Genomic DNA, 55,713 nt, shown 5'->3' on the forward strand with positions numbered 1-55,713 from the left:
GAACAACGCTACGGGGACGGCCAGCTCATCGCCCGCCGCACCGAGCAGGCTCCGGAAAGCGACGTCACACAAAAGATCGTCGGCTACAAGTGGAACCAGAACAACACGGCCATCGAGCTCGTCTACTTCGCCGCCGTGAATACCACGCAGAGCTTTCGCACGCTTAGCGTGCATTATAAGGCATTTTAACGACGAGTCGACTGTAGCGCGCCCGCGCATCCAACGGAGGAACGCGCTCCTGCGCGATCCCTGATTTTTCCGACCAACCGAGACCCGTTGGAAGGTGGACACCCAGGAGCGTGTCCCGTTGAGCGTGCGGACGCGCGCTGCATCAATTCGCCGCGATCTGCCGCGGAGCGCTCGCCATCGGCAGTTTCGGCTGCCCGTCCACGCCATTCATGACTCGCGCCATCTTCACGCTGTAATTGATCCCGCTGAACTGCTGCGCCATCTGCACCGGCGAGGCATTGTGAATCCAGCGCGGCGTCCATGACTGATTGTCCATCATGTAAGTGCGTCCGCGGTCTTCATAGACCACCGCGGCATGCGAGGCACGCGCCGCCGCCCCGCCCACCGGCTGGGCCGAAATCTCTCCATCCGTCCCCACCGTAGGAACGCCGCCCGTTTCGTAGCCGTAAACGACCACTTGCGCCGGAACCCCCGCCGCCTGCAGCTTCTTCTGCAAAGCGATCGCGAAGGGCAGACACTCGCCCTGCTTCCCCTTGCCAGGGATGCTGGCATCCTTGGCGATGCGCGCCGCCGGCGTATCTCCGATTCGGATGCCACCGGCGAAGCAGGAAATACCACCGAAGAGCATTGCGGCACAAATTATGGAAACTACAGTTTTCATACCTCTTTTAGAAGCACTACGCATTCGCCAGGCCGCTGGACGTCTGTGTATTCAGCCCCGGGAAAAACCCCTTACGCGGATTTACGGGGACTATTTAGAACCGGGGGCGAACAGACCCGAAAATCGACCTCGCTATACCGAAAATAAGGGTAATCCAAACGATCCCTTTCCACCTCACACTTGCGCGCGCGCCCCTGCTGCCGTGATATACCAGCCTTGATCTCGTCCCGCTCCCTGCTCGCCACGCTGAAGCAAACCTTCGGCTACGATTCCTTCCGCCCATTGCAGGAGGAAATCATCACGGATGCGCTGGCCGGGCGCGATGTCTTTGCCCTCCTGCCCACCGGCGGCGGCAAGTCCCTCTGCTTCCAGCTCCCCGCCCTGCTTCGGGATGGCCTCACGGTGGTCGTCTCGCCCCTCATCGCCCTCATGAAGGACCAGGTCGACGCCCTCACTGCCACCGGCGTCCCGGCAACCTTCCTCAACTCCACCCTCGATGGCGACGAGGCCCGCGCCCGTTTCCGCGGCCTGCATCGGGGCGAATTCCGCCTTCTCTACGCCGCTCCCGAGCGCCTCATGCTCCCCGGCTTCGTCGATAACTTGCGCGCCTGGAACGTCACCCAGATCGCCATCGACGAAGCCCACTGCATCAGCGAATGGGGCCACGATTTCCGTCCGGAATACCGCCAGCTCGCCGACCTGCGCGAGACCCTGCCCGACGTGCCCATGATGGCCCTCACCGCCACGGCTACCGAGCGGGTGCGCGCGGACATCATCGAGCGCCTGCGTCTGCGCGACCCGCGCTGCTACACCGCCAGCTTCAATCGCCCGAACCTCACCTACCGCGTCGTCCCACGCGCGCAGCCCTACGATCAAGTGCTCGCCTTCCTGCGCAGCCGTCCGGGCGAAAGCGGCATCATCTATTGCTCCAGTCGCAAGGCCACGGAAAGCGTCGCCGAACGTCTCGCCGATGATCGCATCTCGGCCAAGCCGTATCACGCCGGCCTCACCGCCGAGGAACGCGGCCGGCACCAGGAGCTCTTCCTGCGCGATGAAGTGCGCGTCATCTGCGCCACCATCGCCTTCGGCATGGGCATCAATAAGCCCAACGTCCGCTTCGTTCTGCACTACGATCTGCCGAAGAACATCGAGGGCTACTATCAGGAAACCGGACGCGCCGGACGCGACGGTCTGCCCGGCGAATGCGTGCTCCTCTTCTCTGCCGCGGATGTGGTCAAGCAAACTTCTTTCATCGAGGAAAAGACCGATCCCGAGGAGCGCCGCATCGCCCGCGCGCAACTTCAGCAGATGGTCCATTTCGCCGAGAGCTCCGCCTGCCGGCGCGTGGAACTGCTCGGCTATTTCGGCGAAGAGTGGCCCGACGAAAATTGCGGCGGCTGCGACAATTGCCTCACCCCACGCGAGACCTTCGACGGCACGCTCGCCGCGCAAAAGCTTCTCTCCTGCGTCTACCGCGTCCGCCAGCGCAGCGGCTTCAACTTCGGCCTCAATCACGTCATCGAAGTCCTCACCGGCGGCGAAACCGAAGCCGTGCGCAAATGGGGCCACGAGCAGGTTTCAGCTTACGGCGTCGGCCGGGAAATGAAGCGCGGCGCGTGGCAATCTATCGGCCGCGAGCTCATCCGCCTCGGCCTGCTCGAGCAGAGCCCCGAGAAATTCGCCACCGTGGGTCTCACCGCCGAAGGACTCGCCGCGCTCAAGAGCCGCCAAAAGATCACGCTCACCAAACCCGTCGCCATTGCCGAAAAGAAAGCCCGCAGCCGCCGCGGCGAAATCGCCTGCGACGAACGTCTCTTCGAGCAATTGCGCCGCCTGCGCAAGGAAATCGCCGACAGTCGCAACGTCCCCGCGTATGTCATCTTCGGCGACGTCACCCTCCGCGAGATGGCCCGCGAATATCCCACCACGGAAGACGCCTTCAGCAATCTGACCGGTGTTGGCTCAAGGAAGCTCGACGAATTCGGGGCGCCCTTCATGGACGCGATCATCAAATACCTGCGCGAGAACCCGCGGCAGACCTTCGAGTAGATAGTCGGTGCAGCGGAGAGGCCGCTCAGAGGGACGCGCTCCTGCGCGTTCCCCATCTCGCTGCATCTGCTAACAAAGCCCCCAGGGTCTCCGTCATGTAAGCACACCGCGAATCCTCGCGCGGTAACATTGATACCTCACTCCTTTGAAACATCGATGAAACCAGCTCCCCTCCTCTTCGCGCTTTGGCTTCTCTCATCCACCATCGCCATCCTGCACGGGGCCCCCTTCCCCAAGGATGCTGCCGTCAGTCTGCACTTCCTGGAACACCCGGCCATCGGGGACCAGGTCGTCGGAAAATTCGTCGTCCAAAACAACGGGGTCGACTTCTCTGGAGGTCGCGTTTTGGGATGAACTAAACGTCGAGGTCAAAGATGCGGAAGGGCACTTCTTTGCCTCACGTTCCGGAAGTGGGAAAAGCGGTCAGCTTTTTTCCCGTGCCGACCGTAATCGGACCCGGAAAATCGGACTCCCGAAACGTGGTCCTCTCCGACTTTGTGGACATCCTGACGCCCGGCACCTACGTCGTCTCCGCCGGGAGCAAGCTGGGCTGGCAAAACGGCGACCCTTACCCGGTGGCCACCGCCAAAATCGACTTTCATCCGCCCACCGCGGAAGACGCCGCCGCCCGCGCTCATCAGCTCAGCGCCAAGCCGGACACTTGGGAAAAAGCTTCCCAGAACGGCCGTGTTCTCGAGCGTCTGCGAGACCCGCAATATCTCGCTCCGCTGCGCAAGGAAGTGGAAGCGGGGCATCCGGATGCTTGTTTCGGCATCGCCAGCATTCCGGGAGTCGAAGCCACCGAAATCCTGCTCCAACTGGCCGATTCTCCCGATGCTCAGACCGAGCGAGCCGCAATGGCGGCCCTTCTGCGTCGTCTGCCCGTGACGAAGGATGGTCGGTCGCTGCATCTCGCCATGCTCGCTCTCGGCCAACCGGAAATCGTGCGCCAGAGCTGGCCGGAGAAACTGGACGCGCCGCTGCTCGCCCTGGCGGAGAAGATCCTGCGCAACGCCCCGCAAGCCCACGGCTCCCTCAAAGTGCAAGATCCTCCTCCCACGGATTACTTTCATCTTTCGTTCACCAGCGCGGTCTCCGCTGCCGCCGCCATCGTCGCCAACCGCGGCGGCGTGGCCCAAATGCCCGCTCTGATGGCAGCGACAAATCGCGCCCTGGCCGCCCCCTTCGAACCACGGACCGACGTGCATGGCCCCGTCAATAATCTGCCTGATCCATTGCCCGCGCTGCTGGATGCCATCGATGGCTTGCGCCAACGCGGCTGGATCATCAAGCCACGCGAACTCACCAGCAACCTACCGCTGGAGGGAAAAGCCGGTGCTCTCGTCTTCTTGCGTCAACTAGCCGACCCGCAAGTCCCCAAGCCGGAAGGTGAAGATTGGAAGCAGATCGTCGCCCGGTATCTTCGGGACGATTCCCCGGTGATGAAAGTGAACGCTCTGCAAGCGATTCCGCACCCATTCCCCGCCGATTGGGAGGGTTCCGTCACCGCCGCTTTGAAAGACCCTGACTTGGGCGTCGTCGTCGCCGCCTGCCAGGCGGCCGGCGCATCCGGTCACCAGAGTTTTGTTCGTTCGCTCGCCAATGTCGTGGCATCCGTTCATGAGCCCGCGATTATCCCCGGCGTGCGCGACCCGGCGACGAAAGCGGCGGTCCAACTGGGAGGTGGCACCGTGCTTTGGGAGGCTTGGGCCGACCGCCTCGCCGACGAAGACAGCCTGTTCGACGCGCTCTACCAGCTTTGCCAGGGGACCATCGATCTTCCTCCCGAAACCAGTGGCGGCACGGGCAACGGCAGCGCCGATCGCGCACAACGGTTTCAAATGCGCGATGCCTGGCGTGAGTTCATCCAGAAACACCGCGATCTGCTCGATCACGGCCAGCGTGTCCCGCGCAACGATTCTTCCATCACGCCCATTCTGACCGGCCTGAGCTTTGGCGATTCGCCGATCATTACCATGCACCTCCATGACGGCACCGACTGGCCCAAGCCGGATATCTCGAAAACGGCGCCAGGCGTTCCTGGCTTGCCCAATGCGCCAAGCCGCTGAGATTCTCGGGTGATGCCATCCCACCAGCCTGCGATCGTCCGCCGGGCGGAAATCAATGATGCGGCCGCGATCGCCGGGATTTACAACGAAGCGATTCTCACCACGACCGCGACCTTTGATACGGAGACCAAGAGCGTCGAAGACCGTGCGCAGTGGTTGCAGGCGCATGATGAGCGGCATCCCGTTCTGGTCGCCGTGGTCGATGGCCATGTCGTGGGCTGGGCATCACTGACCAGTTGGTCCGAGCGCCGGGCTTACGATGCGACCGCCGAGACTTCGTTTTATGTGCATTCCACTCATCGCGGGCGCGGGATCGGCCGCCGGCTCAAAGAAGCGATCATCGCCGAGGCGCGCCAACTCGGATATCATACGCTGATCGCCCGCATCGCCGAAGGCAGCCACGAAAGCGTTCACCTCAACGAGAGCGCGGGCTTCGTACACGTGGGCACGCTCAAGGAAGTGGGCCTCAAGTTCGGCCGCCGACTGGACGTGCATATCATGCAGTTGATGCTGCAATAGACCCTTCATCCCGCCCGAAAACTGCTTCGTAAGAAAGTCACTCCGTCCCCAGGTGAAAATTTCTTCACGACTCATCGCTATCGTCGTCTCCGCAATTGTCATCGTGGCTTCGCTGACCTTGATCACCTCCGCCGTGATCGATTCGAAAAGGCAGGGCTGGAACATGGACAAAGCCGAGCGGCATATCGCGCTGATTGAGCCCGCGATTCGCGCCGATGCGCGATTCGAGCAGGTGCGATTGATGCCCTATACTCGCTTCAATGGATGCCTGCGCATCGAGGGCCACGTCAGTTCGGAGCAAGTCAATGCCGATCTGCTAAAAATCATCAAGGAAAGTCATCCCCCTGTCCCCCTGGACTTATGAAGTCTTCGCCATTCCGGAATTTCCGCAATGAATCATCCGGATCATTCTCGCGATCGTGACTTACGCCTTTTTAACTAATTAACACGACGTAATTACACGGGAATATCCGCTGACTTATTTAATTAAGTTAGCTGAACATTGACGGCGCGCAGGCGGGGCTGAGCATACTCGGCGGCTCATCCCCCAAGCCCCCTCCAGCCATGAGAACTCTTGTCCGTGCTCTTGTCTCGTCGCGCATTGACGCAATCACTGCCCTCGCCTTCGCCGCGTTGCTTGCCAGCACCGCCCCCAGCCCGGGTCAGCAACTGACCGCCGCCGATCTTCCCGGCCCGGACGGCATTATTTATCCCGATTGGCGTTATGCCGGCATTCCCGGTGGGATCCCGACGAATCTCGTCGTCCGCGCCACGATTACCAATGCGCCCAACACGGACATCGCCGCCGCGCTCGAGTCGGCGGCAGCGACCGCCTCGGCTGCCGGTGGCGGCGTGGTGAGCATCCCCGCGGGTACTTACTATCTCTCGCGCCCGATCTGCATCCGGCAAAGCAACGTCGTCATCCGTGGGGCCGGTCAGACCAGCACCACGCTGCTCTTCCAATTCCAGGCGCCGGTCAACAACGTCGTCTTTTATCAAAACCCGGCGGGAGTTACGACGCTCTATAATAACACTTTCATCCAGGCGCAGGCGGATCCCAACGGGCTCAACCGCATCGCCATCTCGGCCAGGGATTCGAGCGGCACGCTCCATCTCGTCACCCAATTGGCGAAGGCCACAGGGACCTGGGGTGACGCCTTTTCCATCGGCACGACCGGCTCGGCCATCCGTGCTCTCGTCGGCACGGGCGCCCATGATGTGGTGGCCGAAGCCGATTACGACAGTGGCGCGACGCTGACGAAAACCGCGACCTACACGCTCAACAACAGCACCGACCCCAACGCCATCCCGCAGCCCAGCCTCCTCGGCGCGATCAATTTCTGCGGCTCCGGATTCAACACCTCGAACATCCTGCTCACCGCCAGCGCCACCCGCGGGCAAACGACCGTGCAGGTGCCCTCGGGACATGGCATCAATCCCGGTGATCTTGTGCAGATCCAGGCGCCGAGCACGCCGACGTGGAATGCCGAAACGGGAAATGCCTGCGTGACCGCCGATCTTTTCCGGGTATGCCAGTACATCGTGGCATCGGTCACCGCGACCTCGGTCACTTTCACGCAGCCTTTGCGCATCGACTATCCGATCGCCGATGGCTCGGACGTTACGAACGCCTACATCAAGCGCATCCTGCCGATCTCGGGTTGCGGCGTCGAAAGCCTCACCCTGCAGCAACCCTACAACGTGTGGACGAGCGGACTGGTCTTTTCGTGGGCCTATCAATGCTGGGCGAAGAACGTCCAGATCAAGAAACCGGGCCGCATGCCGATCTATTTCTCACCGGCGAAAAACTGTGAGATGCGCGACTCGATTTGCAACGACGCCTGGTACAAAGGCGAAGCCGGCACCGCCTATTGCAGTTGGGACCGGGCCTACGATTCCCTGGCGGATAACATGACGACTTATGAGCTGCGGCACGCCCCGCTCGTGCAGTGGTCCGCATCGGGAAATGTGTTTCGCAACAGCACCTTCAGCGATAGCGATGCTCAATGGCACGCCGGCTGGGCGAATGAAAACCTCTTCGAAAATTGCACGATCCTCTCCGACCGGGGCAATGGCGGCTACGGCTACGGCATGTATTCCTCCGCGCCCGGCGATACGTTGCACGGGCCAAATGGACCGCGCGACGTCGTTTACAACTGCGACGGTGACGAGCCCGCTGGATGGCGCGTGGCTCGGTGGTTCGAACCAGCAATGGCTCTTCCTTCACAATCGCATCGTTTCCGATACCGGCGCCGGCGTGCTGGCGATGACAAATAGCAGCGACCACATCATCGAGGATAATGCGTTCCTCCTGCGTAATCCCACCGGCGGCATCAATCTCAGCACGGCGGATATCACGGGCACGGAAATCGTGAACAATCACTTCAGCGGATCGTTGCCCCTCGCGGCGCTGGCCGTGGGCAGTTCGGCGCCCTCGGTGACCAGCGGTAACACCGTGACCGACACACTTGCCGCTTCGTCGTTCAGCAATCCCGGCTTCGAATCCGGCCTCACGGGCTGGAGCACGGCCAATGACAACGGGATGACGGTCGTGACCACCGCCGCGGCACACAGCGGGACGAATGGAGTCCGCGTGACCGACGCCAGCACTTCGCTCGGCTCGAATCTGTTGTCGCCGTCGTTTAGCGTCGTGGCCGATCATGTGTATGCCGCGCGCGCTTTCTGCCGTGTCATCTCCGGCGGCAACGGCACCGGCCTCTACATCAATTTCTACGATAGCACCGGGCATCTCATTCGCAGCAGCGCGCCGACGACCATCGGGACCAACGCCGGCTGGCAGCTCGTGCAAAACATCGACATGGCCCCGACGGGTGCGGTGACGGCACAGATCCTCGTCCACACCTACAGCACGGCGGTCCAAACGGTGGATTTCGATGACTTTTCCTTCGGCGAAATGACCAGGGAAATTCCCAACGCAGGTTTTGAATACGGACTCGAAGCCTGGGACCTCACCGGCGATAACGGGATGAGCGCGGTCACGACCGCGGCCGCGGAATCCGGGACCTATGGCGCGCGCATCACCGACACCAGCACCAGCGCCGGTTCCGCGTGCAGCACCAAGAAATTTCCCGCTACGCCGGGCACCACCTACCAGGCGCGTTTCTGGTCGCGCATCGTCTCCGGTAGCGGCGTTGGCGTGTATCTCCAGTTCTTCGATTCGACCGGCGCGATCATTCAACCGCCGACCCTGGTCGACCTTGCGGCCAACAGTGCCTGGACGGAAAATCTCGTGCGGGCCACCGCGCCGAGCAACGCCGTGACGGTCCGCGTGCAGATCCATTCGTATAGCGCGGCGGTCGTCACCGCCGATTTCGATAACTTCACCTTCCTGGAGCTACCGTCGCGTCCGGCGCCGGTGACGCCCTCCATCTTCGACTGGCAGCGCAATCCGGTTTACCCGTTTGCGTCCAGCGGTTTTGAGTCCGGTTTGAGCGGCTGGGATAGCACGGGCGACGGCGCCATGACCGTGGCCACCAGTCTCGCCGCCCATTCGGGATCGCTGGGCATTCGCGTGACCGACACCACGACCACTGCGGGCTCGAGTTTGAAATCGCCCCTTTTCCCTGTCGCGGAAGGCTATAACTACGAGGTCGATTTCTTCTCCCGGATCATCTCCGGCAGCAGCGGCGCGGGGGTCTATCTCGTTTTCAAGGACGCCAATGGCAACGACCTCTCCGACCGTTACGTCATCACCATCCCCAACTCCGCCACTTCATGGACGCCTTTCAGCTTTCAGAAGGTCGCGCCGGCGGGAGCGGTTTCCGCTTATATTTGGATCCACAGTTACAGCGCCTCCGTCGTCACCGCGGACTTCGACGACTTTTCCTTCAAGGCCGTGTGGTGAGGGCGGATAAGTTGAGAGTTGAGAGGAAATGCGAATCAGAACAGAGGTGGCAGCGGCACCCACTGGGAGGGGCGACTTTCTAGAAAAGACCCTGCGTCGCGGAGCGACGCCCCAAAAAGTGGCGCTCCGCGCGTTGGTTTCGGTCAGCGACTGGGAAGTCGCCGCTCCCAGGTCTCTCCTTCGTCGCGGCCAACCGATTTGTGGGTAGACAGCAGCGCCGCACTCCAAAACGCTGCCGCGGAAGCGTCGTCCTGCGCGATTTGTAACTTTCCCCTCAGCCAACCTCACTCCCCGCCGAAAAACTTTCGAAACGAGCGGAAGATGCTTTGCGGGACGGAACGCTTTTGATTGGTCTCCTCGCCGGGGTTGGCCCCTTGGGCGAGGATGCTGCCGCGATGGACGGTGCAACCGTCGCGCGGGATGCGCGTTTCTGGGAGATCGATGGCATAGGCCGTACCGGCGTGCTCGCAGCCGCTGGTGGCCAGCTCATTCGAGACCGAGCAAACGGTGACGCGACGCAATGGGACGGGTGGCAGGAAGTTAGTCGCCGGGTAGCGCTGCGACGAAGCGGCTTTCATGACATCCACCCAAATGGGCAGCGCCAGCGCGGAGCCGTAACCTTTCTGGATAATGGTCTCGGGCTTATCGAGACCAACCCACACACCGCAGGTCAGCGAAGTGGTATAGCCGACAAACCATGCGTCCTTGAAATCATTGGTCGTGCCGGTCTTGCCCGCCGCGGGCTTGGTGAAGCCGAGCGATTTGGTTGCAGAAGCGGTGCCACGTTCGACCACCTTGCCCAGCGTGCTGGTGATCATCCAACTCACGCCCGGGTCGAGCGCGCGGCTCTGGATGTGCGCGGCGCGATAGATCGGTTCCCCTGCGGCGTCGTCGATCCGCTCGATGAGATAACTCTGCCGGCGCACTCCGTTGTTCGGAAAGACAGTGTAGGCCGCGGTGAGATCGGCGACGGTGGCTTCGAAGGCGCCGAGATAAACGGAAGGCAGATGCGGCATGTTTTCGATGCCGACCGCCGCAGCCACTTTCGCAATCTCGTTCATCCCCGCGCGCTCCCCCACCCGCACGCTCATCGTATTGCGCGACTGGATGAGCCCTTCCTCGGCATGCATGATACCCTTGTAAGTGCCGTCGGAATTTTCCGGCGCCCAATTCGCCGCCTGCCGCACTTCGCCGTGGGCGATCGGGCCATCATCGATCGCGCTGCCAGGCAGCATTCCTTTGTCGAAGGCCGCGGCGTAGACGAAGGGCTTGAACGTCGAACCAATCTGCCGCGTGGCCTTGTCGCCGATGGCGCGATTGAACTCGCTCTCCGAATAGTCACGCCCGCCGACGATCGCGCGGATACCGCCGGTGCGGTTGTCGATAACCACCAGTGCGCCTTGCAAATACGGCGTCTTCTGTTTCTCGGCCTTGGCCTCGGCGGGGAATTCCGACTTCTTCGGATGTTTGTAAGTCGAGCGCGCTTCGACCTTGGTCAGTTCGACATCCACCGCCGACGCGGCGGTCTTTTGCAACGCGGGATCGATCGTGGTGTAAATCTTCAGCCCCCCATCCTGCCGCTGTTCGTCGGAGAGCAAATCGTCGAGTTCCCGCCGAACCATGTCCATGGCATAGTTATCCGTCGCCGAGGTCGGGCGCTTTTTCGCCAGCATCACGGGGGCCGCTTTCGCTTTGTCCGCCTCCGCTTCGTCGATCTTGCCAAGTTTCACCATCCGATCGAGCACGGTATTCCGTTCGCGGATGGCGCCCTTCAGATTTTTCAATGGCGAGAAATACGACGGCGCGCGGATCAGGCCGGCAATCATGGCCGCCTCGCTGAGGGTCAGGTCGGAAGCGTGTTTGCCGAAATACGTCTGGCTCGCCGTCTCGATGCCGTAAACGGTCGAGCCGAAGTAGATGCGGTTGACGTAAAATTCGAGAATCTGCTCCTTCGAATAGTTTTGCTCGATGCGCGCCGCGACGAAGGCTTCGAGCAGCTTGCGGTGAATGCTTTTGCGAGAGCCCAAACCCTCGGGATAGCTGTTGCGGGCGAGTTGTTGCGTAAGCGTGCTCGCGCCTTCCTTCGCGGAGCCGTGGGTGAGATTGCGAAAGATGGCGCGCGCGATGCCGAAAGGATCGACGCCATGGTGATCGTAAAAGCGCGAGTCCTCGCGGGCGATCAGCGCCTTGATGAACCACGGCGAGACCTGCGAGAGCTTCACCGTCACCCGGTTTTCGCCCTGCAGGCGGGAATACATCCGCCCATCCATGTCGTAAACCGTCGAGCGCTCGGCCATCTCCTGCACCTGCTTCAAATCGAACGACGACGCCCAAAAGCCATAGACCAGGCACACCAACAGGACCGCCACCAACGCACTCAACGCCAGCCACACTTTCCAGCGCGAGCGCGTCCGCACGGTCTTCGCGCCGAGCTTTTTCTTTTTCTTTGGGGTCTTCGCCACGCGCGAACTTTTCAGCTTTGCCGCGTGACGACAAGTCCGCGGTCCGCCCCGCGATGAAGACAGCAAGGGTCCCGCCGAGACGATCAGTCGGCGTCGCGAGATGATTTCTTGCGGCGCGCGGGAGACATCCGCGAGGCTTTTGCTGGCGCGAAGCGAGTCAACACGCGCTCAAAATCGCGCACATACATGCGCTTCCCTTTTTGGAAAATCACATGCCCCTCGGCTTCGAGCCTGGCCGTCAGCGCGGGCAATCCACCCGGATATTTTGGATTGATCTCGCCCTTGGTCTTGAGGGTCCGCCAATAGGGCGTGATTTCCGTCTCACCGGCCGCGGACGCTTCATCGGCAGCATGCGCGGCGATCCAGGCGAAAATGCCCGTCGTGATCGGACACGCCACACTCGCCCGGTGCTTCGTCGCCAGGGACGTGCGCAGTGCGTCAATGGTCGTGAGCTTGCCTCGGGGCACTCGACGCATCAGCGCGTCCACCTCGATCCGCGCTGGGATGACCATCGTTTCCCCGATCTTCACGCCCGCCATGTTCCGGCACACCGGCCCCACCTTGGGCAGACCCTTGGCATCATGCAGTTTTTCCCGCCACGTCTTTTTTCCGCGGAGCGGTTTGGCGGGCGACGGAGAATCGGTCCTCATCTTTGCTTTCATGGTGCTTTGATGGGCGGTTGAATTTCACTGACATAACATATCCGTTTGCCTTTGGAGATGACAAAAAATCGCCAACCGGCCTGAGGGGAATAACGAATGCCGAACCAGTCGCAGAGCGACCGAGGAATCCTTCGGCATTCGACATTCGTCATTTACTTTTCAGCACGACAAGGTCGCCAGTCCTCCCAAACTGCATTAATAGCTTTCCTCACTCCGTTCATGCGCATCGACATTCTGACTCTCTTTCCCACCATCGCCGGCATTCCCTTGGGCGAAAGCATGATCGGCAAGGCACAGCAGCGCGGTCTGGTGACGATCCAGGTGCACAACATCCGCGAGTGGGCGCGCGACAAACATCGCACCACCGACGACGCGCCCTACGGCGGCAGCCAGGGCATGGTGATGAAGTGCGAGCCGATCTTTGCCGCGGTGGAAGAGCTGAAACAGAAATGGAATGGCGAATGGTCCCGCAAAGCGGGAACGAACGACGAACCCGCCGCCGATGCCGCAGCAGAATCCTTCGACGTTCGTCATCCGTCATTCGTCATTTACCTCACCCCGGGAGGAAAACCCTTCGACCAAAAAGCAGCCACCCGCCTCGCCCAACCCGGCTCGCATCTCATCCTGCTCTGCGGACATTACGAGGGGATCGACCAACGCGTGATCGACCATCTCGTGGATGAGGAGATTTCCATCGGCGACTATGTGCTGACGAATGGCGCCATCGCCGCCGCCGTCATCACCGATGCCGTGGTGCGCTTGCTCCCCGGCGTGCTCGGCGATGAAAACAGCGCGCCGGATGATAGCTTCGCCAGCGGGCTCATCGAGGGCCCGCAATACACGCGCCCGGTAGAGTTTCGCGGCTGGCGCGTGCCGGACATTTTGCTGAGCGGCAATCACGGCGCCATCGCCAAATGGCGCCGCGAACAAGCACTCGATAAAACGCGACGCGTCCGGCCGGATTTGTTGGAGGAAAAATCAGAGCCCTCCTCTTCTCGACCTGTGTAAGCGGCGAGCCAACCCCGATGCAATCTGGAGCTTGCACACCTATTGAAGTTTCGTCCGTTGTCACCCTACATCCCGACTACGATTTGGCGGTGCGGTGCTTGGAATATATCCGCCTCAATTTCGACTTTATCATTCCAGAGTACGCTGGGCTGCCGGTCCAACTCCTTGCGCTCTGCCATCACCATCCAAACAACCTTTACCCGACTCTCGCCACCACCGCCACGGTGGCAGAGTATCCCGACCTCACAGTCGAGGAAATCGAAAACTTCACGCAAAGGATCGATGCTTGGGTGAAAGCGCAAACCCTGTCCTCCATCGTTTCTCAAGCCCAACAGATTGCCGCGCCATCTTGGTCGCAGCTTCGGGACACCTCTTCTCCGTAGCGCACACTCGTCTAGCAATGGGTCAGGACTACTTTCACCAGTTCACGATCTTCCGGAAAAGCGGCGCGGAAGATTTTGATCAAGGTGGGAGCGATAGCCGGATCTTTCGCCGGGAAGACCGGAATTGCCTTGTGCCAGAATTTCATTTGAGGCGACGGTGTTGGCCCACGTTTGATGGCCATGCTTACCCCTGAACTCGCATTCCAGCTCGCCCTCGGGCATCGCCAGGCTGGCCGATTGCCGGACGCGGAGGCGCTGCTTCGCCAGATCGTCGCGGTGCAACCGAATCACACTTCCGCGTGGCACCAGCTTGGGCTCGTTGTGTTGCAGTTGGGACGCCCGGCTGAAGCGGTGGATTTGATTCGACAGGCTGTCGCGTTGCAACCCGGCAATGCCGCGTTGCATTCGGATTTGGGAGTGGCCTATCGCATGCGTGGAGATCTCGAGGAAGCCATCACCAGCTTTCGGAATGCCCTGCGTCTGCATCCCGGTGCCGGGCATACCCACCGCAACCTCGGCGACGCCTTGCTGGCCGCTGGCCAGAGCGAGGAGGCGATCGCCAGCTATCGGTCGGCGATTGCCGCGCAGCCGACCGATGCCGGGGCGCACAACAACCTGGGCAACGTCTATCTTCACCTCGGCCAGCTCGAAGATGCCGCGGCATGTTATCAGCGTGCCGTGGATCTGGAGCCGCGGCTGATCCAGGCGCAGAGCAATCTCGGCGACATGCTGACCAAGCTCGACCGCCCGGAGGAAGGCCTGGTCTGTGCGCAACGCGTGCTCGCGCTCGATCCGAATTTCGCCGAGGGGCATCTCAATATGGGCGTCGCGTATTGGCGGATGGGGCATTTTGCCGAGGCAGAGACATGCTATCGGCGGGCCATCGCCCTGAACCCCAATTTCGTCGATGCACACCTGAACCTTGGGCTGCTGCTCCTCCTGCACGGCCGTTACGAGGAAGGCTGGCGGGAGTACGAATGGCACTGGCGCTCGGGCACGCATGCGAGCCGGCGCCGCGACCTCGCGGCCCCGACCTGGGACGGCACGCCGGCGGAAGGCAAAACGATCCTCACCTATTGCGACCAGGGATTTGGCGACACGCTGCAATTCGTGCGCTACCTGCCGCTGGTGCTGGAGCAATCGCGTGCGGCGCGGTTAATCGTAGAATGCCAGGCGGCATTGATTCCCCTGCTCCGCCAACTCGGTGGTCCGCAAATCGAATTCATCCCGCGCGAAGACTCGAAGGAGACATCGCCTCCGCACGACCTGCACGTCTCGTTTTTCGACTTCCCGCTAGTGTTGCGCCGTTTCGAGCCGTTGACGACGGCCGAGCCTTACTTGAAGGCGGACGAGGAGAAGCGCGCTGCGTGGCGCTCGCGACTTGGTCCGTCGGGCAAGAAGCGCGTGGGCATCGCCTGGGCCGGCAATCCCGCGCAGAGGGATGACCGTCGCCGCTCGATGAAGCCCGAGATGCTGCGCCCGATCCTCACGATCCCGGACATCACGTTCGTGAACCTGCAATTTCAGCCGCCCGGTCCGCTACCCGCTCCGATCGCCGAAGCCGGAGTCCTCGACGTGCGCGAGCACATTGCCGATTTCGCCGACAGCGCTGCCCTGCTCGCCGAGTTGGATCTCATCATCACCGTGGATACCTCGGTGGCGCATCTAGCCGGCGCGCTGGGCCGACCGGCTTGGGTGATGGTATCCTTCGTGCCCGATTTCCGCTGGGGCATCGCTCATACGGACACGCCCTGGTATCCGAGCATGCGGCTCTTTCGGCAACCCCGCCCGGGGGATTGGGAAACTGTTGTGCAAGATGTCCAGGCAGCTTTGCGAAGGTGACAATGTGTTATTCCGATGATTTCTAAACTGCCTTCCTGGGTTTGGGCAGGCGCTTGGGCACTCGCATTCATTGCGGGTTTTATCAACGTCGTTGGGCTATTGGGTTTCGGACATCAGGCGATCACCCATCTCACCGGCACCACTTCCATGCTCGCGGCTGCCGTGGCCGCACTCGACGGCGCGGCGATCCTTCATTTTGGCGGCATTCTCGGGTCCTTTTTCGCGGGCGCGGTGCTGAGCGGTTTCCTCATTCAAGACAGCGCACTTCAGCTTGGGCGTCGTTACGGTATTGCTCTCCTTCTGGGGTCTCTCCTGCTTTGTTTGGCCGTCCCGCTGCTCAACCACAGCAGCGCCTTTGGCCTCTATTGCGCCTCGTGTGCCTGTGGCCTGCAAAACGCCATGGTGAGCACCTACAGTGGGACGGTGGTTCGCACCACCCACCTTTCAGGAATGTTTACCGATCTGGGCATCTTTGTCGGCCACTCCTTACGGGGCCTGCCCGTGGATGTGAAAAGGATGCGACTTTGCTTCCTGGTTATCTCCGGATTTTTTTCGGGTGGTATCGCCAGCGCGGCCGTGTTTCCTCACCTCGGCTACTCAGCCCTTTTTATCCCGGCAGCGTGCACGGCGCTCACTTCTATCACGTATGCCATTTACCGCCTGCGGCATCGCCAGAAGGTTGCGGCCTAAAACTCCCCTTTCCCATTGCGCTGCTTCACCTGGTTCAGCACCTCCTTGGTGCGGTCGATCGGGCGCTTGAGCACATTCGTGCCGGGCGATGCGGCGGCCGGCGGGTTGTTGGGGCCGGAAGTCAGGGGGGCGGCGTCTTGTTGGGTGATCTCCTTGACCACCGGGGCTACGGGGGCTTTGTGGACCAGAAAAAAGTAGACGCCCACCACGATAATCAGGAGGACAACGTATTTCATTCTTGTAGCAGAGCATCCCTTGCGCCAGACGGTGGGGGAGTGAAGATCGCGCTAATCCATTACACCTACCTGCCGGTCTTGGGTGGCGTGGAAATTGTGATGGCGGAACATGCCCGGCTCTTCACCGAGCATGGCCACAAGGTGACCGTGATTTGCGACCAGGGCGCGAGCAATGACCCGCGCATTCCGGTGGAATTATTGCCCGATGCGGCCGATGCCGGCGAACTCGCCCGCGCACTCGAACCGCTTCTCGCGAATATGGACGTAGTAATGATCCATAATGTCGCCACGATGCCTTTTCACATCACGCTCACCGAAGCGCTGTGGAATATCGCCAAGCGCCTGACGAGCGTGCGCTTCGTGGCTTGGGTGCATGACCTCGTGGCGTGCAATCCGGACTACGAACTGCCGACGATCGAAGAGTGGCCGTGGAATTCTCTGACCCGCGCGCACGACCGCTACCGCTACATCGCGGTGTCGGAGCTGCGGAGGCGGCAGTTTACCGAGCTCACTGGCGGACGGTGTACGGTGATTCCCAATGGCGTCGATCCGACGCGGCTACTGGGCCTCACAGAATCGATCACCGAACTTGCCCTCGCCTACAATCTGCCGGGACGCGAGATCGTGTTGCTCCACCCCACGCGGTTGCTCAAGCGCAAGAACGTGGAACTCGGCCTGCGCGTGACGGCGGCGCTGAAGTCGGCGGGACGTTCGTGCGCCTATCTCATCACCGGGGCGCCAGATGCGCAGAATGCTGCCTCGCAGACTTACGCGGAGCATCTCATCGAACTGCGCGACGAGCTCGGCTTGCAGGATGACGCGCTGTTTCTGCAGGCCGATGTCCCGATTCCCGAGCCGGACCTGGCCAGCCTCTTCGTGCTCGCCGATGCCCTCTTTTTCCCCAGCCGCCAGGAAGGCTTCGGTCTGCCGGTGCTGGAGGCGGCGTTGCACCGGTTGCCCGTCTTTTGCTCGGCCATCGAGCCGCTCACCAGCCTGCTCACGCAAGGGGTGACCTTTTTCCCGCTGGATGCGGAGCCGACGCAAATCGCCCTGACCATCGCCGCCAGGCTCGGCACCACTGAAGCCTGGCAGGCGCGGCACCAGATTCGCCGTCACTACGCCTGGCCGGCGGTCTACACCAACTATCTCGCCCCGCTTCTCTCCGAATTCGAAACTTTCGTCTCTGCATGAAAATCACGGCTCAGCTCCCCACATTGGATGAAGGCACAGTCGCCGCAATCGTCGGCGCTTATCACGGCGATCCCTTTTCGGTGCTCGGTGAGCATCAGGTCGGCGATCAGCTCGTTGTCCGCGTTTTCCGGCCCGATGCCCGGGCGGTCACGGTGCGCAATGAATCGACCGGCGCGACCTATCCCGCGCTGCAGATCCACTCGGACGGGTTTTTCGAGGCGACGCTGGAGGGCGTCTCCGAGCGCATTTTCTACCAGCTCGATTTCACCGGTCACGAGGGGCAGACGTGGTCCGAATACGATCCTTATTCCTTCGGCGTGATGCTCGGGCCGCTGGACTTGCATCTCTTCGCCGAGGGCACCCACTGGCAGCTTTACGAAAAGCTGGGCGCGCATCTCACGGAATTCGGCGGTGTGCGAGGGACCAGCTTCCATGTGTGGGCGCCCAACGCCCAGCGCGTGAGCGTGGTCGGCGAATTCAACGGGTGGGATGGCCGCCGCAACCTGATGCGCAAGCTGCTCGGCTGCGGCGTGTGGGAAATCTTCCTCCCGGGAGTCGCGGAAGGCGCGCACTACAAATTTGAGGTGAAGCAATCGCACGGCGCCATCGTGCTGAAGAGCGATCCCTTTGCTTTCTACGGTCAGCACAGCACTTCGACGGCATCGCTGGTCTTCGATCTCAAGCGTTACAAATGGGACGACGCGGAATGGATGGAGAACCGGAAGAGCAAGGTGTGGCATCGCAGCGCGATGAGCATTTATGAAGTGCATCTCGGCTCGTGGCAGCGCGTGGTGGAGGATGGCAACCGTTACCTGAGCTATCGCGAGCTCACCGAGACCCTCCTGCCTTACGTGGCCGACATGGGCTACACGCACATCGAACTGCTGCCCATCGCGGAGCACCCCTTCGATGGCTCGTGGGGCTATCAGGTCACGGGGTATTACGCGCCGACTTCGCGCTTCGGCAATCCGGACGAGTTCCGCTTTTTCGTCGACCGCTGCCACCAGCTCGGCATCGGGGTGATCCTCGACTGGGTGCCCGGCCATTTCCCGAAGGATCAGCACGGTCTTGCGCAATTCGACGGCACGCATCTCTACGAGCATGCGGATCCGCGTCTTGGCGAGCACATGGATTGGGGCACGCTCATCTTCAACTACGGCCGCAATGAGGTGCGCAACTTCCTCATCGCCAACGCGCTCTTCTGGCTCGACGAGTATCACATCGACGGCCTGCGCGTGGATGCCGTGGCCTCGATGCTTTACCTCGACTACTCGCGCAAAGCCGGCGAGTGGGTGCCGAACTGCTTCGGCGGCCGCGAAAATCTCGAGGCAATCTATTTCCTCAAGCGCTTTAACGAAGTGTGCTACGAGCGGTTCCCCGGTATCGTAACCATCGCCGAGGAAAGCACCGCGTGGCCCGGCGTGTCGCGTCCCACGTATCTCGGCGGGCTCGGCTTCGGGCTGAAGTGGAACATGGGCTGGATGCACGACTTCCTCGTCTACATGGCGAAGGAGCCGGTCTACCGCCGCTATCACCAAGGCGATATCACCTTCTCCCTGCTCTATGCCTTCCACGAACACTTCGTCCTCGTGCTCAGCCACGACGAGGTGGTGCATGGCAAGGGTTCGATGCTGGAAAAGATGCCCGGAGACCGGTGGCAGAAGTTCGCCAATCTGCGCATGTTTTATGCGTGGATGTACGCACATCCCGGGAAGAAACTGCTTTTCATGGGCGGCGAGTTCGGCCAGAGCCGTGAGTGGAATCACGACCAGTCGCTCGACTGGCATCTCACGCAGCATCCGGAACACGACGGCCTGCGGCGCCTCGTGCAGCACCTCAACTGGGTCTACTCCAACGAGCCGGCGCTTTACGATCAGGACGACAGCTTCGACGGCTTCGAGTGGATCGATTTCCACGATAGCGACAACTCGGTCGTCGCCTTTCTCCGGAAGTCCAGGAATGGCGGAAGCATCGCCTTTATTATCAACGCCACGCCGGTCGTCCGCGAGGCTTACCGGGTGGGGGTGAATGGTGACGGCTGGTGGGAGGAGCTGATCAACACGGATGCGCAAACCTACGGAGGCAGCAACGTCGGAAATTTCGGAGGACAAAACGCCGAACCCACCCCGTGGCAGGGTAAATCGCACTCGCTCCTGCTCCGGCTCCCGCCACTGGCTGTGGTCGGGCTCAAACGACATCTTCCCTCTGTGGAAAAGGCGATTGAAGCTGTGGCGGAACAACAGCTTGAAACAAATCCGTAACTTTTTATTTGCCCTTTAGAGAGGGCTTTGTATCTTCTAGAAAAGTATTTATCTACTTACCACCACCTCCTCATGAAAACCTCCAAGACAAACGCATTCACGCTCATTGAGCTGCTTGTCGTGATTTCGATTATCGCCATTCTGGCGGGCATCGCCCTGCCAGTATTCGGCGAAGTCCAGGTCCGCGGCGCGCAGACCAAGGCACTCTCCAACGCCAAGCAGGTCGGCACGGCTTGCAAGCTGTTCGCCATGGACTACTCCGGCAATTATCCTCGCTGGACGGACATGTCGGTCAACCCGCCCACCCCGTCGACCACGGACGGAATCAACGACTCCAACAGCGTGCTCAAGACGCTGCTTCCCGACTACATCACGGACGAAACCATCTTCTGGAACCCGAAGGCAGCCGGCTACTGCGCCAAGACTCCTCCGGACAACAAGATCGGCGCGCAGACTGGCGCCGGCCAGGGCGGCGTTGCCCTCGACACGGGCGAAAACGGCTGGGGCTACGTGGCTGGCCTGAACGATACCTCCAATGCCCGCTGGCCTCTCATCGCGGACGGCGCTCCGGCCGGGGTCTACGACACCAACGAAAACAACGCCGGTGGTGTCTGGAAGGGCAAAAAGGCCGTCCTCATCCGTGTCGACATCAGCGGCACCGTCGAAACCCTCTACACCAAAAACCACACCATCAAACGCGACGACGATCCGACGAAGAACGCGTTGACCGTCGATGACCAGAATGGCTGGGTTGATCAAGGACTCCAAGTTCGTGGCCCCAATCAGCACGCAATAGTCCTGAGTTAAAACTCCAAACAAAGCGCCGGTTCCGGTTTACACTGGAACCGGCCTTTTTTTTGCGGATAAGTGAATGCCCTCGGAGGCGGTGCGGGAATTTCTCGATGCGGGGAGATTCCACCATCCCTCCGGGATGGAACCTGTGGAGGACGGGTGTCCCGGGGGTCGCGCTCGCAAGCTCACTTACCGCCGGCTACGGTTCGGCAGCCGGGCTGACACCGGGCGCTCTTCGATGGATGCGGCAGGAAGCCGCTCCCTCTACTCGACCACGGAGTCGATGGTGCCGTCCTTCAGGCGCGTGGTGAGCTTGGTCTGCGGAGCGACGTCTTTTGCGGAGCGAATAATTGCCCCTCCCTGAACACTGGTGATGCTGTAACCGCGGGCCAGCGTGGCATCGGGCGAGAGCGCTTTGAGCAGCGTCTCCGCGTGGGCAAAGCGTTGCTGGAGTTTCTGCAAATTCGCGCGGGCGCAATTGGCCAGTCGCGTTTGCGCTGCCGCCAGCCGATGCCGATACAGCGGCAGATGCCGATCCGGAAGATGCTCCCGCAACCGGGCACGGAGATCCAGCAAACGGCGCTCGGCCGCAAGCCGCTGCTCCTGGATCGTGCGCCGCAGAATCTCCCCCGCCATGTCCACACGCTGGGTATATTCGCGCAGCGTCCGCAGGAGCGTCTGCGGGGAGGCCACGCGCGAGAGGTAGGTCAGGCGATTTCTTTCCCGCAGCAAAAGGCCGGCCGCGCAGCGCTGCAGCCGGGCCCGGGACTCGACAAAATACCGGCGCAGCGCCTCGCCATCCGGCACGATCAATTCCGCCGCCGCACTGGGCGTCGGCGCGCGCAGGTCCGCAGCAAAATCGGCGATCGTGAAATCGATCTCATGGCCCACCGCGGACACGACCGGCACGGCCGATTGCACAATGGCCCGCGCGACGATCTCTTCGTTGAATTCCCAAAGGTCTTCGATGCTTCCGCCACCGCGGCCGACCACAATCACATCCAGCGGCAGAATGCCTTGCTCCTTCAGGTCGTTGAATTCTGCGATAGCCCCGGCAATTTCCTGCGCCGCCCCCTGCCCTTGCACACGCACAGGATTGATGACCACCCGGACCCACGGCGCGCGCCGGGCGAGGATGTTCAGCATGTCGCGCAAGGCCGCGGCATTGGATGAGGTTACGAGACCGATGGTCATTGGGAAGCGCGGCAGCGGCCGTTTCCGCTCCGGATCGAACAGCCCTTCCGCCTCGAGCTTGCGCTTGAGCGCTTCGAATTTCGCCTGCAGCAGTCCCGCCCCCGCGGCCTGCACGGTCTGGACGTTGAGCTGATATTGCCCGCGGGCTTCGTAGACCGTCAGCGCACCGCGCACCTGCACGTGCATGCCGTCGGACAACGCGACCTGCTTCATACGCAAGCCGCCGCGCGCAAACCAGACGCACGCGACCTGCGATTGCTCGTCCTTGAGCGTGAAATACTGATGCCCGGAAGGCTGCTTGCGATAGTTGCTGATCTCGCCTTCGACCCACACCTGGCCGATGTGGTCCTCCAGCGTCGCGCGCACCGCACGCGTCAGTTCGCTCACGCTCAGCACGCGCGGTTCCTCGCGTGCCGGTTCCGGAGAGCCGAAAAGATCGACGCTCATGAGTGTTCGCCACCTTTCCGATAAGCCCGCGCGAGCAACGTAATCGGGTGAACGATCTCCAGCGCTTCGCCGCGCTCGCGAGCGCCCGCTTCGAGTTGCACGCTGCAACCGGGATTGGCCGAGGCCACGACCTTCGCCCCGGTTTTCGCGATGTTGTCCAGTTTGCGCTCGAGCAAGCGATGCGACATCTCCGGCTGCGTGATGTTGTAAACACCCGCGCTCCCGCAGCACCAAGTTGATTCCGGCAACTCGACCAGCTTCAATCCCGGAATACTCTTCAAGACGGTACGTGGCTGCTGGGTGATCTTCTGCCCATGGCAGAGATGGCAGGCCTCGTGGTAGGTGACCGGTAGTTGATAGTTGATAGTTGATGGTTGAGAGCCGCCGGTGGTTTGCGGAGGGGTGATGCCGATTTCGGCCAACCATTGATGAATGTCCTTTAGTTTGTGAGACCACAATCGAGCACGCCTGGCGTATTGCGGGTCGTGCTCCAGCAGATCGTCGTAGTGCTTGAGATGCGAGCCGCAGCCCGCGGCATTCGTGATGATCGCGTCCAGGTGTTCGAGCGATCCGGCAGCGCGTTCCATGTCGTCGATGCTCTTCCGTGCCATTTCTCGTGCGAGAGTCAATTCGCCATTGTGCGCGTGCAGTGAGCCGCAGCAATGCTGCGCCGCCGGGGTGACGACTTCACAGCCGTTGGCCAGCAAGACGTCCACGGTGTCGCGATTGACGTGTGGATAAACAAGATCCTGCACGCAGCCCGTGAGCATGCCCACGCGATAGCCCGGCTTCGCCGGGGACTCGACGGGGCCGATCAACTGGTCCGAAAAATCCGGCTGAATACGCGGGGTGAGTGGTTCGAGTTCGCGCAGATCCGCTGGCAACAGCGCAGTCAGGCGCAGCTTGCGCACCAGCCATTCCAACCCGCTCACCTGGTAAAGACGCAACAAGCGCCCGAGCGCTTTCAACGCCAGCGGATGCGCAAAGATAAAGCGCAGCATCACTGCCCGGACGAAATCGCGCTTCGCATAACGCAGCACACCCGCGTCTTCGATATCCGCCCGCGCCTCCTCAAACATCCGCGCGTAATTCACACCCGCCGGACATGCTGTTTCGCAAGCGAGGCAGCCCAGGCAGAAGTAGAGCTCTTCACCAAAGGCCCGCGTCACATCGAGATGGCCTTCCGCGATGTTGCGCATCAGCGCAATTCGTCCGCGCGGACTATTGCGTTCCAGCTTGGTGGTGTCGTAAGTGGGACAAGTCGGCAGGCACATTCCGCAATGGATGCACTGCTGGAGCACAGCAAAATCCAGGTTCGCGAGATGATGGGGCTTGGACTCGCCTTTCAGGGCGGTGGAAGGAATATCAGTCAAAGATCTTTCCCGGGTTGAGAATGCCATCCGGATCGAGCGTCCGTTTCAGTTGCCGCAATAGCGTGAGACTCGCGTTGCCAATCGCGTCGGGCAGGAATTTCTTTTTCGCCAACCCGACACCGTGTTCGCCAGTGATGGTGCCGCCGAGTTCGATCGCGTAATCGAAAATCTCCTTCATGGCGACTTCCACACGCTCCATTTCCTCGTGGTTGCGTTCGTCGGTGAGGAAGGTGGGATGCAGGTTGCCATCGCCCATGTGACCGAAGGTGCCGATCCGTAAATTGTGCCGCGTGGCCACTCCCTGGATGAAACGAATCATTTTCGTCAATTCGCTTCGCGGTACCGTGGCGTCCTCCAGAATGGTGGTCGGCGACACCCGGGCCAGCGCGGAGAAGGCGGAACGGCGGGCGGTGGCCAGCTTGTTCGCCTCATCGGCATTCGCCGCGATCTGCACCGCGGTCGCGCCACAGCGCCGGGCGATCTCCTCCATTTGTTTCCCCTGCTCTTCAATCACGGCGGGATGCCCATCCGTCTCCATGAAGAGGATGGCTTCCGCATCGAGCGGCAATCCGATCTTCGCAAAGTCCTCCACGCACTTGATCGTGATGCGGTCGAGAAACTCCAGCGTGCAGGGAATGATCTTCGCCGCAATGATCGCCGACACGGTATCCGCTGCCGCGTCCATGGTGGCATACATTGCGAGCATCGTCTTTTTCGCCGCCGGCCTCGGCACCAACTTGAGCAGCACTTTCGTGATGATCCCGAGCGTTCCTTCGCTGCCGATGAAGACGTCCTTCATCGAATAGCCGGCCACGTCTTTCACACACTTATTGCCCAACCAGACGACTTCACCGCTGGCCAGCACCACTTCCATGCCCATCACGTAGTCGCGCGTGATGCCGTACTTCAACCCACGCAGCCCGCCGGAATTCTCCGCGACGTTGCCGCCGATGGTGGAAATCTTCATCGATCCCGGGTCCGGCGGATAGAGCAACCCCACCGTGTCCGCCTTCTCAGTGATCTTCTGGGTAATCGCGCCCGCCTCGGCGAGGATGGTCAGGTTTTTCTCATCCAATTCGAGGATGCGATCCATCTTTACCAGGCAGAGCACGATCGCATTGGGCTGCGGAATGCTGCCGCCACTGAGTCCCGTTCCCGATCCACGGGAAACAATCGGAATCTTCTCCTGCGCCGCATAGCGCACGATCTTCGCCACTTCTTCGGTGGTCTGCGGAAAAACCACGACGCCCACCTCGCCTTGCAACGCAGCGGTGCCGTCGAAACCGTAGGTCAACAGGTGCTCACGCTCGGTAAGCACGCGCTTCGGATCGAGAATGGCAGTCAGTTCGGTGACGAGTTGAGGGTTGAGGGTTGAGATTCGAGGCATTGCGAGAAGTCCGTGGTGCCGTGGGGACAATTGAGAGTCACCGGCGGTCATGCGGAAATTGGACGGATAACAAGATTGATTGATGAAGATGGGATGGGTCTGCAAGCCCGCGCATCACGAGCAGTGGCTCTCAACCCTCAACTTTCAACTCTCAACTCACATTTTTTCGTAAAAACGCAACGCCTCGATCTTGCTGCCGAATTCTTTCAACGGATACAGCCCTTTCGCCGCGCCCGCGCCGGGGTCGCGCGTGAGATAATCGTAGCCCTGCTTGCCGGCGATGACGACGAAATGCGTGATCCCCGAAGGCAACCGCAGCCGCACGATCACCGGGTTGCCCTTCGAAAGATTGTCATCGATCAACGCATACGACGGCAGATCCTCGTAGGCCTTACGCACCTTGCCCGGTTCGTATTCCGCCGCGGTCTCCCAGTAGAGCCACCCTTGTGGGGTATAACCTTCATGCTCGGTACAAAAGCGATTGAGCCGCTGCGGATCGACATCGAAGCCGTAGCTGGCGAGCACCATGGCCGCGGAGGACACCGCGCAACCTTCCGCGCCGAGCGTGTTATGCGTCGGCCCGAGGAAATCGCCGCGCCAGCGGTCATCGCCCTGGCGGAACGACGGCACGGCCAATTCCACCCGGTGGAAGAAATAACGTCCCCCGCTCGGCTCGATCTGGCCCTTGCGCGCCCAAACGTCACGCAGGTGGAGGTAATAACCCGCTCCCGCCAATATCGCGACGACGAGCGTCAGCAGCAGGCATAGTCGGAGACGGGAGAAAAAAACGGCACGATTCATGTCTGCGGGGAAAATTGCGCAGCGATCTCCGGAGCGCCAAATAGAATCTTGCCCCCGCGCTGGCTTTGCATGGCGTGCTTCACTGCGGCCACCGCGTCACGGAGCGGATAAACGCGTTCCACCGGCGTGTGCAGCAAGCCGCGCTTGGCCAGGGCAAACAACTCCGCAAACATCGCGCTTTCCTCCGCGTGCGAAGCGTGACGATACCACTCGGTAATCCAAAACCCACGGCAACGCAGGTCCTTGAAGATCAGCAGGCCATTCGGGATGCGCACCGGCTGCCGGCTCATCGCGCCGAAAGTCACCAGCGTGCCACCCGGGGCGAGTGCATTCGCCAGACGCAGCGCGCTATCCCCACCCACGCAATTCAGCGCCAACTTCACCGGCACGCCGCCCGTCGCTGCCTTGATCTGGTCCTTCACCTCGTCATTGTCGAGCAGCACCACGTCGCCACCGAGCGCGCGCAGTTCCTCGATCAATTCCGGCCGGCGCACGAGGCTGATCGTCCGCCAGCCATTCGCTTTGGCAATCTGAATGACCAGGCGGCCCACCGCGGAGTTCGCCGCGTTTTGAATGACAAAATCCCCCTCAGCGAGCGTCGTGAAATCCCGCAGCATACGCAACGCGGTCGCCGGATTAACGCGCAGCATCGCCGCCTGCTCGACCGCCACTTCCCGCGGCACCACGTGCAACTTCTCCGCCTCCGCGATCACCGCCGCTTCGCGCCAGCAGCCCAGCCCATGCGGCAGCATCACGTGATCGCCCACCCGGAGCGTTTTCACCTCGGCGCCGACTTTTTCCACCACACCGACGCCTTCCATCCCGGGTGTCCCCGGCAATTCCGGCCGATTGGGATATTTTCCCTCGAGCACATTGATGTCCGCCGGGTTGATCGGCGAAGCAAGCACGCGCACCCACGCGCCTTCGGCGTCGAGGGGCGGCACTTCGATATTCTCTACGCGCACGACCTCAACAGGCGTGCCAAATTCATGGATAACAATCGCGCTGACATTCATGGGCATCCTCCTAGGATGCCGCGCCGTGACCGACTCGACAAAGCCAATTCCACCAACTCCCATGCCTTCTGGATCTGCCAGCAGAAATGGTTACGGGAAAGGCGCGCGCCTCGCGCTCGTCGGGGTGACGGTCAATTTCTTCCTCGCCCTCATCAAGATCGTCGCCGGACTCCTGGGCAACGCCTACGCGCTCATCGCCGATGGCATCGAGAGCACCCTCGATATCTTCAGTTCGCTCATCATCTGGTTTGGCCTGAAGGTCGCCGCCGAACCGCCGGACGATGAGCACCCCTACGGCCACGGCAAGGCGGAGCCGCTCGCCTCGATCGTCGTCGCGCTCATCGTCATTGCCGCCGCCATCGGCCTGGCCGTCGAGAGTGTCCACGAAATCATCACCCCACATCACGCCCCGGCGCCCTACACGCTCGTCGTCCTCATCGGCGTCATCATCATCAAGGAAACCCTCTTCCGCAAAGTCTCCGGCGCCGCCGAGGAGCTCGGGAGCACGGCAGTCAAGACCGATGCCTGGCATCACCGCGCGGATGTGCTTACTTCAGCCGGCGCTTTCATCGGCATCAGCATTGCCATCATCGGTGGCAAAGGGTGGGAACCAGCCGATGATTGGGCCGCGCTCTTCACCTGCACGATCATCGCCTTCAACGGCTACAAGCTTCTTATGCCCGCGCTGCATGAAGTAATGGACACGGCGCCGCCAAAAGAACTCGAATCCGCCGTGCGCGCGATCGCCGCAGGCGTCCCGCAAGTCGCCGAGGTGGAGAAATGCCGCGTTCGCAAGATGGGGCTCGATTACTATGTCGACATCCACATCGGCGTGGACGCGAACCTTACCGTCCGTACCGGGCACGAGATCAGCCATGCGGTAAAGGATGCGATTCGCACGGCGAAGCCCGAGGTCATGGATGTGCTGGTGCACATCGAGCCCAGCGACGTGGCGGAAGGCGCTGCCACCGCCCGCGGCTCTTGACCGGCGTGCGAAGCCCATATGCATCTGCATCTCCTCCATCACTTGCATCACCTCCACCTCTTCCGACTCCTCGTCGTCGGCCTGGTGTTCGGTGTGCTGCTCGTGGCGGTGATCTTCCGAGTGATCGCGGGTAAACGCCCATAGTCTGGCAGGTTACGCAAATGCGGAATTGCCGGGGTGACCACTCTCGGCCATTTTGCGAGCCATGTTGCGGCCCCCCGCCCTGCTTTCCTCCCTCTGCATTTCCGCGCTGCTTGCCCTGACGATCGGAGCCTCCGCTGCCGTGCCGGACAAGCCGGGCTACAACCACGACATTCGGCCGATCCTCTCGGACAAATGTTTCTACTGCCACGGCCCGGACGAAAAGAAACGCGAGGCCAAGCTCCGCCTCGATGTCCGCGACAATGCGCTGGCCGAGCACGACAGCGGGCACGCCATCGTTCCCGGCAAGCCGGAGGAAAGCGAACTGCTGAAGCGCATCCTTTCCCACGACAAGGACGACGTGATGCCACCGCCCAAGGCGAAGAAACCGCCGCTCACCGCCGACGAAATCGCCACGCTGCGCCGGTGGATCGAGCAAGGCGCGGTCTATGAGGGCCACTGGGCCTTTCTCCCGCTGAACTCGGCGCCGCCACCCAAGGTGAAAAATCGCGCGTGGGTGCGAAACCCGATCGATCAATATATCCTCGCCCGCCTGGAGAGCGAAGGCATCCAGCCCTCGCCCGAGGCCGACCGCCCTACGCTTATCCGTCGCTTGTATCTCGATCTGCTTGGCCTGCTCCCCTCGCCGGAGGAAGTCGCCGCCTTCGTTGCCGATCCGGCGCCGAATGCCTACGAAAAGCTCGTCGACCGCACGCTGGCCAATTTCCACTACGGCGAACGCTGGGGCCGGCATTGGCTCGACCAGGCGCGCTACGCGGATTCGAACGGTTACTCCATCGACAGCGCCCGCGCGATGTGGCCCTACCGCGATTGGGTCATCAAGGCGCTCAACGACGACATGCCCTTCGACCAGTTCACCATCGAGCAACTGGGCGGCGACCTTCTTCCCCATCCGACCAAGAGCCAGCTCATCGCCACCGCCTTTCATCGCAATACGATGATCAACGAAGAAGGCGGCACGAAGCCGGAGCAATTCCGCGTGGAAAGCGCGATCGACCGCGTGAACACCACGGGTTCCGTATGGCTCGGTCTCACCGTCGGCTGCGCGCAGTGCCACTCGCACAAGTTCGATCCCATTTCGCAGCGCGAGTTCTATCAATTCCTCGCGTTTTTCAATCAGGGCGAGGACGTCAATGCCAAGGGCGCAACCATTCAGGTCGCGAAGGGTGAAGTCTTCGGCCATCCGGTAAAGCCCACCACTGCGGAGATCCAGTCGATCAAATTTCCGAAGAAGACTCCGACGCAGGAGCAATGGGAACGAAAGGAACTCGCGCGACTGGAAGCATTGCCACCGGACAAGGCGCCGACGGAATTGCTGCTCTCGCTGAAGATCGTCGATTCCACGCGCGACGAGGGGCAGAAGAAGCTGGTCAACGAGGCCTACGCGAAGGCTTACCCGAAAGCGGCGAAGACCGGCAAGAAAGTGGATGTGAATGCTGACGTGGTGGACCTGATGATCATGCAGGACCTGGACAAGCCGCGTCCGAACTATCTGCTCATCCGCGGCGATTACACCCGGCCGGATGAGAAAGGCGGCCCGCTCCAACCCGGCGTGCTCAGCGCGGTCAGCGCGGCGTTTCATGAGGCCCCGCGGGAATACCGCAATCGCCTCGATCTCGCCCGCTGGCTGGTCGATCCGCAGAATCCGCTCACTCCGCGCGTAACGATGAATCGCGTGTGGATGCGCTATTTTGGCCGGGGCATCGTCGAGACGGAGGAAGATTTCGGCACGCAAGGCACCGAGCCGACCCATCCCGAATTGCTCGACTGGCTCGCGCGAGAATTCATCCACCAGGGCTGGTCGCTGAAGAAGATGCACCGGTTGATCGTGACCAGCGCGACCTATCGGCAGAGCTCGAACGCGCACCCCGATCTCGCGGAAAAAGATCCGCGCAATCTGCTGCTCGCCCGCCAGGAACGCGTGCGCGTGGAAGCCGAGATCGTGCGCGACGCCGCGCTCTCCGCGAGCGGCATGCTCGACGGCACCATCGGCGGCCCAAGCGTGCATCCGCCGCAACCCGATGGCGTCTATTCCTTCACCCAGACGGGCAAAGTCTGGAAAGCGGACACCGATGGCAATCGCTTCCGTCGCGGGCTCTACGCGCAGTTCTATCGCAGCGCGCCATATCCCCTGCTCACGACCTTTGACGAGCCGAATTTTTCGAACGCCTGCACCCGTCGCGCCCGGTCGAATACTCCGCTGCAGGCCTTGAATGTCGCCAACGATCCAGCCTTCCTGGAAATGGCGGAAGGCCTGGCGCAACGCGTGCAACGTGAAGTGCCGGGCGAGGATACCGACGCCCGCCTGCGCTACGCCTTCCTCCTCTGCTTCAGCCGCGATCCTTCACCGAAGGAACTCTCGATCCTCCGCGGCTACGCGGCCAAGGGCAACGATCTCGCCGCCCTCGCCCGCGTGCTTTTCAACACCGACAACTTCATCACCCGCGAATGAACCCGCACGACCTCCAGCTCCGCGACATTACCCGCCGGCATTTCTTCGGGAAATGCGCGCTCGGCGTCGGCGCCCTCGCCTTGCAACAACTGCTCGCCGAATCCGGCTGGGCGGCGCCAGGTGGTCCCGTCATCGATCCGATGCATCCGCTGGCACCGCGCCCGCCGCAATTCGCGCCGAAGGCCAAGCGCGTGATCTATCTCTTCATGGCCGGCGGCCCCTCGCAGCTCGACCTTTTCGACTACAAGCCGAAGCTGCTTGAATTCCAGGGTCAGGCGCCACCGCCGAGCCTCATGGCCGGCAAGCGCTTCGCCTTCCTCAAGGGAAACGAGAAGCTGCTCGCCTCGCCGCGGAAATTCGAGGCGTATGGGCAGTGCGGCATGACGATCAGCGAAGTGCTGCCGTATCATCGCCAGATCGTGGACGAAGTTTGCTGGCTGCGCGGGCTCAGCACGGATGTCTTCAATCACGCCCCGGCGAAACTCTTCATGAACACGGGCTTTCAGGCACCGGGTCGACCGGCGATGGGCGCGTGGACGACCTATGGCCTCGGCAGTCAATCACGCGATCTGCCCGGCTTCGTCGTGCTGCAGAGCGGTCCGCGCGGCCCGCGCGGCGGGTCGGCGCTGTGGAGCAGCGGCTTCCTGCCCACTTCGTATCAAGGCGTGCCCTTCCGCGGGAAGGGCGATCCGATTCTTTATTTGCACAGTCCGGAGGGGCAGACACGGGAGCGGGAGCGCGATTTCTACGACACTGTGGGCGCGCTCAACCACACGCGACTCGATGACACCGGCGACCCGGAAATCATGACGCGCATCAACTCCTATGAGATGGCGTTTCGCATGCAGACAAGCGCGCCGGAGCTGATGGATCTCTCGCAGGAAAAGCCCGAGACGCTGGAACTTTACGGGGTGAAACCGGGCGAGTCGTCATTTGCGGCGAATTGCCTGCTGGCCCGCCGCCTCGCCGAGCGCGGAGTGCGCTTCGTGCAGCTTTATCATACCAATTGGGACAGCCACGGCGGCCCGGGCGAAAACCTCAATGGGGATTTCGAGAAGGTGTGCAAGGAGGTCGATCAAGCCAGCGCGGCGCTGGTGCTCGATCTCAAGCAGCGCGGGTTGCTCGAGGATACGCTGGTCATTTGGGGTGGTGAATTTGGCCGCACGCCGATGGGTGAAAACCGCGCCAGCATTGGGCGCGATCACCATGTCGACGCCTTCACTTTGTGGCTCGCCGGCGGTGGCGTGAAGCCCGGTCTCATCTACGGGCAGACGGATGAACTCGGCTTCGGCGTCGTGGAGAACAAAGTCCACGTGCACGACCTCCACGCCACGATTCTCCACCTGCTTGGCTTCGATCACGAGAAGCTCACCTATCGCTTCCAAGGCCGCGACTTCCGTCTCACCGACGTGCACGGGCAAGTGGTGAAGGAGATCTTCGCGTAATCACCACGCCGCCGTCATTGAGACGGCAAAACTCTTCCTCCGGGCGGCAGGCGAATGTCATCAAAATTGTAGTCCGACATCGCCCGTGGCGGAAGGCGACTTCGCACGCCAGCCCCGTCGACCAATCCTCATAGTCATATTCATTGACCCGGACGCTTCCCGCGCGTCCGTGGACATCGACATCAATATAATAAGTGAACGATCGCGGCGAAAAGAGACTGGGATTCGAACTATAATTCTCAGAGCGGTGCTTCCCGATCACCCGCCCGGCGCACCATTCGACCGACGCGATATTGTGGTCGCGGCCAGACAGCACCCACAAAATGGTGATCACGATGCCCCCTACCACATTGAGCCAGGCCCGGAATTCATACAGTTTTTGAGGATGCATATCGCAGGCAAAGGATTGGGAGCGTATGGCGCTCCCTCTGGACGCAACCTGCGTGCCACAATTCCCTCCAGCCTCAATCCTCAGCGAACCGTGAATGCATGCACTGTCGACGACCGAAACACCTGTCCGGGCCGCAGCACGGTGCTCGGGAAGTCCGGCTGATTCGGTGAATCCGGATAGTGCTGCGTCTCGAGGCAGAAGCCGTAGTGCTTGCGATAGACCTTTCCGCCTTTGCCCGTGACGGAACCGTCGAGATAATTCCCCGTGTAGAGCTGGATGCCCGGCTCCGTGGTGGAGATGTTCAGCACGCGCCCGCTCTTCGGCTCGTAGACTTCCGCCGCCAGCGTCATCGCATGCGGCTGCGCCTGGTCGATACAAAAATTGTGATCATAGCCGCCGGGCTCACCGGTCATCTGCGCGATATCTTTCCCGAGCGCCTTCGGCTGGGTGAAATCCATCGGTCCACCCACCACCGGCTCGATCTTGCCAGTCGGAATGGAAGTCGCATCCACCGGCACATAATGGCTGGCGTGCAATTGCACCTCGTGGCCGAGCACATCTCCTTCCCCCGCGCCGGCGAGATTCCAGTAGGCGTGATTGGTGAGATTCAAGATCGTCGGCTTGTCGGTCGTCGCTTCGTAATCAAGGCGCAGCTCATTCTTCGCCGTGAGCGTGTAGGTCACGGCGACTTTGAGCGCGCCCGGATATCCTTCTTCGCCATCAGCGCTGGTGTAGGTAAAGCGCACCGCGTTTTCATCCGCCACCGGCTCCGCCTTCCAGTTGCGATGATAGAATCCCTTCACTCCTCCGTGGAGATGATTCACGCCGTTGTTCAGGCCGAGCTGATAGGTCACGCCATCGAGCGTGAACCGCCCCCGCGCAATGCGATTGGCAAACCGGCCCGTCGTAACGCCGAAGTGCGGATGAGCGCCAAGATACGGATCCAACGTATCGAAGCCGAGCGTGACGTCGCTCATCTTTCCGTGGCGATCCGGCACGTCCATCTCCACGAGACAGGCGCCCCAGGTCGTCAGCCGGGCCTTGAGGCCGGCAGCATTGGTCAGGGTGTAGATCTCGACGACTTCGCCATCGTGGGTTTTTCCGAAAACTTCTTTGTGCATGTGGGATTCTTCTTTTGCCGGCTCCCCGGCAAAGGCCGCAGAGACTGAACCGGCGAGGCAGAAGCCGCAAGCAACGACTGGAAACAGGGTCTGGAGAGGACTTTTCAGGGGATTGGGGGGTGGGTGCTATAGGAGCGTAAGAGAGGCCCCACTGCCAAGCTTGGGTTCGTTTCTTAATCGTAATCTTAATCTTACTCTTAATCCCTTCCGCTGGGGGGCCGGGGAAGAGATTAAGATTATGATTACGATTAAGAGCGGGAGGCTCCGCCCCCAAAAACCCCATCAGAAAAAATTTGTTCTGGCGGCACATGCAGGCGATATGCTGTCCTCCCCGGCTTTCCCTGACCGCCCTTGCGTCTCGGGGGCCCTTCTTTTCCCGCAAAGTTTGATGAAATCCAATACCATGAAAGGCGTCGGCGTCGTCCCGCAACAGAAAGAGCTCCGCGTGATCGACCATCCCGAGCCGTCCATCGAAGCGCCCAACGAACTCAAGATTCGCACCCTCGAGGTCGGCGTTTGCGGCACCGATCGTGAGATTTGCACCTTTGCCTACGGCCAGCCGCCCGCCGGTGGCGACTACCTGCTGCTCGGCCACGAGTGTCTTGGCGAAGTGCTGGAAGTCGGTTCCGGCGTAAAGAATTTCAAGCCCGGCGACCTCGTGGTCCCGAGCGTGCGCCGTCCCTGCACCGATCCGAATTGCCGCCCCTGCCGCGAAGGCCGCCAGGACTTCTGCGTCACCTGGAAATTCACCGAGCGCGGCATCAATCAGCGCCACGGCTACATGACCGAGCGCTTCGTGGAGGAAGAGCGTTTCCTCACGCCCGTGCCGAAGGATCTGCGCGATCTCGCCGTCATGGCCGAGCCGCTGACCATCGCGGAGAAGGGTCTCACCCAGGCCTGGCAGGTGCAGAAGCGTCTGACCTGGGCGCACGACAATCGCGACCGGCAAAGGCCGCGGCCACGGTCTCAATGCCGTGGTCCTCGGCGCCGGCCCCATCGGCCTGCTCGGCGCAATGAAGCTGCTCATCGAAGGCTTCCGCGTCTTCGTCTACTCGCGCTCGCCGAAGCCGAATTTCAAGGCCGACATCGCCGAGCAGATTGGTGCCGGAATACATCTCCAACCTGCAAGTCTCCGCGGAAGATCTCGCCAAACACATCGGCAAATATCGACCTCATTTACGAAGCGGTCGGGAGAAGGCCATCTCCACCTTCGATGTCATGCGGGGTGCTCGGCATCAATGGCGTCTACATTCTCACCGGTATCCCGGCCGAGAAGCCGCCGATCCCCGTCTACCGTGGATAACATCATGCGGAACATCACGCTGAAGAACCAGGCCATCATCGGCACGGTGAACGCCAGCCCCGCAGGATTTCGCGGACGCCATTCACGATCTCGGTGAGTTCAAGAAGCGCTGGCCGAAGGCCGTGCAGGCGCTCATCACCGGCCGCCACAAGATCGACGCGCACCGCGAACTGCTTGTCGGCAAGGCCACGGGCATCAAGAACGTCATTGAGTTCGGCGCCTAAGCGGAACGGTTAGCCTCCTTCGACTTTTATGAGCAAGAATTCCTGGATCGATATCTCTGTCCCCCTGTGCAGCACCATGCACGGCTGGCCCGGCAATCCGCCAACCGTCGTGACGATGTTTAACGGCACCGCCAAGGGCGACGTCTGCAACGTCTCGGCGATCAATTTCAATTCCCACACCGGCACGCACATGGATGCGCCCCTGCACTTCTTGCATGGCGCCAAGAGCATGGACGCGCTCCCGTGGGACGCCGTGATCGGCGAAGCCCGGGTGGTCGAGATCAAGGACAAGAAGGCGATCAAACCCGCCGAGCTCAAGAAGCTGAAGCTGAAGGAGGGGGAGCGCATTCTTTTCAAAACGCCCAACTCGGCGCGGAGCTGGAAGAAGGCTGAGTTCGACAAGGACTTCGTCTATGTCTCGAAGGAAGCCGCACAATACATCGTGGATTGCGGCGTGCAGACCGTGGGCATCGACTACCTCAGCGTCGGTGGATTCTATAAGGACGGCATCGAGACCCATCACATTCTGCTCGGCGCGGAAGTGTGGATCATCGAGGGGATCGATCTCTCGAAGGTCAAGCCCGGCAACTACGACCTGATCTGCCTGCCGATCAAATTCCAGAACGGCGACGGCGCGCCTTCGCGCTGCCTCATCCGCCCACGCTAAAAGCGGAACGGCTTCAATTCCCCAAGCCCAGCGCGCCCGCCTGCTTTTCGAAAGCCTCGACGAGCGTGCGCACGAGTTCGCTCTCGCGCCCGCCCCAGATGATGCCGACTTCGAGCGGATCGAAGCCGGTCAAAGGCAGCGCCCGCACTTTCGCGGAGTGCTTCACGCCGGGAATCGGCACGGAGACACCGAAGCCGAATCCCTCGGCCACATAGGTCTCTATCAAATCGAGCGAACTCACGACGAGGGACGGCAGCCATTCCACGCCCTGCTTCGCCAGGCCGCGCTGAAAGATGGCGGCGATCGGTTCGTCGCCCGGTAACGAGATGAGCGGCTCATCGATCGTCTGCCGTTTCCAAAGATCGGCCGCCGAGCGCAGTTTGCTCTGGCGCGGCACGAGGAGGGTCAGCGGCAGCCGGGCCAGCAATCGCGAATGCAAATCGGCAGGCATCGACCGGTGCAGATTCGTCACCGCGATGTCGATCTCGTCCCGGTTGATTGCCTCGATCAAATCCGGCGCCGAGGCTTCGAGCAGACTGAAGCGCAGCTTCGGGACCTTGCGCCGCAGTTCCACGATCATTCGCGGTAAATGCTCGTGCAGCACCGGCCCCGAAGCGCCGATGCGAATGAACGTCGACGCCGCATCCTGAATTTCCGCACCGATCCGGCCCACCTTGGCAAGAACGGCCGGATGAAAGCGTAGAGCTGCTCTCCCGCCGGTGTCAGTTGAAACGGCCGGCGCTGAAATAGCCGCGTCCCGAGGCTTTGCTCGAGTTGCAGGATCTGCGCGCTTACTGCCGGTTGCTGAATGCCGTAGGGAAAATTCCGCACGGCCTCACTGATCCCGCCGTGCCGCGCAACGTAATAGAAAATCTCGAGGTGATGGACGTTCACTTCCGAGCGATTTACCGCGAATCGCGCTGGAGCGCGAAACAAACGTTTTCCGAATCGGGGAGACGCAACGCGAGCCCATCGATTTTCTGAATTGGGGCAGTGCTTTTATCAATTAACGGCCCGGCGCGCTCTCCCCCTACTCTCCCGCCACGATGAATGCGCACCTTCTGTATTGGAACCTGGTGTTCGCCTGGGGTTGGATCCTCCTCGGCTTTCTCTCCGGCTCCGTCATGGGACTGTGCTTCCATCGCGAAAACTGGCTCGGCGGCTACGCCTCGTGGCCGCGGCGGCTTTACCGACTGGGCCACATCTCCTTCTTTGGACTCGGCTTTGCCAATCTCCTCTTCTGGGCCACCGCCCGCATGTTACCCGCCCAACCCGCGATGCTCGATAGCGCCTCGCTGGCCTTCCTCATTGGCGGCGTGACGATGCCTCTCTGCTGCCTTCTCGCCGCTCATCTCTCCTGGGCACGCCATCTCTTCGCCGTGCCGGTGCTGAGCCTTTTCGCCGGCGGCGTCATCACCTTCCTCGCCCTTTTATGAAACAGAAACGCATCGGTTTTATCGCCATGAGCGGAGTGCGTGCGCAAAACGCCGAACTCCTCGCCGCCGGTCTCACCCTGCCCGGCTTCATCGAACGCAGCAAGGTCATCGCCTCGTTGCCCAGCCTCTCTCTGCTCACCCTCGCGGGACTGACACCGCCCAGCTTCCATATCGAATACCACGAGATCGCCGACCTGCGTGCGCTCGGCTCGTTGCCCACGGAACTCGATCTCGTCGCCCTCACCTCGCTCTCCGCGCAAATCTACGATGCCTACGCCGTGGCCGATCATTATCGCGCGCTCGGGATTCCCGTGGTGATGGGCGGCCTGCACGTGACCTCCCTGCCCGACGAAGCGCTCGAGCACGCCACCGCCATCGTCATCGGCGAAGGCGAACCGCTCTGGCCGCGGTTGCTGGCGGATTTCGATCGCGGCTCGCTCCAGCGCATTTATCGGAGCGAAGAGCACGGTGCTTTCGATCTGCGCGAGGCGCCCATGCCGCGCTTCGATCTGCTCGATCTGGACAAATATAATCGCATCACCGTGCAGACCAGCCCGCGGCTGCCCGCACAAGTGCGAATTCTGCGCGAGCAGCATCCTGCTCACGCCGCGCTACAAATTGAAACCCATCGAAAAGGTCATCGCCGAAATCCAGGCGATCAAACGCCTCTGGCCACGCCCCTTCATCGAGTTTGCTGACGACAACAACTTCGTGCGCCGCGATCATTATAAGAGCCTGCTGCGCGCCCTCGCCCGGGAGAAAGTGCGCTGGTTCACCGAGGCCGATCTGCGCGTGGCCGAAGACGACGACCTCCTCGGTCTCATGCGCGACAGTGGCTGCCAGCAGGTTCTCGTCGGCTTGGAAAGCCCGCGGCGCGCAAGCCTGGACGGTCTCGAGACCGCGGCAAACTGGAAGCTGCGTCGGCACGATCGCTATCTCGCCGCCATCGAGCGCATTCAATCCAAAGGCGTCACCGTCAATGGGTTGCTTCATCCTCGGCCTCGATGGCGATACGCCGGAGGTTTTCGACGAAGTGCTGCGCTTTGTCCGCCAGAGCGGTTTGTACGAGGTGCAGGTTACTTTCCTCACCCCATTTCCCGGCACCCCGCTCTATCACCGACTCAAGGCCGAGGGACGAATCCTACGGGACCGCGCGTGGGACCTCTGCACGCTTTTCGACATCAATTTACAGCCGCGCCAGATGAGCGTGGCCGAATTGCAGAGCGGATTCATGGGCCTCGTCAAAGAGCTCTACAGCGCAGAAGAGACCGCCACTCGCCGCCGCAATTTCAAGCGCCGCTATCGGACGCAACGTCGGCAGACGCCCCGGTCGGAACTCGCCACCGCGGCTTGATGCGAAGCCATCACCGACGCGGCCCTGCCACCCCGCCGGCTGACACCAAGAATCTCGGCTCGCCTCTTTTGCCCCGGGCTGCTCATATTGGCCCAAACAATGAGTGATCATCATCCGATTGAAAGCGAACAGGTCATGTGGTCTGGCTCCGTCTCGAACTGGCACTACGCTGGCAAATGGTCCGTCATCGTCATCATGCTGGCCCTGCTGGTCGGCTCGTTCTTACAGCACTGGATTGAAGACCGGACCGTGGAGTGGATCATCCGCGGCGTCCTGCTCCTCGTCGCCATTTTTCTCATCGGGTGGATTCGCCTCGACCGCGCGAGCCGTAAATATCTCGTGACCAACGTCCGGGTGAGCACCGAATTCGGCATCGTCTCCAAGCAATCCACCGAATTGCGCATCCAGGACATTCGGAGCATCAATTTCAACACCTCCGGTATCTCCGGTCTGGTCGGAATTGGCCGGATCGAATTTGCCTCCGCCGCTTCTGATGATGCTGAGGTCGTCTTCTGGAACACGCCCAACGCGGAGAAAATCCGCGACCTGGTACGTTCGCTCCAGACGACCGCCACTTAAAAGCGGAGCGAGTGCAGAGGGCGGAAACACTCTCCGATGCCCTCCAACCGAATCGAGAAGATATGCCAGTCCCCGCCACTGTCGGTGCATTCGCTATAGTTCCAAGCAACGATCTGCCTGCCGCGATCCCCTTCTGGGAGCGGTTGGGGATTCACGCGCACGGGCGGAGACGCCAACTACATTATCATGACTGGGTGGGGCTGCGAAGTTCATCTGACGCAGGCGGGAAGCGGCCTTTGGCGAGTGCCGGAAGAGAATAATCCCTTTGGTGTTTTCATCCGCACTCAGAACGTCGAGGCCATCGCCGCCCGAGGTCGATGACCTCATCATCCGCCCGGGCGGCATCTTGCGCCACCGGGAATGGAGATTGTATGAAGTTGGGATTTGCGGGCCGGACGGCCTTCTCGTTCGCGTCGGATGGCCCTCGCGCCTGATGGCCAGGAAGGACTAACAATCCCCCAGCGGTTTTATTGAAGTAAGCTCACCGCCACCCGGCGGTAAATTTGGTGGAGGTAAGGGGATTGCCGCTGCCAGCGGCCTGCATTTGGCGCTCCGCGGTTTTTTGGCGGCGCTACCGCGCGAGCAGTCGAACTGCGTTCCTCATCCCCTGCTCGCCTCTCCCGAGGCTCCAGAAATGTTTCGCCGCTCCCAGCGGCAAAAGATGGTGGAGGTAAGGGGATTGTTGCTCCGGCAACCTGCATTTGGCGCTCCGCGGTTTTTTGGCAGCGCTACCGCGCGAGCAGTCGAACTGCGTTCCTCATCCCCTGCTCGCCTCTCCCGAGGCTCCAGAAATGTTTTGCCGCTCCCAGCGGCAAAAGATGGTGGAGGTAAGGGGATTGTTGCTCCGGCAACCTGCATTTGGCGCTCCGCGTTTTTGGCGGCGCTACCGCGCGAGCAGTCGAACTGCGTTCCTCATCCCCTACTCGCCTCTCCCGAGGCTCCAGAAATGTTTTGCCGCTCCCAGCGACAAAAGATGGTGGAGGTAAGGGGATTGTTGCTCCGGCAACCTGCATTTGGCGCTCCGCGGTTTTTTGGCAGCGCTACCGCGCGAGCAGTCGAACTGCGTTCCTCATCCCCTGCTCGCCTCTCCCGAGGCTCCAGAAATGTTTTGCCGCTCCCAGCGGCAAAAGATGGTGGAGGTAAGGGGATTCGAACCCCTGGCCTTCTCATTGCGAACGAGACGCTCTACCAACTGAGCTATACCCCCAATAAGTGGACGGAGCTGGGACTTTACGTGGGGGACGTCGACCCTTCAAGTCTTTCGTCTCCCGCGCGGGTCATCCACCGGGTGTGGGCTGGGAGGTCCAATCTGGACCGTCTCCGGCACCGCGCCGGTCGCGCCGTGGCAGGGCGGCGAAGATGGCCGAATGTGGCCGAAGCGCAAGTACAAATCGAACCGAATTTGATCAGCGAGCGAGACCGGACAGTTCGCGGGGAGCGAGCTCAGAACTCCTGACCCCGGCTCCGGCTTTTCTCCGCGCCAACATGGTGACGGCAAAAAATCTCCAGAGCCCTCAATGCCAGTGAGGAAGGTTCCGGTACCGGTTAAAAGGAATGGTGCGCCGCGCATCGTCATCAACAGCCAACCCGTCCGGGCGCGCATGTTCTTCGGAGGCCGGGTCTCCGCTCCATCATCAGGGCCGTAATTCCACTAGGGCCGACCTCAAAAATCAAAAAAGGACGCCCTGCGGCGGCGACCAGCCTCGACCCGGCTCCCGAAGAGGAAACATGGTAGGCGAAGTGCCGCAGTTTGGAGTGTCGGTTATTCAAATACGAGAATAAGGCTTTTTCTCTGAATTTTTGCCCATTGACGTGCCAGTACACGGGTGTATCTATACGTAGTCTTCCGCAGTCTACATTCTCAATTTTGAGGCATGAGACCTGCTCATATACCTTAAACATCAGTGTATATGCAAATTACGGCACCCAAACCCACAGTTCCGCCGGGCAGACCATTTTTTCAGACCTGCCACACGCTCAAGTGGGGCACACGCAACAGCACTTCGCGCGAAGGAGGGGTCACGCTAGTTGAGACCCTGATCAGTCTGGTGGTCATCGTGATCGGCCTGGCGGGGTTGTTCACCACCGCCGCCCAGTCTTTTCGGCTCCTGCGACGGTCCAAGGAGTTGGTGACCGTCCGCGAGTGCATGCTAACCCGGATCGATTCCATACGCGCCCTGAGTTTCACGGAGGTGGCCAGGCCCGTTCTACCGGCGGGTTCCACCACGGCAAGCGGCTCGCTGAGCACCAGTGTGATGAATACGGACCCTAACTCCTTCGGCGGATCGCTTACTGCAATGAAAAACTTCAAGGAAACGGTCAACGTCTATGCGCTCGGCGGACAGATCTTCTCGAATGATACCCAGCGGCAAAGTGCGACTCCCGACTATCAATATGAATACGCATCTCAGATAGACAGCGCCGCTCCCGCCGCCCCCAAAACTTACAAATCCAACTCACAGACTCCGGGAGATTGGACACTGCAGGTGGCCAACGCTCTGCCCTATTATCAAATCACCCGCGTGGGAATCGGGGCGAGCGCGGTTGTCACCGTCGATACCACCGGGTGCGCTAACACCCTATCCCCCAACGACCTCAGCGGCTATCCGGCATTGCTCATCGATATTACTTACTCCTGGACAGACTCGAGTAACATCACCCGCACCCAGGTTGGGTCCATGATCCAGTCCAAAAATGGCTCCCTCCAATAAAAATGCGTACCTCCTCTTCGCTTCGCCAATGCGGCATGACCATCGTTGAAATGATCGTCGCCACCTGCGTTTTCACCGCGGCGATGGCGGCATTGATCAGCGCCTCCATTGCCATGCAAACCTCATTTAAGGCCACGGACAGCTATTTCAGCAGCCAAGGTGACCAATTGCGGGTGATGGACTATTTCAACACAGACCTGCGCCGGGCGATGGCGGTCAGTGTCAGTTCCAACTCGGTCACTTATACGCCGCCAGGTGGGTCAACTCAGACCTTTACCTATACGAACAATTCCATCGGCCAGGCGACAAAGTATTTCACAGTGGTCATTCCGCATTACCGGAAAGCAACAACCCCTGCCTCCGCCTTCTACGATCCGACCACCCTCAACGACGTGACGATCGTCAATAACAAGGTCGCCTACGGGACCGACTATTCGAAACCCATCGTCGTTTGTTATTACCTGCTCGGAAGCACACTCTATCGCGCGGAAGTCGACCCCGATCTGCCAGCGACCGATTCCCGTAACAATCCCCGCAGCATCGCCGACAACGTCTCCGATTTTAGCGTCATCGACAAGCCCTTCCAAGCCCCCTTAACCACGCAGATATTCATCACCGTCAGCGCGACGTTTGCGCCGAAATTCAGCCGCAGTAATTGGATGGCAGCTCTTCAACCGAATTCGAATACCGATGCCCGTGTGGGCACCACGGTAGGCACCAAAGTTTTGCTGAGGAATATATTCTAATGAAATTCCAATCCTCCCTCTCCCAACCAACCGCCCGCCGTGAAGATGGTAGCTCGCTTCTCGCAGCGCTGTGCACTCTGGTCGTTCTGGCCCTCATCGCCGGCTCAACGTTTCTCACCGTCAGCAGTCGTTTTCGCTCCAACTACCAGACGGCAAGCTGGCACGACGCGCTGACCTCGGCGGAAGATGGGGCCCAGTATGCCTTGGTGCGGCTGCGCGCCCCGCTGACCAAGGTCGATCCCAGTCTCCAGCAGGGCGGCACTTCGAGCACCTCATGGACCGCCTTGCTCTTCAACCAGACGCTGACCAACCCTCTTCAGGTCCCCGGCTCCTTGCAGTCGGACCTCGCTACGCTCACCGCCGCCAATGCATCATCGACCAATGGCACCGTCACGATGTACACTTCCGGCGGCAACACCTATCCGCGGATTCAGCTTCCCACGCTCTCCATTCCCCACGGCGGCCAGAATTCCACGGGAAGCACGGTATTCAGCGCAAATGTAACCGTGGACGCCCTGCCCGGCACTGGCGGCGCCAACTCAAGCGGCACTTGGTACCGTATTCGGTCCACCGGCATCGTCCCATTGGCGGGCGGCGCCAAGGTAGGTTCACAGAAGTACGACAACTTGCTGCGCAAGCTGCAATTTCACGTCGACAGCGCCGGCAACACCCTGACCACACCGCAAGCTTCCCGCACGATCGAAGTCATTGCCAAACCCGTCTTCATCGGCGACGCCGCGCTTTTCTCCGCGACCGGCATCAATCTCAACAACCATAACATCACCATTGACAGCTACAACTCGACGGACCCAAACGCTTCGACTGGTGGAATACCCCAACCCGACGGGTCCGTCCTCTACGGCCAATACAGTGCGACCAAGGCCACCCAGCAGGCCAACGTCGTAAGCGACGATAACCCGCTGGGTAACGGCACCCCCGGCGTGATCAATCTGAGTCCCTCCGGCGCCAACATTTTCGGCAACGTCGCGACGAACGACACGCCGGTCCAGGGTAGCACCGCTAACGTCCACGGCACGGTCACAACGGACTTCTATGAGGCTCTTCCCAATCCACCGGATCCCAACACCATGACCGGTGTTATATGGACACCCCTCGTACCCTCCAAAAGCGACATTACATTGGACAGCACGAACGGCACGGCCGCTTCACCGATACGCTATGAGGTCAGTGATACCAAGAGCGGCGATGCCTTAGGTTTACAAAGCTCCAACCTCATCATTACGGGGACTGGTTACATCGAAATCTGGATTCCGGGAGGGCTCAGCATAAGCGGCAATGCGGGGATCAATATTCCCGCCGGGGCGCATGTGACCTTTTACGTCGATAAGTCGGTGAGTATTGCCGGCAACGGCATTGTCAATACCTCCACCGTTCCGAGTAACCTCACCTTCTACGGCGACCCGAATCCGAAATCGACTCAGCAAATCGACATCTCCGGCAACGGTGTCTTTTCCGGCGTTGTCTACGCGCCCAACTCCTCTGTCTCAGTCAAGGGCGGTGGCTCTAACGGCGAGTTCGACGGCGCCATTATTGGCAATACCATCAGCTTCACCGGCGACACAAAACTCCACTACGACACGGCGTTGGGCAATCAGGGTGCGGTACTCAATTACAGTATCGCCTCCTGGTTCGAAGACAACACGCTGGTTCCTCGCTAAGATCCGATTGAGCGGCCAACCGTAAGTTCTCCCGGGATAGGAACGATCGCCGATCGTTCCGAAGCTTCCTCGCCCGGTAGACCACCGCTTCCTCTGAGGTCATTTTACCGGCTCTTTCATCCGATCCGTATATGCGGCCCTGGAGCGGTGGCGTGTAAGTTGCGGTGGGAGATCATGGCAGCGTTATGGAGCTGCCGATTTGACACGGTTGCCATATTTGAACGCGTTGGATGGCGTGCTATCACAAGTCGATGCGGTTGGTATGAGAGATGAATCCGGACTGATCGACGTGATGCAGATTCTACGGACAGGTAAATTTCTTCACCATTACCCGGACCCTGCGGGCGGTTTCGAGGCCTTGCAGGCCGATTCCGAGAACGGACGTTCCACAAGCAAACCCTTCCGCATCCTGTGGAACGCCCATCAAAAGCGGGCGATTTGGCGTCGCGGGCTCTACGTAAAAGTTCCGTGTGGAGCGTCGATTCCCTCTAGATTCCGGCGGCACGTTGTTCGAGAATCTCCGCCTCACCAGCCCCCACCTTCCCCTCCATGTTTCCTTCGGTTCGTCCGGTTCTCGCTTCGTTGTTGTCGCTCGTCTTGCCCGCTGCTTCTCTTTTCGCCGCTTCACTGACCGCACGCGTCGAGTCGCCGAATGGGGCGCCGCGCATCTTGGTCAATGGCCAGCCAGTGCGGGCGCGCATGTTCTTCGGGGCGCCGGGATCTTCGGCCCTGCCGATTGGGCCGGATTGGCAGAAGATCGATTTTGACTTCACCGCCGCCGACAGCGCGGACACGGGCACGATGCACTTCCGCTTCGGTCACGGCGCGGGCGACGTGTATCTCGACCAAGTCCAGGTCACCGAAGTCGGCCAGAAGAGCGATGTCATCCCGTTGTGCGATTTCGAGGGCGGCCAGGGCGACTTCGATCGTGACTGGACATCGTGGCCGCAGGGCGCGGCGAATACCGTAGGCAAGATCACCGTGGAATCGCAGGCCGGTGCGGAGAACGGCTCCGGTCTGCATGTGAAGCTCACCGCCCCGCCCGATGGCCAGTGGCCGGACTTTCACCTCTATCACCGCCCTGTTTTGCACTTCGCCGAAGGGCATCACTATCACGTGCAACTCTGGGCCAAGGCCGTGCCGGCGCGCTCGCTGTTCGTCGAGTTCTATCAGCCGGGGCAGCCGTTCGTGCACCTCGGCGGACCTGCGGATCCCTTTCCTGATCAGATCAAGATGGCCGCAAAGGTTGGCGTCCATTTCATCACTTTCCCCATCGGTCTACCCTGGCCGAAACCCGGCGAGACGGAGAACTTCACCTCCGAAGACGCCGCCTGCCACACCGTGCTCGCCGCCGATCCACGGGCGCTGCTCATTCCGCGCATCCCGATGAATCCACCTGCGTGGTGGCGGGAGGCGCATCCCGACGAAGTCATGCAGTGGGAAAATGGGCGCCGTGATGCCATGGTCCCGGCGTCACCGCTGTATCGGCACGATGCCGCGGAACGTCTCACCGCACTGGTGAAGCATCTCGAGGAGAAATTCGGTGACCACATGGCCGGTTATCATCCCGTCGGCCAGAACACGGGTGAATGGTTTTACGAAGACACGTGGAAGCAACCGCTCAACGGCTATGCTCCCGCCGACCTGCGCGAATGGCGAAAGTGGCTGCGTGCACATTACCATGATGATGAGGCCCTGCGCCACGCCTGGAATGACACCGGCGTGAGTTTCGATACCGCCAGCGTGCCTACACCCGCCGCGCGACATGCCGCACCGGCGGGCATCTTCCGCGATCCGAAGACCGGGCAAGCGCTCATCGACTGGGCGGAATTCCAGCAGCAGAGCATGGCCGATTGCGTCTGCGAGATCGCCCATGCCGCCCGGCAGGCCTCCGCGGGCAAAAAGCTCGTCCTCTTTTTCTACGGGATATCTCCACGAATTCGGCACGGTGGGAAATGGCCCCGCCACCTCCGGCCACTATGCGCTGCGCCGCGTGCTCGATTGTCCGGACATCGATATCGTCTGCTCGCCGATTTCCTATTCCGATCGCGGCCTCGGCGGCAGCGCGCCCTCCATGTCCGCCGCGGAAAGTGTGGCGCTCGCCGGCAAGATGTGGCTCAACGAAGACGACACGCACACTTACCTGGCCACCGGCACGCCGCCCGGTTACCGCGATCACGTCACCACCCTCGAGGCCACAAATGCCGAACTCACCCGCAATGTCGCCCAGGAATCGCTGGCGCAACTTCGCACGTGTGGATGGATCTCGGCGCCACCGGCTGGTTTCGCGACCGCGGCATGTGGCGGCAGATGGCCAAACTCAAGGCGCTCGACGACGCCATGCTCCAGCCCCCCACTCCGTTCCGGCCCGAGATCGCGGCGGTCATCGATGCGCCCTCGATGTGGCGCGTGGCCCCAGGCGGCCAGGCCGTAACCGGCCCATGTGTTACCGAGGCCCGCTCCCGCCTCGGCCGGGTCGGCGCTCCTTATGGGCAGTATCTGCTCGACGACGTCGCCGCCGGAAAGGTGCACGCCAAGCTCTACGTCTTTCTCAATGCGTGGAACCTCTCCACCGCGCAACGCCACCAGCTGCGCGACGCCACTCGCGGAAGCGTTTGCGTCTGGTGTTACGCGCCCGGCTATTTCGATAACGGCACTCCTTCCCTCGCCGCGATGCAGGACCTCACGGGCTTTCACCTGCGCGCTTTGGGCGACGTCAAAGCCTGGATCACGCCGGTGGCCGGCAATCCCGCCACCCTTCACCAGCCGTTCGGTCTGCAGCACACGGTGTCTCCGCTTTTCGCACTGGATGGTCACGCCGAAGACATCCTCTACACCTACCCGGATGGCAGCGGCGCGGTTGCCTTTCGTAAGCGCGACGATGGACAAGGCGCATCGCTCTTCGTCGGCGCGCCGGGACTCACCAGCGAGCTCCTACGCTTCGCCGCCCACCGCGCCGGCGTGCATCTCTACACGGAGACCGATTGCAATGTTTACGCCAATGGTCCCTTCGTGGCCATCCATGCCACGCAGAACAGTAACCTGCAACTCAACGTGGGAAAGGCGGGCCCCGTCACCGATGTCCTCACCGGCCAAACGGTCGGCCAAGGACCGGTAGTCTCGCTGCCGGTGCTGCACGGGGACACTCGCGTCTTAAAAATCGGCCCGTAGGAGAGTCTGAAGCGGTTTCTAGTTTCTGGTTTTCCCCTTCCGAACGTCCAGCGGCAACGAGGCGGGGAACCAGAAACCAGAAACCTTGCTTCCCCGAATGAATCCAGCCGCGCGGCACGCTGCGAATCGTGTCTAATATGAGCACGTCATTCCACCCCTTGCAGAAACTCGTCGGGCGGCGTTTCAGTCGGTTGTTCGGGATGAACCTCGGTCTTACCGAGCGTCTTGGCTCGATCCTCGCCGGCGGAGCGTTGATCGGTGCCGGACTTTTGCGCCGCGGAACCGCGCGGACCTTGCTTCTGGGTACCGGCGCGGGCTTCCTCCTCCGCGGGGCCAGTGGCCATTGCCCTCTCTATCATCAATTGGGCATCAATCAGCTCGACCGCCGCAATCGAGATGGCGTTCCGGGCAACCAGGGATTGCGGATCGAATATGCGGTGGAAGTGCAGTGCCCGGCGCCCGAGCTCTATCAATTCTGGCGCAATCTCGATCAGCTGCCGCGCATCCTGCGTCATGTGGAATCCGTCGAACTCGTGGACGCGTGGCACTCGCACTGGGTGGCGCGCGGACCGATCGGCCCGGCACTGGAATGGGACGCCGAGATTATCAACGAGCACGAAAACGAGCTGATCGCCTGGCAGTCCGTGCACGGCGCGAAGTTGCAGAACGCCGGAACCGTCCGCTTCGATCAGCTGTCCGACACGAGCACCTACGTCAAAGTCTGCATCGAACTACAGCCGATCGGCGGTACCGCGGCCCTCACCCTGGCGCGTCTCTTCGGCACCGATCCCCAGCGCGAACTCGAGGAAGATCTCGAGCGTTTCAAAGACTTCGCCGAGCGCGAGCTCACGCCGGAATCTCATTCGGTGGAGTAAGAATTTACAAGGGCGCGGGACGGCGGGCATGCGATTCAGAGCGTATGAACGTGCACGCACATCCCCTCGAAAGGACCGGCTTCCTTCGTATCTCCGGTGGTATTCATTCGGATGAACAGGCGCTGGCCCTGAAAGCCGCCTTGGAAGATCTACCCGGTGTTTACGGGACAGCCGTCACGCGAGACGCGGTCGTGCTCCGACTCGATCCCGAACTCGCCCATGACCAGCAGCTCTACGAGGCCGTGAAGCTCATGGGCTTTCACGCCAGCGACTTTTTCCTGGCGGAATCCTGAGGGTGTTTATTGGGAGGAAAGGCCCGTCTTTCCGGACTTCGAATCCTGGAAGATGCTGGCGCGGTAACCGGCCTGCCGCACCGCGATGCAGATCTGGTCCTTATTAATGACATTCGGGTTGTAGCGGGCAAAGGCGCCGCGCTCCACCAGCCGGACGGTGATCATGCCCGGCAGGCCTTCGAGCGATGCTTGCACCGCTCGCTCCGCGGTTTCGGAATCCATGTCCGGGATGGCAAGATCAAGTTCTTCGGGGTGTGGCTTTTCTGTTTTCATGGAGCTGTTTTGGGTATTCGCATCTGCCAGTTGCAGCGCGCTTCAAATGAACGAGATTACCGGTACAGTTCGGCCGTTCTTGTGAACCGCGCAAGCGACATGATTTCGCAGACCGCGGGGACGCGCTGGCACGAATCAGAAGTATGAAAATCGCGCTCCTCATGCTCGCCGGCTGCGGTCTGTTGTTCCTGGCCGGGTGCGCGACGGATCCGGTGCCGATGGGCAGCCGCATGATGGTCTCGGCTCCCTCCGCCGGCTTTTACAAGAACGGCCCGGCGCAAGCCGTCGATCTCAACATCAACGGACACTACTTTGCCAACGACCTGACGAACCTGCAGAGCGGTCCCGATTTTCAACTACCGCAAGGCGCCCAGGTGACGATGCTCAAGCGCGAGCCGGGCTATTCGAAGGTGGTCACCGACAATGGCGTCACGGGTTACATCGCCAACGAGAAGCTGAAACCTGCACCGCCGGTGGCCCGCGCCGCTCCCGCGGAAATGCGCAATGAACGGAACTTCCGCCAGCGCAGCCGGGCGCCCTCGCCCTCGCACCGCAACGAAGACCAGCTCGATTTCAGCGATCTGCCATTGCCGCTGCCGAGTTAAGATTGCCATCGCACGACCGAGTTGCAGCAGGCACGCCGCAGTTCACCCAATACCATCCGCCTCGAGCCGACTATCGAGCGCGGGAATTTTCGTCGCCAAAGGTCTTCAGCGAGGGCACATAGATGTTCGTATGATTTCGGTGCAGCAACTGACGAAGCGTTTCGGTGAACAGGTCGCGGTGGACGGTATCACTTTCGAGATTCCCGCCGGGCAAATTGTCGGCTTTCTCGGCCCGAACGGCGCGGGAAAATCGACTACGCTCAAGATGCTCACCGGCATGCTTGCACCTACCAGCGGCACGGCGACGATCTGTGGCCACGATTTGCAGAGCGACACGCTGGAAGTGAAGCGGCACGTCGGTTTCGTGCCGGAATCGGGCGCCGTTTTCGAATCCCTCACCGGCCTCGAATACCTCGAGATGGTCGCGGCCCTCTACGCCATTCCCGAGGCGGCGGCGCGGGCGCGCATCGAACAATTCATCGCCTTTTTCGATCTCAGCTTTTCCACCCTCACGGACAAACTGCTCGGCGCCTATTCCAAGGGTATGCGGCGCAAGGTGGTGATCACTTCCGCGCTGCTGCACAATCCGCCCGTGGTCTTCTTCGATGAACCGCTCGACGGCCTCGATGCCAACGCCGCCGTGGGCTTCAAGGCGCTGATCCAGACGCTGGCCCGCGAGGGCAAAACCATCGTCTACAGCTCGCACATTCTCGATGTGGTGGAGCGGGTGTGCGATCGCGTGCTCATCATCGACAAGGGCCGGCTCCTGCTCGACGGCAAGCCCGAGACGTTGGTCGCCGAGAGCGGCGCCGGCACGCTCGAGCGCTTGTTTACCCAGCTCACCGGCGGCACGGAACTCGAGCGCCGCGCCGAGGATTTTGCCCGGACTTTTCGCCCATGACGACGGATGCTTCCGCACCGGCGGCCGTTTCGCCGGATCGTGCGCTGCACCGATTGTTCCTGACGCTTTTTCTGCGCGGGCGCAGCTCGCGCGGACTGCGGCGCAACAACATGCCCCGCTCCGTCGCCTCCAAGCTCCTGCTCACCTTGCTGGCCTACGGGTGCTTCGGTTGCTTCGCCCTCGCTTTCGTCCAGCGTCCGGTCTTCGAGATCTCGATCTATCTACACGGGATGACGCTGCTTTTCTGCGGGATGTTCATCGCCGCGTCGTCGGGCGAAATCCTCTTCAACAAGGAAGAAGCGGACATCCTCCTGCACCGGCCGGTGACGCCGCAAGCGTTGCTCCGGGCGAAGCTCACCGTTCTCCTGCAGGTCTCCCTCTGGATCGCCGGCGCCTTCAATCTCGCTGGCATGGTCGCCGGTGTGCTGTCCCCCAATGGCAACGCGCTTTACCCGCTGGCCCATGCCTTGTCCACAGTGCTCGAGGCCGTCTTCTGCGCCGGTGGCGTGGTGCTGGCTTACGAGCTGTGCCTGCGCAGCTTTGGCCGCGAAAAGCTGGAGGGTATCATGACGACCGTGCAGGTGCTCGTCGCCGTGGGAACGGTCGTCGCCGGGCAACTCGTTCCGCGCGTCATCGGGCGCGCGACATTCCAGAGGGGCAGCATTGGAATCCATCCCTGGTGGTTCGACCTGCTGCCGCCCGCGTGGTTCGCCGGCCTCGATGACGCCATCACCGGCAACGGCGGAATCCGTGCGATGACGCTGGCCGTGATCGGCGTCGCCTGCACCTCCCTCGTGGCGTGGCTCGCGCTCGGCCGCATGGCGCGCCATTACGAGACGGGAATGCAACTCCTCGGAGAAACCACCTCGGCCGTGCCGGCTTCGCAACTTGCCAGCCGCCGCTGGCTGGATGCCCTGGTGCATTCCCCGCTGCTGTCGTGGTGGCTGCGCAATCCGGTGCGCCGCGCCGCGTTCGTTCTCGTCGCCAGCTATCTCGTCCGCGATCGCGACGTGAAGCTGCGCGTCTATCCCGGCCTCGCCCCGCTACTCGTCATGCCCATCGCATTCATGATGCCGGTGAGCCAGCACGGCGCCGATCCGTTTGGCGGTTTCGGTGTGGCCTTCTGCGGCGCCTACATGGGCATGATTCCCCTCTTCGCGCTCAGCCTGCTGCAGTATTCGCAGCAGTGGCAGGCCGGCGATGTATTTCGCGCCGCGCCGATTCCAGGTCCGGCGCTCCTCTGTGCAGGCGCGCGGCAGGCAGTGACGTGCTTCATCACCATTCCGCTCATGGTGTTCTTTACCGCTGTAGTGTATTTTCTGCGCCACACGAGTGCTGAATTGCCGCTGCTCTTGCCAGGGCTCATCGCGCTGCCCGCGTTCACCCTCGCGCCACACCTCGGCGGCAAGGCGATCCCATTTTCCAAGGCCGGCGAAGAAGCACGGTCGGCCCGCCGCGGACTGGATCTCTTCGGCGTGATCCTCGTGTCCATCAGCCTGTCGCTGGTCGCGATTTGGGCTTGGTCGATGGGTTGGTTCCACTGGTTTTTGCTCAGCGAAATCGCCGTGGTGGGCGTGATCTACACGCTCATGCGCGTGTCCCTCACGCGGGCTCCGTGGCCGTCGATGGAGTAGGGCGCGCCCTACTTTTTCGTCGGTTCTGCAGGCGCGCCATTGCGCAAGGTCGCGAGTTGCTCGTCACGCCATTCCGGTGTACCCCAACGCGTCCCCGGCGCGCCATCGATGCAGAGCGTGTCACCGGCATCGAGTAACACCTTCTGCACTTCCACCGGATCCACCGCGCGCGGTTGTACGCCATGCTGAATAGCCAGCGCGGCGATGGCCCCCACGGCCTGCCCCATGAGCAACGTATGCGGCTGGAGGCGCGTGGCACCGTTGGCCATGCGCGATTGCGAGAAGTTTTTCTCCGCGGGCAAAAAGCCATCGATCTTCTCCGGAATGAAACACTCGAACGGAATGGCAAAGGGACCGAGGCCGCGCTGGCCGAAACCGTGGGGAATGTCGGACTCATGATCGAGATCCAACTCGAGATACGGCGCCGTCATCGAGCCGTGCAGGTCCACGGCGTAGTCGCCGAGGGCCACGGTGTGCGCAAACTGCACCGGCGGACCGGGAATCCGCTCGATCTCATGCGCGCAGAGCGTGTGCAGGCCAATGATCCGTCGACTCTCGCGAGTGTAGGGCATCACCGAAAAGTGATAGAGAACGGCGCGATACGGCGCGAGGTCCGGTCGCTCGGCCAGCCAGCGATCGATCTCCGCGCGGTTGTAGGCGGAATCGAGGCCCTCGTCGTTGGCCACGGACCAGTCGGTCTTTCCCAGCGTATGCTGAATGTAATAGAGCAGGTCCAACGTCTTCAGCCGCATCTCGCGATTCGTCGCCTGGCGCACTTTCAGGTCTTCGATCTCCGCCACGGTCGAGTGATAGTCGTTGTTGTAGTTGAGATGGGTGCGCGTGATCGGCGGTGAATCTCCGGGACGCGAACTATCCGGCATGCCGCGGTAGCCGATGAAAGTCGCCCACGTCCACGGACGTGTCTTCGCATCGATCTTGTCGCCATTGACCAACGAGCGCACGAAGGCCGCCTCGACGGCCGGCGTATAACCGGGCGGCGCCTGCTTGATGAGCAACTCATCGGGCACACCATGCGGATACTGTTTCACCACCGCGGTCCAGGTATTGTCCTGCACGTGGCGCGTGGGATCGATGGCGTCGTTCGTGCAATTGCCCACGCGGTAACGCGCGCCCGTGAGTGGGATCACGTCGCCCCATTCGGTGGCGTCGACGAGCACCTTGCTCGTCACGGTGCGAGAGGCCGCGCCGGCGGCGGTCACGCTTTCGATCTGCACACCGGTCACGGTATCGCTGGTTCGCAGCACCTTGGGTCACCCGCGTGCGCAAAGCCAGGTCGAGCACCCCCTTTCCACGCGCATCGCCCAGCAAAACGTGAAGCAACTGCTTGCCCACGCACGGCTCCACGCACACGTGGCCATTCCAGTAAGCGGTCATGTAGTTGATGCCCAGCGGCTGATAGTGCGCCGCGATCAGGCCACACAGTTCGCGATAGAGACCGCGTTCGCGCACCAGGGCCACACCTTCGTCCATCGAGGTCACCGCCGCGGCATTCATCTGTCCACCAATCCAATCCGTCTCTTCCAGCAGCAACACGGAGCGGCCCATGCGCGCCGCTTGCACGGCCACACCGACCCCGCCCGTCCCGGCGCCGGCGACGACGATGTCATAACTGTCCTTGAGCTGCGCCGGCGGTGTCGCCTCCAGCGGCGTGGCGTTCGCCGACTTGGGCGGCGGAATCGGTAGATGCACGGCACAGCGGTTCAATACCGTGGCGACATTCGCGCCACTCATCGTCTGGCCAGGCGCGATCCCCTTGCGCCACGCGTCCGGCGAGCCGATCACGCCATGGTGCGACAGCACATCGATCGCCTCTTCGCTGGTCGTGACCGGCTGGAAGACCTTCGCGACTTCCACGAGCATCTTCGCCACTTTCCCGCCGTCGCACTTGCCTGTCGGCGTGGCGTTTTGCTGCCAGTATTCCGCATCACTCAGATCCTGGTGATCGTGCAACGCAACAATGCTTTCATCGGTGTGATCGACGCGCGTCGTGGCCGCTGACGCGGGCATCTGCGACATCAGGAGGGACGCCGCCGCGAGGGCGAGCATCAGCGCACGTCGGATCAAAGGCAGCGAGGAAGAAGTCATGGAGGGAAAAGAGGGGCGCACAGCGAAGGCGAACCGCCGGCGAAAGTCAAAGTACTGCCTCGATACCGCGAGGCGATTTCGCCGGCTCTCTTATTGCGCCTCCCAAAGGCGGGCCACGTTGCCGACGACGAGCGGCGAGCTGCCCGCGTCCAGGGCGATCGATACCTTGCCGAGATTGCCCGCCATTTTCGCCGCAGTGACGGAGCCCGTGGCCGGTGTGCCGATCGCCTTGCGATCGACGCCCGCTGGGGCGACGCGCACTTTCATACCCGGCTTGAGCTTGTGGCTGAGCTCGCCGCTTTCCTGGAAAAGCGTGAGATCGACATTGGTGCCGTCGAGTTTGTCGACATAACCCGGCGAACCTTCTGCCTGGAGCCGCTTCGCTTCCTCGGCCTTTTGCTCGTTCTGAAATTTCAACAGGCTCTCTTCGTCGAGAAATACATCCCAGCACACACGCACTTTGCCTTTGCCGATGCCATGTGTCCGGGTGCGAAGTTGGTCGCCGATCTTGATATCGGCAAACTTCACCGGCTGCCCCTGCTTCCAATAGCGCGTGTCCTTGTCGGTCTTGATGATGATCCCCTTCTCCCGTACGTAGCTCATGTCGGCCTTGGCGTCGGTGCATTCGAGCTCGCCTTTGTCGGCGTCGATGCGGTCCACGTGGTAGAATTCCTTGTGGCCGTTCAGGAAATTCATCTCGTCCTGGATGTAGGTCAGCCACACCCATTGGCCGGCTTCGTTTTCGTGCAGACGGAAAATGGCGCGCTCGCCCACGCGGAAGTCCTGCAGGTCACCGAAAGCCGCGTGATGGAGCAACTCCGCATACGGCATCACGGTAAAACTCATCACTTCGTCATTGCTCTCGTTGCGGAACTTTCCGGTGCGCGTGGCCAGGTCGAGGCTGATCAATTCCCCCCAAATCCGGCGCATGCGGTCGAACGGAACGATGACCTGACCCGGTGTGATCTTCAAAACCGGCTTGTCCGGCGCCGGGGCCGCCGAGGCTGCCGGAGCCGCCGGCTTGTCTTCAGCAAAAAGGATCGAGGCAGGGAGGATGGCCGCGAAGGCGGCCGTAAGAAGGAGCTTCATTGCCGAGTATAAAACCGCGCTCCGTTCCCGACTTAGCAACAAAGATCAGATTCCCGGAATCCACGTAAGGGTTTATCCGAAATCATTTCTGCGGTCTCAGGCCCCATTCGTGCTTTTTCCGATATTGCGTGGATGCAATTGCAACTCCCAACCGCGACCGCCTTGATAAAACGAGCCGACTTCAAATGCGGCGGCGTGTCCACCTTGGCACGGCAAAGGGCGGCGAATCCCTCCAGGCTGTGGCGCCGGCCGTGGCTCTCCTTGGTTTGGGAGAAAAGCCGGTCCAATTCGTTCACGCCAAGGATGCAATACCCCAGCCGCTCAAGCGAACTGGAAACACAAAACGCCAGGTCCGGGAAAACTTCGTGACGCCAGCCAATCGCGGCCAAGCGACGACCTGCCCGCAACGATTTA

General features: G+C 61.3%; 51 protein-coding genes, 1 tRNA gene and 3 pseudogenes (1 of these 55 only partly in view). 36 read left to right on the top strand and 19 right to left on the bottom strand.

All coding sequences use genetic code 11. The features are described 5' to 3' along the window. A protein-coding gene (locus CFE428DRAFT_RS04785) for a hypothetical protein (RefSeq protein WP_006978315.1) crosses the window boundary here: on the top strand, nt 1-189 show its 3' portion. Its footprint begins 15 nt before the window's first position; 189 of the gene's 204 nt are visible here — the last part of the coding sequence; its start codon lies beyond the left edge, outside the window; the stop codon is at nt 187-189. A gap of 142 nt (nt 190-331) precedes the next feature. On the opposite strand, the gene CFE428DRAFT_RS04790 is transcribed toward CFE428DRAFT_RS04785, so the two are convergent. Next, nucleotides 332-850 (bottom strand): hypothetical protein, encoded by a 519-nt coding sequence (locus CFE428DRAFT_RS04790; protein WP_131989107.1) that lies wholly within the window; start codon nt 848-850, stop codon nt 332-334. Between the two features lie 216 nt (nt 851-1,066). Between CFE428DRAFT_RS04790 and recQ the strand changes: the two genes are divergently transcribed. The 7 genes from recQ to CFE428DRAFT_RS39525 all read left to right on the top strand — a co-directional run bounded on the left by recQ (nt 1,067) and on the right by CFE428DRAFT_RS39525 (nt 9,352). After that, nucleotides 1,067-2,899 carry a DNA helicase RecQ gene (gene recQ, locus CFE428DRAFT_RS04795; RefSeq protein WP_006978317.1) on the top strand — a complete coding sequence of 611 codons (1,833 nt, stop codon included), beginning with the start codon at nt 1,067-1,069 and terminating at the stop codon, nt 2,897-2,899. A gap of 156 nt (nt 2,900-3,055) precedes the next feature. Beyond that, nucleotides 3,056-3,253 carry a hypothetical protein gene (locus CFE428DRAFT_RS04800; RefSeq protein WP_006978318.1) on the top strand — a complete coding sequence of 66 codons (198 nt, stop codon included), beginning with the start codon at nt 3,056-3,058 and terminating at the stop codon, nt 3,251-3,253. 125 nt (nt 3,254-3,378) lie between these two features. Then, entirely contained in the window at nt 3,379-4,968 is a 1,590-nt protein-coding gene (locus tag CFE428DRAFT_RS04805; RefSeq protein WP_157447418.1) for a hypothetical protein, read from the top strand. A gap of 12 nt (nt 4,969-4,980) precedes the next feature. Continuing rightward, nucleotides 4,981-5,487 (top strand): GNAT family N-acetyltransferase, encoded by a 507-nt coding sequence (locus CFE428DRAFT_RS04810; RefSeq protein WP_006978320.1) that lies wholly within the window; start codon nt 4,981-4,983, stop codon nt 5,485-5,487. A 52-nt stretch (nt 5,488-5,539) separates the two neighbouring features. After that, nucleotides 5,540-5,851 carry a hypothetical protein gene (locus CFE428DRAFT_RS04815; RefSeq protein WP_006978321.1) on the top strand — a complete coding sequence of 104 codons (312 nt, stop codon included), beginning with the start codon at nt 5,540-5,542 and terminating at the stop codon, nt 5,849-5,851. A gap of 200 nt (nt 5,852-6,051) precedes the next feature. Further along, nucleotides 6,052-7,764, top strand: a complete 1,713-nt coding sequence (locus CFE428DRAFT_RS39520; RefSeq protein ID WP_006978322.1) for a glycosyl hydrolase family 28-related protein — start codon at nt 6,052-6,054, stop codon at nt 7,762-7,764. 637 nt (nt 7,765-8,401) lie between these two features. Beyond that, entirely contained in the window at nt 8,402-9,352 is a 951-nt protein-coding gene (locus tag CFE428DRAFT_RS39525) for a carbohydrate binding domain-containing protein (protein WP_272941096.1), read from the top strand. Between the two features lie 284 nt (nt 9,353-9,636). Here the strand turns inward: CFE428DRAFT_RS39525 and CFE428DRAFT_RS04830 are convergent, their stop codons facing one another. Continuing rightward, nucleotides 9,637-11,814 (bottom strand): transglycosylase domain-containing protein, encoded by a 2,178-nt coding sequence (locus CFE428DRAFT_RS04830; protein ID WP_006978324.1) that lies wholly within the window; start codon nt 11,812-11,814, stop codon nt 9,637-9,639. 83 nt (nt 11,815-11,897) lie between these two features. Next, the gene (locus tag CFE428DRAFT_RS04835; protein WP_131989111.1) at nt 11,898-12,464 is read right to left on the bottom strand and encodes an MGMT family protein; all 567 of its coding nucleotides are present in this window, start codon (nt 12,462-12,464) and stop codon (nt 11,898-11,900) included. A gap of 231 nt (nt 12,465-12,695) precedes the next feature. Between CFE428DRAFT_RS04835 and trmD the strand changes: the two genes are divergently transcribed. Together trmD and CFE428DRAFT_RS04845 are read left to right on the top strand one after the other, a co-directional pair. Beyond that, a complete protein-coding gene (gene trmD, locus CFE428DRAFT_RS04840) occupies nt 12,696-13,484 on the top strand; it encodes a tRNA (guanosine(37)-N1)-methyltransferase TrmD (RefSeq protein ID WP_006978326.1) in 789 nt (262 codons plus the stop codon). A gap of 17 nt (nt 13,485-13,501) precedes the next feature. Further along, complete coding sequence (locus CFE428DRAFT_RS04845; protein ID WP_006978327.1) at nt 13,502-13,867, top strand: hypothetical protein; 366 nt, start codon at nt 13,502-13,504, stop codon at nt 13,865-13,867. 11 nt (nt 13,868-13,878) lie between these two features. On the opposite strand, the gene CFE428DRAFT_RS40280 is transcribed toward CFE428DRAFT_RS04845, so the two are convergent. Next, a complete protein-coding gene (locus CFE428DRAFT_RS40280) occupies nt 13,879-14,013 on the bottom strand; it encodes a hypothetical protein (RefSeq protein ID WP_006978328.1) in 135 nt (44 codons plus the stop codon). Nucleotides 14,014-14,047: 34 nt separating this feature from the next. On the opposite strand from CFE428DRAFT_RS40280, the gene CFE428DRAFT_RS04850 reads away from it, so the two are divergent. Continuing rightward, a complete protein-coding gene (locus tag CFE428DRAFT_RS04850) occupies nt 14,048-15,709 on the top strand; it encodes a tetratricopeptide repeat protein (protein WP_162145233.1) in 1,662 nt (553 codons plus the stop codon). Between the two features lie 15 nt (nt 15,710-15,724). Further along, nucleotides 15,725-16,399, top strand: coding sequence for a YoaK family protein (locus CFE428DRAFT_RS04855; RefSeq protein ID WP_006978330.1), 675 nt, complete (start codon nt 15,725-15,727; stop codon nt 16,397-16,399). Here CFE428DRAFT_RS04855 and CFE428DRAFT_RS04860 read toward each other — a convergent pair. Continuing rightward, entirely contained in the window at nt 16,396-16,635 is a 240-nt protein-coding gene (locus CFE428DRAFT_RS04860) for a hypothetical protein (protein ID WP_006978331.1), read from the bottom strand. The two genes, CFE428DRAFT_RS04855 and CFE428DRAFT_RS04860, sit on opposite strands and share 4 nt — an antisense overlap. Before the next feature lie 39 nt (nt 16,636-16,674). On the opposite strand from CFE428DRAFT_RS04860, the gene CFE428DRAFT_RS04865 reads away from it, so the two are divergent. The 3 genes from CFE428DRAFT_RS04865 (at nt 16,675) to CFE428DRAFT_RS32975 (ending at nt 20,894) form a co-directional block, all read left to right on the top strand. Beyond that, the gene (locus CFE428DRAFT_RS04865; RefSeq protein ID WP_006978332.1) at nt 16,675-17,826 is read left to right on the top strand and encodes a glycosyltransferase family 4 protein; all 1,152 of its coding nucleotides are present in this window, start codon (nt 16,675-16,677) and stop codon (nt 17,824-17,826) included. Then, the gene (glgB, locus tag CFE428DRAFT_RS04870; RefSeq protein WP_006978333.1) at nt 17,823-20,087 is read left to right on the top strand and encodes a 1,4-alpha-glucan branching protein GlgB; all 2,265 of its coding nucleotides are present in this window, start codon (nt 17,823-17,825) and stop codon (nt 20,085-20,087) included. The genes CFE428DRAFT_RS04865 and glgB overlap by 4 nt, the downstream gene beginning before the upstream one ends. Nucleotides 20,088-20,159: 72 nt before the next feature. Next, nucleotides 20,160-20,894, top strand: coding sequence for a prepilin-type N-terminal cleavage/methylation domain-containing protein (locus tag CFE428DRAFT_RS32975; RefSeq protein ID WP_006978334.1), 735 nt, complete (start codon nt 20,160-20,162; stop codon nt 20,892-20,894). 249 nt (nt 20,895-21,143) lie between these two features. Here the strand turns inward: CFE428DRAFT_RS32975 and xseA are convergent, their stop codons facing one another. The 5 genes from xseA to CFE428DRAFT_RS04900 form a co-directional block, all read right to left on the bottom strand. Next, a complete protein-coding gene (gene xseA, locus CFE428DRAFT_RS04880) occupies nt 21,144-22,520 on the bottom strand; it encodes an exodeoxyribonuclease VII large subunit (RefSeq protein ID WP_006978335.1) in 1,377 nt (458 codons plus the stop codon). Next, nucleotides 22,517-23,893, bottom strand: coding sequence for a (Fe-S)-binding protein (locus CFE428DRAFT_RS04885; RefSeq protein ID WP_202797352.1), 1,377 nt, complete (start codon nt 23,891-23,893; stop codon nt 22,517-22,519). The genes xseA and CFE428DRAFT_RS04885 overlap by 4 nt, the downstream gene beginning before the upstream one ends. Continuing rightward, on the bottom strand, nt 23,886-25,280 hold the full coding sequence (locus CFE428DRAFT_RS04890) for an FAD-binding oxidoreductase (protein WP_006978337.1): 1,395 nt from the start codon (nt 25,278-25,280) through the stop codon (nt 23,886-23,888). The genes CFE428DRAFT_RS04885 and CFE428DRAFT_RS04890 overlap by 8 nt, the downstream gene beginning before the upstream one ends. 156 nt (nt 25,281-25,436) lie before the next feature. Beyond that, nucleotides 25,437-26,081: a C39 family peptidase gene (locus CFE428DRAFT_RS04895; protein ID WP_006978338.1), complete on the bottom strand. Its 645-nt coding sequence runs from the start codon at nt 26,079-26,081 to the stop codon at nt 25,437-25,439. Further along, nucleotides 26,078-27,097 carry an MDR family NADPH-dependent oxidoreductase gene (locus CFE428DRAFT_RS04900; RefSeq protein WP_006978339.1) on the bottom strand — a complete coding sequence of 340 codons (1,020 nt, stop codon included), beginning with the start codon at nt 27,095-27,097 and terminating at the stop codon, nt 26,078-26,080. Before CFE428DRAFT_RS04900 ends, CFE428DRAFT_RS04895 begins: the two co-directional genes overlap by 4 nt. Before the next feature lie 61 nt (nt 27,098-27,158). Here CFE428DRAFT_RS04900 and CFE428DRAFT_RS04905 point away from each other — a divergent pair, with 61 nt between their 5' ends. The 4 genes from CFE428DRAFT_RS04905 to CFE428DRAFT_RS04915 all read left to right on the top strand — a co-directional run bounded on the left by CFE428DRAFT_RS04905 (nt 27,159) and on the right by CFE428DRAFT_RS04915 (nt 32,141). After that, entirely contained in the window at nt 27,159-28,082 is a 924-nt protein-coding gene (locus CFE428DRAFT_RS04905) for a cation diffusion facilitator family transporter (protein ID WP_006978340.1), read from the top strand. An 18-nt stretch (nt 28,083-28,100) separates the two neighbouring features. Continuing rightward, entirely contained in the window at nt 28,101-28,226 is a 126-nt protein-coding gene (locus CFE428DRAFT_RS40285; RefSeq protein ID WP_006978341.1) for a hypothetical protein, read from the top strand. A gap of 61 nt (nt 28,227-28,287) precedes the next feature. After that, complete coding sequence (locus tag CFE428DRAFT_RS04910) at nt 28,288-30,696, top strand: PSD1 and planctomycete cytochrome C domain-containing protein (protein WP_006978342.1); 2,409 nt, start codon at nt 28,288-28,290, stop codon at nt 30,694-30,696. Further along, on the top strand, nt 30,693-32,141 hold the full coding sequence (locus tag CFE428DRAFT_RS04915) for a DUF1501 domain-containing protein (RefSeq protein ID WP_006978343.1): 1,449 nt from the start codon (nt 30,693-30,695) through the stop codon (nt 32,139-32,141). The genes CFE428DRAFT_RS04910 and CFE428DRAFT_RS04915 overlap by 4 nt, the downstream gene beginning before the upstream one ends. On the opposite strand, the gene CFE428DRAFT_RS36965 is transcribed toward CFE428DRAFT_RS04915, so the two are convergent. Further along, nucleotides 32,098-32,532, bottom strand: coding sequence for a hypothetical protein (locus CFE428DRAFT_RS36965; protein ID WP_006978344.1), 435 nt, complete (start codon nt 32,530-32,532; stop codon nt 32,098-32,100). The two genes, CFE428DRAFT_RS04915 and CFE428DRAFT_RS36965, sit on opposite strands and share 44 nt — an antisense overlap. Before the next feature lie 80 nt (nt 32,533-32,612). Beyond that, a complete protein-coding gene (locus tag CFE428DRAFT_RS04920) occupies nt 32,613-33,653 on the bottom strand; it encodes an aldose epimerase family protein (RefSeq protein WP_006978345.1) in 1,041 nt (346 codons plus the stop codon). A gap of 388 nt (nt 33,654-34,041) precedes the next feature. Between CFE428DRAFT_RS04920 and CFE428DRAFT_RS41510 the strand changes: the two genes are divergently transcribed. Together CFE428DRAFT_RS41510 and CFE428DRAFT_RS04930 are read left to right on the top strand one after the other, a co-directional pair. Beyond that, nucleotides 34,042-34,956: an alcohol dehydrogenase catalytic domain-containing protein gene (locus tag CFE428DRAFT_RS41510; RefSeq protein ID WP_006978346.1), complete on the top strand. Its 915-nt coding sequence runs from the start codon at nt 34,042-34,044 to the stop codon at nt 34,954-34,956. A gap of 252 nt (nt 34,957-35,208) precedes the next feature. Then, a complete protein-coding gene (locus tag CFE428DRAFT_RS04930) occupies nt 35,209-35,847 on the top strand; it encodes a cyclase family protein (RefSeq protein ID WP_006978348.1) in 639 nt (212 codons plus the stop codon). Nucleotides 35,848-35,860: 13 nt separating this feature from the next. Here CFE428DRAFT_RS04930 and CFE428DRAFT_RS04935 read toward each other — a convergent pair whose 3' ends face one another. Together CFE428DRAFT_RS04935 and CFE428DRAFT_RS40925 are read right to left on the bottom strand one after the other, a co-directional pair. After that, entirely contained in the window at nt 35,861-36,520 is a 660-nt protein-coding gene (locus CFE428DRAFT_RS04935) for a substrate-binding domain-containing protein (RefSeq protein ID WP_049975540.1), read from the bottom strand. Further along, on the bottom strand, nt 36,424-36,741 hold the full coding sequence (locus CFE428DRAFT_RS40925) for a LysR family transcriptional regulator (RefSeq protein ID WP_193352232.1): 318 nt from the start codon (nt 36,739-36,741) through the stop codon (nt 36,424-36,426). The genes CFE428DRAFT_RS04935 and CFE428DRAFT_RS40925 overlap by 97 nt, the downstream gene beginning before the upstream one ends. A gap of 152 nt (nt 36,742-36,893) precedes the next feature. Here CFE428DRAFT_RS40925 and CFE428DRAFT_RS04940 point away from each other — a divergent pair, with 152 nt between their 5' ends. The 6 genes and pseudogenes from CFE428DRAFT_RS04940 (at nt 36,894) to CFE428DRAFT_RS40935 (ending at nt 39,667) form a co-directional block, all read left to right on the top strand. Further along, complete coding sequence (locus CFE428DRAFT_RS04940; RefSeq protein ID WP_006978351.1) at nt 36,894-37,283, top strand: hypothetical protein; 390 nt, start codon at nt 36,894-36,896, stop codon at nt 37,281-37,283. Next, on the top strand, nt 37,280-37,981 hold the full coding sequence (locus CFE428DRAFT_RS38725; protein WP_006978352.1) for a radical SAM protein: 702 nt from the start codon (nt 37,280-37,282) through the stop codon (nt 37,979-37,981). The genes CFE428DRAFT_RS04940 and CFE428DRAFT_RS38725 overlap by 4 nt, the downstream gene beginning before the upstream one ends. Further along, nucleotides 37,881-38,201, top strand: a pseudogene (locus CFE428DRAFT_RS40930) (B12-binding domain-containing radical SAM protein); the annotation flags it as partial. The gene CFE428DRAFT_RS38725 and the pseudogene CFE428DRAFT_RS40930, both read left to right, overlap by 101 nt. 61 nt (nt 38,202-38,262) lie before the next feature. Then, nucleotides 38,263-38,637, top strand: a complete 375-nt coding sequence (locus tag CFE428DRAFT_RS38730; RefSeq protein ID WP_006978353.1) for a DUF4070 domain-containing protein — start codon at nt 38,263-38,265, stop codon at nt 38,635-38,637. Nucleotides 38,638-38,736: 99 nt separating this feature from the next. Further along, complete coding sequence (locus CFE428DRAFT_RS04950; RefSeq protein WP_006978354.1) at nt 38,737-39,216, top strand: PH domain-containing protein; 480 nt, start codon at nt 38,737-38,739, stop codon at nt 39,214-39,216. A gap of 62 nt (nt 39,217-39,278) precedes the next feature. Next, nucleotides 39,279-39,667, top strand: a pseudogene (locus tag CFE428DRAFT_RS40935) (VOC family protein). A gap of 680 nt (nt 39,668-40,347) precedes the next feature. On the opposite strand, the gene CFE428DRAFT_RS04955 reads toward CFE428DRAFT_RS40935, so the two are convergent. Then, nucleotides 40,348-40,423, bottom strand: a tRNA-Ala gene (locus CFE428DRAFT_RS04955). 703 nt (nt 40,424-41,126) lie between these two features. On the opposite strand from CFE428DRAFT_RS04955, the gene CFE428DRAFT_RS04960 reads away from it, so the two are divergent. From CFE428DRAFT_RS04960 to CFE428DRAFT_RS04990, 6 genes are all read left to right on the top strand, one after another. Then, nucleotides 41,127-41,927, top strand: coding sequence for a type IV pilus modification PilV family protein (locus tag CFE428DRAFT_RS04960; RefSeq protein WP_006978355.1), 801 nt, complete (start codon nt 41,127-41,129; stop codon nt 41,925-41,927). A gap of 35 nt (nt 41,928-41,962) precedes the next feature. After that, on the top strand, nt 41,963-42,673 hold the full coding sequence (locus CFE428DRAFT_RS04965) for a hypothetical protein (RefSeq protein WP_006978356.1): 711 nt from the start codon (nt 41,963-41,965) through the stop codon (nt 42,671-42,673). Further along, nucleotides 42,673-44,352: a DUF7305 domain-containing protein gene (locus tag CFE428DRAFT_RS04970; protein WP_006978357.1), complete on the top strand. Its 1,680-nt coding sequence runs from the start codon at nt 42,673-42,675 to the stop codon at nt 44,350-44,352. The genes CFE428DRAFT_RS04965 and CFE428DRAFT_RS04970 overlap by 1 nt, the downstream gene beginning before the upstream one ends. 549 nt (nt 44,353-44,901) lie before the next feature. Continuing rightward, the gene (locus CFE428DRAFT_RS04980) at nt 44,902-47,523 is read left to right on the top strand and encodes a beta-galactosidase (protein WP_006978358.1); all 2,622 of its coding nucleotides are present in this window, start codon (nt 44,902-44,904) and stop codon (nt 47,521-47,523) included. 137 nt (nt 47,524-47,660) lie between these two features. After that, nucleotides 47,661-48,398, top strand: a complete 738-nt coding sequence (locus CFE428DRAFT_RS04985) for a YgaP-like transmembrane domain (RefSeq protein ID WP_006978359.1) — start codon at nt 47,661-47,663, stop codon at nt 48,396-48,398. 44 nt (nt 48,399-48,442) lie between these two features. Beyond that, nucleotides 48,443-48,691, top strand: coding sequence for a hypothetical protein (locus CFE428DRAFT_RS04990; protein WP_006978360.1), 249 nt, complete (start codon nt 48,443-48,445; stop codon nt 48,689-48,691). Between the two features lie 6 nt (nt 48,692-48,697). Here the strand turns inward: CFE428DRAFT_RS04990 and CFE428DRAFT_RS04995 are convergent, their stop codons facing one another. Further along, nucleotides 48,698-48,913 carry a heavy-metal-associated domain-containing protein gene (locus CFE428DRAFT_RS04995; protein WP_042724389.1) on the bottom strand — a complete coding sequence of 72 codons (216 nt, stop codon included), beginning with the start codon at nt 48,911-48,913 and terminating at the stop codon, nt 48,698-48,700. 194 nt (nt 48,914-49,107) lie between these two features. Between CFE428DRAFT_RS04995 and CFE428DRAFT_RS05000 the strand changes: the two genes are divergently transcribed. The 3 genes from CFE428DRAFT_RS05000 (at nt 49,108) to CFE428DRAFT_RS05010 (ending at nt 52,104) form a co-directional block, all read left to right on the top strand. Further along, nucleotides 49,108-49,569 carry an SH3 domain-containing protein gene (locus CFE428DRAFT_RS05000; RefSeq protein ID WP_006978362.1) on the top strand — a complete coding sequence of 154 codons (462 nt, stop codon included), beginning with the start codon at nt 49,108-49,110 and terminating at the stop codon, nt 49,567-49,569. A 130-nt stretch (nt 49,570-49,699) separates the two neighbouring features. Then, on the top strand, nt 49,700-50,470 hold the full coding sequence (locus CFE428DRAFT_RS05005; RefSeq protein ID WP_006978363.1) for an ABC transporter ATP-binding protein: 771 nt from the start codon (nt 49,700-49,702) through the stop codon (nt 50,468-50,470). Then, nucleotides 50,467-52,104 (top strand): hypothetical protein, encoded by a 1,638-nt coding sequence (locus CFE428DRAFT_RS05010; RefSeq protein ID WP_006978364.1) that lies wholly within the window; start codon nt 50,467-50,469, stop codon nt 52,102-52,104. The genes CFE428DRAFT_RS05005 and CFE428DRAFT_RS05010 overlap by 4 nt, the downstream gene beginning before the upstream one ends. An 8-nt stretch (nt 52,105-52,112) precedes the next feature. Here the strand turns inward: CFE428DRAFT_RS05010 and CFE428DRAFT_RS32990 are convergent, their stop codons facing one another. The 3 genes and pseudogenes from CFE428DRAFT_RS32990 to CFE428DRAFT_RS05020 form a co-directional block, all read right to left on the bottom strand. Further along, nucleotides 52,113-53,339, bottom strand: coding sequence for an FAD-dependent oxidoreductase (locus CFE428DRAFT_RS32990; protein WP_162145234.1), 1,227 nt, complete (start codon nt 53,337-53,339; stop codon nt 52,113-52,115). A 46-nt stretch (nt 53,340-53,385) separates the two neighbouring features. Continuing rightward, nucleotides 53,386-54,210 (bottom strand): annotated as a pseudogene (locus tag CFE428DRAFT_RS40730) (FAD-dependent oxidoreductase); the annotation flags it as partial. Nucleotides 54,211-54,300: 90 nt separating this feature from the next. Beyond that, nucleotides 54,301-55,299: a hypothetical protein gene (locus CFE428DRAFT_RS05020; protein ID WP_006978367.1), complete on the bottom strand. Its 999-nt coding sequence runs from the start codon at nt 55,297-55,299 to the stop codon at nt 54,301-54,303. Nucleotides 55,300-55,713: the final 414 nt, after the last annotated feature.

The organism is Chthoniobacter flavus Ellin428 (assembly GCF_000173075.1).
Lineage (GTDB): Bacteria > Verrucomicrobiota > Verrucomicrobiia > Chthoniobacterales > Chthoniobacteraceae > Chthoniobacter > Chthoniobacter flavus.

What these genes read in the sequence shown, in the direction of transcription:
- CFE428DRAFT_RS32975 (WP_006978334.1), top strand. Translation starts at nt 20,160, where the DNA reads ATGAAAACCTCCAAGACAAACGCATTCACGCTCATTGAGCTGCTTGTC.
- CFE428DRAFT_RS04900 (WP_006978339.1), bottom strand. Translation starts at nt 27,097, where the DNA reads ATGAATGTCAGCGCGATTGTTATCCATGAATTTGGCACGCCTGTTGAG.
- CFE428DRAFT_RS04940 (WP_006978351.1), top strand. Translation starts at nt 36,894, where the DNA reads ATGAATGCGCACCTTCTGTATTGGAACCTGGTGTTCGCCTGGGGTTGG.
- CFE428DRAFT_RS39525 (WP_272941096.1), top strand. Translation starts at nt 8,402, where the DNA reads ATGACCAGGGAAATTCCCAACGCAGGTTTTGAATACGGACTCGAAGCC.
- CFE428DRAFT_RS04895 (WP_006978338.1), bottom strand. Translation starts at nt 26,081, where the DNA reads ATGAATCGTGCCGTTTTTTTCTCCCGTCTCCGACTATGCCTGCTGCTG.
- CFE428DRAFT_RS41510 (WP_006978346.1), top strand. Translation starts at nt 34,042, where the DNA reads ATGAAATCCAATACCATGAAAGGCGTCGGCGTCGTCCCGCAACAGAAA.
- CFE428DRAFT_RS04950 (WP_006978354.1), top strand. Translation starts at nt 38,737, where the DNA reads ATGAGTGATCATCATCCGATTGAAAGCGAACAGGTCATGTGGTCTGGC.
- CFE428DRAFT_RS04835 (WP_131989111.1), bottom strand. Translation starts at nt 12,464, where the DNA reads ATGAGGACCGATTCTCCGTCGCCCGCCAAACCGCTCCGCGGAAAAAAG.
- CFE428DRAFT_RS04990 (WP_006978360.1), top strand. Translation starts at nt 48,443, where the DNA reads ATGAACGTGCACGCACATCCCCTCGAAAGGACCGGCTTCCTTCGTATC.
- CFE428DRAFT_RS38725 (WP_006978352.1), top strand. Translation starts at nt 37,280, where the DNA reads ATGAAACAGAAACGCATCGGTTTTATCGCCATGAGCGGAGTGCGTGCG.
- CFE428DRAFT_RS04810 (WP_006978320.1), top strand. Translation starts at nt 4,981, where the DNA reads ATGCCATCCCACCAGCCTGCGATCGTCCGCCGGGCGGAAATCAATGAT.
- CFE428DRAFT_RS05000 (WP_006978362.1), top strand. Translation starts at nt 49,108, where the DNA reads ATGAAAATCGCGCTCCTCATGCTCGCCGGCTGCGGTCTGTTGTTCCTG.
- CFE428DRAFT_RS04905 (WP_006978340.1), top strand. Translation starts at nt 27,159, where the DNA reads ATGCCTTCTGGATCTGCCAGCAGAAATGGTTACGGGAAAGGCGCGCGC.
- trmD (WP_006978326.1), top strand. Translation starts at nt 12,696, where the DNA reads ATGCGCATCGACATTCTGACTCTCTTTCCCACCATCGCCGGCATTCCC.
- CFE428DRAFT_RS04890 (WP_006978337.1), bottom strand. Translation starts at nt 25,280, where the DNA reads ATGCCTCGAATCTCAACCCTCAACCCTCAACTCGTCACCGAACTGACT.
- CFE428DRAFT_RS40280 (WP_006978328.1), bottom strand. Translation starts at nt 14,013, where the DNA reads ATGAAATTCTGGCACAAGGCAATTCCGGTCTTCCCGGCGAAAGATCCG.
- xseA (WP_006978335.1), bottom strand. Translation starts at nt 22,520, where the DNA reads ATGAGCGTCGATCTTTTCGGCTCTCCGGAACCGGCACGCGAGGAACCG.
- CFE428DRAFT_RS04855 (WP_006978330.1), top strand. Translation starts at nt 15,725, where the DNA reads ATGATTTCTAAACTGCCTTCCTGGGTTTGGGCAGGCGCTTGGGCACTC.
- CFE428DRAFT_RS04985 (WP_006978359.1), top strand. Translation starts at nt 47,661, where the DNA reads ATGAGCACGTCATTCCACCCCTTGCAGAAACTCGTCGGGCGGCGTTTC.
- CFE428DRAFT_RS04980 (WP_006978358.1), top strand. Translation starts at nt 44,902, where the DNA reads ATGTTTCCTTCGGTTCGTCCGGTTCTCGCTTCGTTGTTGTCGCTCGTC.
- CFE428DRAFT_RS04915 (WP_006978343.1), top strand. Translation starts at nt 30,693, where the DNA reads ATGAACCCGCACGACCTCCAGCTCCGCGACATTACCCGCCGGCATTTC.
- CFE428DRAFT_RS04995 (WP_042724389.1), bottom strand. Translation starts at nt 48,913, where the DNA reads ATGGATTCCGAAACCGCGGAGCGAGCGGTGCAAGCATCGCTCGAAGGC.
- CFE428DRAFT_RS39520 (WP_006978322.1), top strand. Translation starts at nt 6,052, where the DNA reads ATGAGAACTCTTGTCCGTGCTCTTGTCTCGTCGCGCATTGACGCAATC.
- CFE428DRAFT_RS05020 (WP_006978367.1), bottom strand. Translation starts at nt 55,299, where the DNA reads ATGAAGCTCCTTCTTACGGCCGCCTTCGCGGCCATCCTCCCTGCCTCG.
- CFE428DRAFT_RS36965 (WP_006978344.1), bottom strand. Translation starts at nt 32,532, where the DNA reads ATGCATCCTCAAAAACTGTATGAATTCCGGGCCTGGCTCAATGTGGTA.
- CFE428DRAFT_RS04800 (WP_006978318.1), top strand. Translation starts at nt 3,056, where the DNA reads ATGAAACCAGCTCCCCTCCTCTTCGCGCTTTGGCTTCTCTCATCCACC.
- CFE428DRAFT_RS04930 (WP_006978348.1), top strand. Translation starts at nt 35,209, where the DNA reads ATGAGCAAGAATTCCTGGATCGATATCTCTGTCCCCCTGTGCAGCACC.
- CFE428DRAFT_RS04960 (WP_006978355.1), top strand. Translation starts at nt 41,127, where the DNA reads ATGCAAATTACGGCACCCAAACCCACAGTTCCGCCGGGCAGACCATTT.
- CFE428DRAFT_RS05010 (WP_006978364.1), top strand. Translation starts at nt 50,467, where the DNA reads ATGACGACGGATGCTTCCGCACCGGCGGCCGTTTCGCCGGATCGTGCG.
- CFE428DRAFT_RS04850 (WP_162145233.1), top strand. Translation starts at nt 14,048, where the DNA reads ATGCTTACCCCTGAACTCGCATTCCAGCTCGCCCTCGGGCATCGCCAG.
- CFE428DRAFT_RS04860 (WP_006978331.1), bottom strand. Translation starts at nt 16,635, where the DNA reads ATGAAATACGTTGTCCTCCTGATTATCGTGGTGGGCGTCTACTTTTTT.
- glgB (WP_006978333.1), top strand. Translation starts at nt 17,823, where the DNA reads ATGAAAATCACGGCTCAGCTCCCCACATTGGATGAAGGCACAGTCGCC.
- CFE428DRAFT_RS04965 (WP_006978356.1), top strand. Translation starts at nt 41,963, where the DNA reads ATGACCATCGTTGAAATGATCGTCGCCACCTGCGTTTTCACCGCGGCG.
- CFE428DRAFT_RS05005 (WP_006978363.1), top strand. Translation starts at nt 49,700, where the DNA reads ATGATTTCGGTGCAGCAACTGACGAAGCGTTTCGGTGAACAGGTCGCG.
- CFE428DRAFT_RS04970 (WP_006978357.1), top strand. Translation starts at nt 42,673, where the DNA reads ATGAAATTCCAATCCTCCCTCTCCCAACCAACCGCCCGCCGTGAAGAT.
- CFE428DRAFT_RS40285 (WP_006978341.1), top strand. Translation starts at nt 28,101, where the DNA reads ATGCATCTGCATCTCCTCCATCACTTGCATCACCTCCACCTCTTCCGA.
- CFE428DRAFT_RS04910 (WP_006978342.1), top strand. Translation starts at nt 28,288, where the DNA reads ATGTTGCGGCCCCCCGCCCTGCTTTCCTCCCTCTGCATTTCCGCGCTG.
- CFE428DRAFT_RS04790 (WP_131989107.1), bottom strand. Translation starts at nt 850, where the DNA reads ATGAAAACTGTAGTTTCCATAATTTGTGCCGCAATGCTCTTCGGTGGT.
- CFE428DRAFT_RS38730 (WP_006978353.1), top strand. Translation starts at nt 38,263, where the DNA reads ATGGGTTGCTTCATCCTCGGCCTCGATGGCGATACGCCGGAGGTTTTC.
- CFE428DRAFT_RS04845 (WP_006978327.1), top strand. Translation starts at nt 13,502, where the DNA reads ATGCAATCTGGAGCTTGCACACCTATTGAAGTTTCGTCCGTTGTCACC.
- CFE428DRAFT_RS04920 (WP_006978345.1), bottom strand. Translation starts at nt 33,653, where the DNA reads ATGCACAAAGAAGTTTTCGGAAAAACCCACGATGGCGAAGTCGTCGAG.